This is a genomic window from Pseudomonas sp. PB105, from assembly GCF_009764655.1.
GTDB lineage: Bacteria > Pseudomonadota > Gammaproteobacteria > Pseudomonadales > Pseudomonadaceae > Aquipseudomonas > Aquipseudomonas cyclaminis.
Genome location: NZ_RWIO01000039.1, coordinates 56,048 through 113,718, shown reverse-complemented (window position 1 = coordinate 113,718; position 57,671 = coordinate 56,048). Strand labels below are relative to the sequence as shown.

General features: G+C 59.9%; 51 protein-coding genes and 1 tRNA gene (2 of these 52 running past the window's edge). 27 read left to right on the top strand and 25 right to left on the bottom strand.

Annotated features, from left to right (window positions below; all coding sequences use genetic code 11):
• Positions 1-639: the 3' portion of a mechanosensitive ion channel family protein gene (locus EJD88_RS09455; RefSeq protein ID WP_099585509.1), read on the top strand. The gene continues 201 nt to the left of window position 1, outside the view; 639 of the gene's 840 nt are visible here — the last part of the coding sequence; its start codon lies off the left edge, out of view; it ends in the stop codon at positions 637-639.
• A 278-nt stretch (positions 640-917) separates the two neighbouring features.
• Here the strand turns inward: EJD88_RS09455 and EJD88_RS09450 are convergent, their stop codons facing one another.
• Positions 918-2,258 carry an OprD family porin gene (locus tag EJD88_RS09450; RefSeq protein WP_099585508.1) on the bottom strand — a complete coding sequence of 447 codons (1,341 nt, stop codon included), beginning with the start codon at positions 2,256-2,258 and terminating at the stop codon, positions 918-920.
• A 743-nt stretch (positions 2,259-3,001) separates the two neighbouring features.
• On the opposite strand from EJD88_RS09450, the gene EJD88_RS09445 reads away from it, so the two are divergent.
• Both EJD88_RS09445 and EJD88_RS09440 read left to right on the top strand, forming a co-directional pair.
• Positions 3,002-3,427, top strand: a complete 426-nt coding sequence (locus EJD88_RS09445) for an HIT domain-containing protein (protein ID WP_158877830.1) — start codon at positions 3,002-3,004, stop codon at positions 3,425-3,427.
• A gap of 3 nt (positions 3,428-3,430) precedes the next feature.
• The gene (locus tag EJD88_RS09440; protein WP_017847119.1) at positions 3,431-3,637 is read left to right on the top strand and encodes a SlyX family protein; all 207 of its coding nucleotides are present in this window, start codon (positions 3,431-3,433) and stop codon (positions 3,635-3,637) included.
• A 71-nt stretch (positions 3,638-3,708) separates the two neighbouring features.
• Here the strand turns inward: EJD88_RS09440 and EJD88_RS27370 are convergent, their stop codons facing one another.
• The gene (locus tag EJD88_RS27370) at positions 3,709-4,311 is read right to left on the bottom strand and encodes a cold-shock protein (RefSeq protein WP_032890906.1); all 603 of its coding nucleotides are present in this window, start codon (positions 4,309-4,311) and stop codon (positions 3,709-3,711) included.
• 425 nt (positions 4,312-4,736) lie between these two features.
• Here EJD88_RS27370 and EJD88_RS09430 point away from each other — a divergent pair, with 425 nt between their 5' ends.
• From EJD88_RS09430 to EJD88_RS09335, 20 genes are all read left to right on the top strand, one after another.
• Positions 4,737-5,210 (top strand): Dps family protein, encoded by a 474-nt coding sequence (locus EJD88_RS09430; protein ID WP_099585507.1) that lies wholly within the window; start codon positions 4,737-4,739, stop codon positions 5,208-5,210.
• Between the two features lie 180 nt (positions 5,211-5,390).
• Positions 5,391-5,732, top strand: a complete 342-nt coding sequence (locus EJD88_RS09425; RefSeq protein WP_099585506.1) for a ribbon-helix-helix domain-containing protein — start codon at positions 5,391-5,393, stop codon at positions 5,730-5,732.
• A gap of 170 nt (positions 5,733-5,902) precedes the next feature.
• Positions 5,903-6,124, top strand: coding sequence for an FmdB family zinc ribbon protein (locus tag EJD88_RS09420; RefSeq protein WP_010208103.1), 222 nt, complete (start codon positions 5,903-5,905; stop codon positions 6,122-6,124).
• A 107-nt stretch (positions 6,125-6,231) separates the two neighbouring features.
• Positions 6,232-8,007, top strand: a complete 1,776-nt coding sequence (gene aspS, locus EJD88_RS09415) for an aspartate--tRNA ligase (protein ID WP_099585505.1) — start codon at positions 6,232-6,234, stop codon at positions 8,005-8,007.
• 135 nt (positions 8,008-8,142) lie between these two features.
• Positions 8,143-8,889, top strand: coding sequence for a YebC/PmpR family DNA-binding transcriptional regulator (locus EJD88_RS09410; RefSeq protein WP_099585504.1), 747 nt, complete (start codon positions 8,143-8,145; stop codon positions 8,887-8,889).
• 94 nt (positions 8,890-8,983) lie between these two features.
• A complete protein-coding gene (gene ruvC / locus EJD88_RS09405; protein WP_099585503.1) occupies positions 8,984-9,508 on the top strand; it encodes a crossover junction endodeoxyribonuclease RuvC in 525 nt (174 codons plus the stop codon).
• A 68-nt stretch (positions 9,509-9,576) separates the two neighbouring features.
• On the top strand, positions 9,577-10,188 hold the full coding sequence (gene ruvA, locus EJD88_RS09400; protein ID WP_099585502.1) for a Holliday junction branch migration protein RuvA: 612 nt from the start codon (positions 9,577-9,579) through the stop codon (positions 10,186-10,188).
• Positions 10,189-11,247 carry a Holliday junction branch migration DNA helicase RuvB gene (gene ruvB / locus EJD88_RS09395; RefSeq protein WP_099585501.1) on the top strand — a complete coding sequence of 353 codons (1,059 nt, stop codon included), beginning with the start codon at positions 10,189-10,191 and terminating at the stop codon, positions 11,245-11,247.
• A 139-nt stretch (positions 11,248-11,386) separates the two neighbouring features.
• Complete coding sequence (ybgC, locus tag EJD88_RS09390; RefSeq protein WP_032890914.1) at positions 11,387-11,842, top strand: tol-pal system-associated acyl-CoA thioesterase; 456 nt, start codon at positions 11,387-11,389, stop codon at positions 11,840-11,842.
• 1 nt (position 11,843) lies between these two features.
• Positions 11,844-12,539, top strand: coding sequence for a protein TolQ (tolQ, locus tag EJD88_RS09385; RefSeq protein WP_032890916.1), 696 nt, complete (start codon positions 11,844-11,846; stop codon positions 12,537-12,539).
• 23 nt (positions 12,540-12,562) lie between these two features.
• The gene (tolR, locus tag EJD88_RS09380) at positions 12,563-13,015 is read left to right on the top strand and encodes a protein TolR (RefSeq protein ID WP_160384999.1); all 453 of its coding nucleotides are present in this window, start codon (positions 12,563-12,565) and stop codon (positions 13,013-13,015) included.
• A complete protein-coding gene (gene tolA / locus EJD88_RS09375; RefSeq protein ID WP_032890917.1) occupies positions 13,015-14,088 on the top strand; it encodes a cell envelope integrity protein TolA in 1,074 nt (357 codons plus the stop codon). The genes tolR and tolA overlap by 1 nt, the downstream gene beginning before the upstream one ends.
• A 17-nt stretch (positions 14,089-14,105) precedes the next feature.
• Complete coding sequence (gene tolB / locus EJD88_RS09370; protein ID WP_174244834.1) at positions 14,106-15,386, top strand: Tol-Pal system beta propeller repeat protein TolB; 1,281 nt, start codon at positions 14,106-14,108, stop codon at positions 15,384-15,386.
• 55 nt (positions 15,387-15,441) lie between these two features.
• A complete protein-coding gene (gene pal, locus EJD88_RS09365) occupies positions 15,442-15,942 on the top strand; it encodes a peptidoglycan-associated lipoprotein Pal (protein WP_003209827.1) in 501 nt (166 codons plus the stop codon).
• A 6-nt stretch (positions 15,943-15,948) separates the two neighbouring features.
• Complete coding sequence (gene ybgF, locus EJD88_RS09360) at positions 15,949-16,785, top strand: tol-pal system protein YbgF (RefSeq protein ID WP_158877829.1); 837 nt, start codon at positions 15,949-15,951, stop codon at positions 16,783-16,785.
• Positions 16,786-16,949: 164 nt separating this feature from the next.
• The gene (queE, locus tag EJD88_RS09355; RefSeq protein WP_099585498.1) at positions 16,950-17,597 is read left to right on the top strand and encodes a 7-carboxy-7-deazaguanine synthase QueE; all 648 of its coding nucleotides are present in this window, start codon (positions 16,950-16,952) and stop codon (positions 17,595-17,597) included.
• A 1-nt stretch (position 17,598) separates the two neighbouring features.
• Positions 17,599-18,276: a 7-cyano-7-deazaguanine synthase QueC gene (gene queC / locus EJD88_RS09350; RefSeq protein ID WP_158877828.1), complete on the top strand. Its 678-nt coding sequence runs from the start codon at positions 17,599-17,601 to the stop codon at positions 18,274-18,276.
• Positions 18,277-18,339: 63 nt separating this feature from the next.
• Positions 18,340-18,415, top strand: a tRNA-Lys gene (locus EJD88_RS09345).
• Positions 18,416-18,607: 192 nt separating this feature from the next.
• The gene (locus tag EJD88_RS09340; protein ID WP_065925899.1) at positions 18,608-19,186 is read left to right on the top strand and encodes an NAD(P)H-dependent oxidoreductase; all 579 of its coding nucleotides are present in this window, start codon (positions 18,608-18,610) and stop codon (positions 19,184-19,186) included.
• Positions 19,187-19,349: 163 nt separating this feature from the next.
• On the top strand, positions 19,350-19,733 hold the full coding sequence (locus tag EJD88_RS09335) for a MerR family transcriptional regulator (RefSeq protein WP_074847541.1): 384 nt from the start codon (positions 19,350-19,352) through the stop codon (positions 19,731-19,733).
• 102 nt (positions 19,734-19,835) lie between these two features.
• On the opposite strand, the gene EJD88_RS09330 is transcribed toward EJD88_RS09335, so the two are convergent.
• The 11 genes from EJD88_RS09330 to EJD88_RS09280 are packed head-to-tail and all read right to left on the bottom strand — an operon-like array spanning position 19,836 to position 34,495.
• Positions 19,836-22,445: an RND family transporter gene (locus tag EJD88_RS09330; protein WP_158877827.1), complete on the bottom strand. Its 2,610-nt coding sequence runs from the start codon at positions 22,443-22,445 to the stop codon at positions 19,836-19,838.
• Between the two features lie 35 nt (positions 22,446-22,480).
• Positions 22,481-23,311, bottom strand: a complete 831-nt coding sequence (locus EJD88_RS09325; RefSeq protein ID WP_158877826.1) for an outer membrane lipoprotein-sorting protein — start codon at positions 23,309-23,311, stop codon at positions 22,481-22,483.
• 47 nt (positions 23,312-23,358) lie between these two features.
• A complete protein-coding gene (locus EJD88_RS09320) occupies positions 23,359-24,642 on the bottom strand; it encodes a DUF1302 family protein (protein ID WP_158877825.1) in 1,284 nt (427 codons plus the stop codon).
• 2 nt (positions 24,643-24,644) lie between these two features.
• Positions 24,645-25,409 (bottom strand): SDR family NAD(P)-dependent oxidoreductase, encoded by a 765-nt coding sequence (locus EJD88_RS09315; protein WP_074847537.1) that lies wholly within the window; start codon positions 25,407-25,409, stop codon positions 24,645-24,647.
• Positions 25,406-26,143: a 3-oxoacyl-ACP reductase family protein gene (locus EJD88_RS09310; RefSeq protein ID WP_099585493.1), complete on the bottom strand. Its 738-nt coding sequence runs from the start codon at positions 26,141-26,143 to the stop codon at positions 25,406-25,408. The genes EJD88_RS09315 and EJD88_RS09310 overlap by 4 nt, the downstream gene beginning before the upstream one ends.
• Before the next feature lie 9 nt (positions 26,144-26,152).
• Positions 26,153-29,020, bottom strand: a complete 2,868-nt coding sequence (locus EJD88_RS09305) for an aminotransferase class III-fold pyridoxal phosphate-dependent enzyme (RefSeq protein WP_158877824.1) — start codon at positions 29,018-29,020, stop codon at positions 26,153-26,155.
• Positions 29,021-29,062: 42 nt separating this feature from the next.
• A complete protein-coding gene (locus tag EJD88_RS09300; RefSeq protein WP_158877823.1) occupies positions 29,063-30,280 on the bottom strand; it encodes a beta-ketoacyl synthase N-terminal-like domain-containing protein in 1,218 nt (405 codons plus the stop codon).
• Positions 30,277-31,575, bottom strand: a complete 1,299-nt coding sequence (locus tag EJD88_RS09295) for a beta-ketoacyl synthase (RefSeq protein WP_099585490.1) — start codon at positions 31,573-31,575, stop codon at positions 30,277-30,279. The genes EJD88_RS09300 and EJD88_RS09295 overlap by 4 nt, the downstream gene beginning before the upstream one ends.
• Positions 31,572-32,639 (bottom strand): beta-ketoacyl synthase, encoded by a 1,068-nt coding sequence (locus EJD88_RS09290; protein WP_256595392.1) that lies wholly within the window; start codon positions 32,637-32,639, stop codon positions 31,572-31,574. The genes EJD88_RS09295 and EJD88_RS09290 overlap by 4 nt, the downstream gene beginning before the upstream one ends.
• 1 nt (position 32,640) lies before the next feature.
• Positions 32,641-33,915 (bottom strand): beta-ketoacyl-[acyl-carrier-protein] synthase family protein, encoded by a 1,275-nt coding sequence (locus EJD88_RS09285; protein WP_158877822.1) that lies wholly within the window; start codon positions 33,913-33,915, stop codon positions 32,641-32,643.
• Between the two features lie 10 nt (positions 33,916-33,925).
• Positions 33,926-34,495, bottom strand: coding sequence for an acyl carrier protein (locus tag EJD88_RS09280; protein WP_074847530.1), 570 nt, complete (start codon positions 34,493-34,495; stop codon positions 33,926-33,928).
• Between the two features lie 201 nt (positions 34,496-34,696).
• Here EJD88_RS09280 and EJD88_RS09275 point away from each other — a divergent pair, with 201 nt between their 5' ends.
• Complete coding sequence (locus tag EJD88_RS09275) at positions 34,697-35,950, top strand: lactate dehydrogenase (protein WP_158877821.1); 1,254 nt, start codon at positions 34,697-34,699, stop codon at positions 35,948-35,950.
• Positions 35,951-36,188: 238 nt separating this feature from the next.
• Positions 36,189-37,247 carry a quinolinate synthase NadA gene (gene nadA / locus EJD88_RS09270; RefSeq protein ID WP_099585486.1) on the top strand — a complete coding sequence of 353 codons (1,059 nt, stop codon included), beginning with the start codon at positions 36,189-36,191 and terminating at the stop codon, positions 37,245-37,247.
• Between the two features lie 74 nt (positions 37,248-37,321).
• On the opposite strand, the gene EJD88_RS09265 is transcribed toward nadA, so the two are convergent.
• The 6 genes from EJD88_RS09265 to gcvH all read right to left on the bottom strand — a co-directional run bounded on the left by EJD88_RS09265 (position 37,322) and on the right by gcvH (position 44,371).
• The gene (locus tag EJD88_RS09265; RefSeq protein WP_158877820.1) at positions 37,322-37,810 is read right to left on the bottom strand and encodes an RDD family protein; all 489 of its coding nucleotides are present in this window, start codon (positions 37,808-37,810) and stop codon (positions 37,322-37,324) included.
• A 94-nt stretch (positions 37,811-37,904) separates the two neighbouring features.
• Positions 37,905-38,117 carry a cold-shock protein gene (locus EJD88_RS09260; protein WP_014339904.1) on the bottom strand — a complete coding sequence of 71 codons (213 nt, stop codon included), beginning with the start codon at positions 38,115-38,117 and terminating at the stop codon, positions 37,905-37,907.
• A 393-nt stretch (positions 38,118-38,510) separates the two neighbouring features.
• Positions 38,511-39,635 (bottom strand): glycine cleavage system aminomethyltransferase GcvT, encoded by a 1,125-nt coding sequence (gcvT, locus tag EJD88_RS09255; RefSeq protein WP_158877819.1) that lies wholly within the window; start codon positions 39,633-39,635, stop codon positions 38,511-38,513.
• 38 nt (positions 39,636-39,673) lie between these two features.
• Positions 39,674-41,050: an L-serine ammonia-lyase gene (locus tag EJD88_RS09250; RefSeq protein ID WP_099585483.1), complete on the bottom strand. Its 1,377-nt coding sequence runs from the start codon at positions 41,048-41,050 to the stop codon at positions 39,674-39,676.
• 89 nt (positions 41,051-41,139) lie between these two features.
• Entirely contained in the window at positions 41,140-43,977 is a 2,838-nt protein-coding gene (gcvP, locus tag EJD88_RS09245; RefSeq protein WP_158877818.1) for an aminomethyl-transferring glycine dehydrogenase, read from the bottom strand.
• A 10-nt stretch (positions 43,978-43,987) separates the two neighbouring features.
• Positions 43,988-44,371, bottom strand: a complete 384-nt coding sequence (gene gcvH, locus EJD88_RS09240; protein WP_057007158.1) for a glycine cleavage system protein GcvH — start codon at positions 44,369-44,371, stop codon at positions 43,988-43,990.
• 358 nt (positions 44,372-44,729) lie between these two features.
• Here gcvH and EJD88_RS09235 point away from each other — a divergent pair, with 358 nt between their 5' ends.
• Positions 44,730-49,391, top strand: coding sequence for a hypothetical protein (locus EJD88_RS09235; protein WP_158877817.1), 4,662 nt, complete (start codon positions 44,730-44,732; stop codon positions 49,389-49,391).
• 9 nt (positions 49,392-49,400) lie between these two features.
• On the opposite strand, the gene EJD88_RS09230 is transcribed toward EJD88_RS09235, so the two are convergent.
• The 6 genes from EJD88_RS09230 to arcD (EJD88_RS09205) form a co-directional block, all read right to left on the bottom strand.
• Positions 49,401-50,909: a sigma-54-dependent transcriptional regulator gene (locus EJD88_RS09230; protein ID WP_099585479.1), complete on the bottom strand. Its 1,509-nt coding sequence runs from the start codon at positions 50,907-50,909 to the stop codon at positions 49,401-49,403.
• Between the two features lie 106 nt (positions 50,910-51,015).
• Complete coding sequence (locus EJD88_RS09225; protein ID WP_158877816.1) at positions 51,016-51,378, bottom strand: DUF5064 family protein; 363 nt, start codon at positions 51,376-51,378, stop codon at positions 51,016-51,018.
• 18 nt (positions 51,379-51,396) lie between these two features.
• Positions 51,397-52,326, bottom strand: a complete 930-nt coding sequence (gene arcC, locus EJD88_RS09220) for a carbamate kinase (protein ID WP_158877815.1) — start codon at positions 52,324-52,326, stop codon at positions 51,397-51,399.
• 98 nt (positions 52,327-52,424) lie between these two features.
• Positions 52,425-53,435, bottom strand: coding sequence for an ornithine carbamoyltransferase (locus EJD88_RS09215; RefSeq protein ID WP_071484378.1), 1,011 nt, complete (start codon positions 53,433-53,435; stop codon positions 52,425-52,427).
• 12 nt (positions 53,436-53,447) lie between these two features.
• Positions 53,448-54,704, bottom strand: a complete 1,257-nt coding sequence (gene arcA, locus EJD88_RS09210; protein ID WP_158877814.1) for an arginine deiminase — start codon at positions 54,702-54,704, stop codon at positions 53,448-53,450.
• A gap of 24 nt (positions 54,705-54,728) precedes the next feature.
• Positions 54,729-56,156 carry an arginine-ornithine antiporter gene (gene arcD, locus EJD88_RS09205; RefSeq protein WP_122305141.1) on the bottom strand — a complete coding sequence of 476 codons (1,428 nt, stop codon included), beginning with the start codon at positions 56,154-56,156 and terminating at the stop codon, positions 54,729-54,731.
• 448 nt (positions 56,157-56,604) lie between these two features.
• On the opposite strand from arcD (EJD88_RS09205), the gene arcD (EJD88_RS09200) reads away from it, so the two are divergent.
• On the top strand, positions 56,605-57,671 hold the 5' portion of the coding sequence (gene arcD / locus EJD88_RS09200; protein WP_112196588.1) for an arginine-ornithine antiporter. 361 nt of this gene lie beyond the right edge of the window; 1,067 of the gene's 1,428 nt are visible here — the first part of the coding sequence; its start codon is at positions 56,605-56,607; its stop codon lies beyond the right edge, outside the window.

The following is a 57,671-nucleotide window of genomic DNA, read 5'->3' as shown; positions in this document are numbered from 1 at the left end:
AGCCTTGCGAATATCGCGCTCAAAGTCATGCTGGTGGTCAACGTGGCGTCGATGATCGGTGTGGCAACCACCTCGTTCGTCGCCGCGATTGGTGCCGCGACCCTGGCTATCGGCCTAGCGCTGCAAGGCAGCCTGGCGAATTTCGCCGGTGGCGTGCTGATTCTGTTGTTCCGCCCGTTCCGCATTGGTGACTGGATCGAAGCACAGGGCACCTCGGGCACTGTCGACAGCATCCAGATTTTCCACACCGTGCTGCGCACCGGTGACAACAAGACGGTGATTATTCCTAACGGCAGCCTGTCCAACGGCCTCATCACCAACACCAACCGTCAGCCGACCCGCAAGGTGGTGTTTGACGTGGGTGTGGATTACGACGCTGATTTGCAAAAAGCCCGTGAAGTGCTGCTGGAGCTGGCAAAAGATCCACGCGTGCTGACCGATCCGGCTGCGGTGGCGGTGGTTTCGACCCTGGGCGATAGCTCGATCACGGTTTCCCTGCGCTGCTGGACTAATACGCCGGATTATTGGGACGTAGTGTTCATGTTGAATGAACTGGCACGTGATCGCTTGAAGGCCGCTGGGATTGATATTCCGTTTCCGCAACGTGTGATTCGCGTGGTTCAGGAAGCCGCTGTGTAATCAGTCGCATTGTTAACTTGGCCACTCGGTCAATTATAGCGGTTAAAAACAAGGGGCTTCAGGCCCCTTGTTTGTTGTCAGTCTCTATTTGGTAACTATCAAGTCCTAATTGTGTTGAGTGGCATAATTAGCGAAAGTGACTTGCTTAGTTAGCTTGCTATTTAAGTACTCGATCCCATCAACACACTTTTTATTGGGCATAAAAAAACCGGCGACCTGATCAGGGCGCCGGTTTTTTATTAGCGTTACGCGTTAGCGCAATCAGCTGACCACTGAAATTACAAAATGCTCAGTGGGTATTCCACGATCACACGAGTGTCGATCAGGTTGTCGTAGTTGGTCGCACGGTAGTCGCTGTTGGTGCCGCTGTAGATCGCGTTACGTACGCGGAAGGACAGGCCTTTGGCCGGGCCTTCTTGCAGCACGTACTTGGCTTCCACGTCCCACTCGTGCTCTTTGCCATCGCTGGAATCGGCAACGGTAACGTTGCTACCGCGAGTGTAGCGGGTCATGAAGCTCAGGCCTGGCACGCCGAAGGAGGCCATGTTCAGGTCGTAGCGAGCTTGCCAGGACTTCTCGTCTTCGCCAACGAAGTCGGAGATCTGCACGGAGTTGGCCAGGTAAACGGTACCGCCACCGTCGACGCCGTAGTTGTAACCGGTTTTACCCGAGGACTGCTGGTAAGCCAGGGTGAACTTGTGGGCGTCGATGCTATAGGCAGCTGCCAGGCTCCAGACGCGGTTGTCCAGTTCGCCGGCCAGTTTCTTGCCGTCGTCATTGCTGCGGTAGCCGTTGAAGTCGAAACTCAACGATTGCTTGTCGCTCAGCGGCAGGGTGTAGAAGACGTTGACGTACTGCTTCTTCCAGTAGTCTTCAACATCGGACGCGTGGAACGCGAAAATGAAGTTCTCAAGACCCGAGTAGGTGAAGCCCGCGATGTTTGCTGCGGTCAGACCTGGGTTTTGCTTGCCGGTAACACGGCTGCGACCGTTGATGGTGTCGCGGCCCATACCGGTTTGCGCGCTCAATGCGCTGAAGCGGCCGGCGGTCAATTCCAGACCTTTGATCTCGTTGCTGGTGATCAAGGTGCCGGTGGCGACTTCAGGCAGCAGACGGCCGTCGTCGGTGGTGAAAACCGGGCTGGAAACGAATTGGTTGCCATATTTCAGTACGGTGTCGGAGATGCGCAGTTTCGCCGCACCAGCCACTTTGGACTGGGTGGTTTCTGGCTCGCCGGCGCCATTGGTTGCGAACAGGCCGTTACCGGCGCGGTCCGAAGTACCGTCGAGTCTGAAGCTGCCCATTGCCATGGCATCGATGCCGAAGCCGACGGTGCCTTGGGTGAAGCCGGATTGGTAGGTGACCAGCTCGCTGATGCCGGTGTCCTGGCGGTAGCCGCTGACTTTGTCGTCGGTACCGGTGGTGTAGGTACCGTTACCACGACGTACGTTGCCCACGCCGTCCTTGTAGTCACGGTTCATGTACATTGCACGGGTTTTCGCGGTCAGGGTGCTATCTTCGATAAAACCCTTTGCGTCGTCCTGGGAGGACGCGATTGCGAACTGCGAGGTGCCTGCAGAAACAGCCAGGGCGATCATGCTCCACTTCATCACGCGCATCGTGATTTGCTCCTTTGGTTTTCGGAAGAGTACTGCCGTCCCACCTGTATTTTTATCTGGGCGGCTCTTTCTTTTTTGTGTCGGCGCAAAGTTATATCACGCAGACTCTATTGACGATACTTACCAAACTTTCCTTTCAGCTTCTTTACGAGGCTGTCGTAAATTGCTAGCTCCATGTCGCAAATTCACAGCCCTGAATGCAACGGGACTGACAACTTCAATGCTGTTTCCAAACCGCTTTCGAAGTTTGGAATCTTCCTTGGGATGCATTGAAACGCTGGTGTTCTTCTATCGCGAAACACCTGCTTCCAAACGGGTGTCGTTGCCGACGATGTGAGTGTGAATGCAACAAGCGCGCCCAAACCGGTAACCGAATGTCATTTTTTCGTGAAAAACGTGACGGGCGCGTAAAAACCTCATAAGTACGGGCTTTTTACGCCGTTTTGTTTGGCCTTGACGTGCATGTGTTACGTCCGCTCAGTGGTACTGAAAAGCTGTGCCAGGGAAAAACGTTACCGGTCCACCCTACAAGTGGGTAGTCCGCGGATCCCTTTGATGCACAAGTGGGTCATTTTGGTGCGCCTTTGGGAGGCCCGGATTAGCGTAGCTCAAATAGTTGCCTGCCTCTAAAGGGTGCAGGTTTTTATCGGTTTGCGTTACGTTGCCGCCATTCGCCGTGAAGCCGGGTGCGTTCAACGGTATGCTGGTGCCCTGAACCTGACCTGCCGAACGGAGTGCCCGTGGTGTTCGCCTTAGATCAACGCCTGCAACAAGACACACTGGTCATCGGGGACTTCCCGCTGTGCCGCCTGCTGCTGTCCAATGACGCTAACTATCCCTGGTTCATCCTGGTGCCGCGTATCAAGGATATCAGCGAAGTATTTCAACTGGATGTCGCCAATCAACACGCGCTGTGGCAAGAGACCACGGCCCTGGCGCAGTGGCTGAACGAGGGGTTTGGCGCTGACAAGATGAACATTGGTGCACTGGGCAACGTGGTCAGCCAGTTACATGTGCATGTGATCGTACGCAAACGTGACGACGCCGCCTGGCCCGCCCCCGTGTGGGGCAAGCATCCGGCCCGGCCGTACACGGAGGAGCAAGTGGCGGCCGTTCGTGCACGTCTGCGTGAACGGCTACCTGCCGACTTTATCTTTACCCAGGGCTGAACCATGGATCTGCAAGACCGCGTCACCGACCTGGAAAGCCGCCTGGCATTCCAGGACGACACCATCGAGACCCTCAATGACATTCTGGTCACCCAGCAGCGGGCCGTCGAACGCCTGCAGTTGCAGATGACCGCGCTGCTCAAGCGCCAGGAAGAAATGGGTGGGCAATTCGAGTCGTCCGAAGAAGAAGCGCCGCCGCCTCACTATTGATCGGCTGGCTATAAAAAAACCGCGATCCAGCCAGGCTGGATCGCGGTTTTTTGTTGCTGCGATCGCTGGAATCAGCGACGCGGCAATGCTGCGATCACGTCTTCGGCTTGCAGGCCTTTGTCGCGATTCATCACGGAGAACTCCACGCGCTGGCCTTCAACCAGAACACGATGGCCTTCGCCGCGAATAGCCCGGAAGTGGACGAAGATATCGTCGCCCGAATCACGGGAAATAAAGCCGAAGCCTTTGGACGTGTTGAACCACTTGACGGTACCGGTATCCCGATTGGTCATGTCGTAGTTCTGCGACGCGGCCGCTGGGGACGAACGGTAGAAGCTGATGGCCAGGTGAAGAGCAATGGCGACCACAGCAATCACCAGGCTGAGCAGGATGGCCGGATGGCCGCCGACTTCAGGCATAGGTGCCAGGAGGGTGAGGGTTTGTACGACAACGGTCAGTACCAGCAGCGCGCTGACCAGATTTTGCAGTTGATGACGTGTGCCTTTGTTCCAGTAAGGGATTACTGGGGCGAGCGTCAGGTTAAGAAGGCCGAACAAGGCCAGGTACAAAGCATCATGTTGTTGCAGGTAGGGCAGGCTTTCAGGCTGCAGGCTCGGGATAAAGGACAGCAGCAACGCTGCAACGCCCGTTAGCAGGTGGACGATTTTCAACATTTTGATTAACTCACGTTAAGACGGATCGCAAGGAAGAGCTGACTGGCACGGTTCGCTTCTGAACAATGGGAGGCGTTGGGCACGTGCACGGGTATCAGCCTATGCCGCTTGCCGTGGGAAAAAACGACGGCGACACGCTGCCTATTTAACAGCAAAGGCTGTGCCTACTCAAATCCAGCATTTGCACGGTGTGCAGGGAGCTGGGCATTTGCGCGTCAAACGTTGGTCCTAGACGGGTGCAGGTGTTTTTAAAGGACGGCGGTGAAACTCCGGCCGTGCTCAAAGACGTGCCTGCCGGCGAAAAGCGCGTGAAGCGCAGGACCATTTGCCGCACCTTGTCCTCGGCGGGCTGCGCGTCAGCAGCACTCTTGCTACAGTGGTCCTGCACCTGATCAATGAATGCTAGTCAATTGAAGGGGATAAACATGGCAATCGATATCGGTATCAGCGAAGAAGATCGTAAATCCATCGTCGATGGGCTTTCACGCCTGCTTTCCGATACCTATGTACTGTACCTGAAGACCCACAACTTCCATTGGAACGTCACGGGCCCGATGTTTCGGACGCTGCACTTGATGTTCGAAGAGCAGTACAACGAACTGGCGCTGGCAGTGGACTCCATTGCCGAGCGTATCCGTGCCCTGGGTTTCCCGGCGCCGGGTGCCTATTCGATCTATGCCCGTCTGTCTTCCATCAAGGAAGAGGAGGGCGTACCCAACGCAGAAGAAATGATCAAACAGTTGGTGGCGGGCCAGGAAGCGGTCACCCGTACCGCGCGCGGTATTTTCCCGTTGCTCGACAAAGTCAGCGATGAGCCGACGGCGGACCTGTTGACCCAGCGCATGCAGGTTCACGAAAAAACCGCGTGGATGCTGCGCTCGCTGCTCGAAAACCAGTAAACCTCGAACCGGAGTGGCGCCGATCGGGCGCCACTTGCTGGTTTCCACGCATTTCCTGGCGTTGTCCTACGCTTATCAACGTCCCGTCTTCTGGCTGCCTGTCTCGTCCTGCTGTTTTATAGGGCCACTGCCCCATGGGAGACCCCGTGGGCTGCTGTTTGGCAATGGAGTGTCAGGTGTATGTCACGTGGAGTGGATACTGGAGTGATGGAAACCGGTGGTTTTCATAAGATAAACGTCGACCCCTTCGCCAAGGGGTTCGATATGGGGCTGGCCAAGCCATTGTCCCGATCGGTGCGACTCAATGGGTTTTCCACTTGTCTGCGGCTTGAGCAGATCTATTGGAATATCCTCACGGAAATCGCCAGGATCAATGCCTGCTCTGTCAGTGCATTGCTGTCTTATGTCGATCGGGAAGTGCACTTGCGCTATGGAGGCGTGAAGAACTTCAGTGGCTTGGTCAGGGTGGTGTGCGTGGTTCATCTGTTAAAAGGTCGTGCTACGTCGCCAACCCCGGAGTGATCGGTAGGCTTTGGGGCCGGTCCGCCGTCGAGGTGGACCAGGCTCCGGGCAGAAAGCCGGCTGCGCTGCCTCGATTTACCAGATATAATCCCGCGCTTTGCTGCGCGTGCCGAGGCTTTATCTTTTGGGCAGGCGTGGCGCAGTAACGATTTGATCGCCGAGACATCGCCATGCCCATGTACGACTATCAATGTGCTTCCTGTGGTCACCAGTTGGAAGCCATCCAGAAGATCAGCGCCGCGCCGCTGGTCGATTGCCCGGCCTGCCAGGCACCCGAGCTCAAGAAGATGTTGTCCATGCCAGGCTTCCGCCTGAGCGGCAGCGGCTGGTACGAGACCGATTTCAAGACCGGCTCGAAGAAGAATCTGGCCGGCGGCGACAAAGCCGACTGAGTTGAACTCCATGCGCAGGCTCCTGCATTATCCGTCCCCTGCTTAACTGTGCGGTGACGAGGCAAGCCTCCACCGAATTTCGAATTACGAGAAGTGAAACCACGACCATGATGCGCAGCCACTATTGCGGCCAACTGAACGAGACCCTGGATGGTCAGGAAATTACCCTTTGCGGATGGGTTCACCGTCGCCGCGACCACGGCGGGGTGATCTTCCTCGATATCCGTGATCGTGATGGTCTGGCCCAAGTGGTATTCGACCCGGACCGCGCCGAGAGCTTCGCCGCCGCTGACCGCGTGCGCAGCGAGTACGTCGTGAAGATCACCGGCAAGGTCCGCCTGCGTCCGGCCGGTGCCGTGAACGCGAACATGGCGTCCGGTGGCATCGAAGTGCTGGGTTATGAGCTGGAAGTGCTGAACGAGTCGGAAACCCCGCCGTTCCCGCTCAACGAATACTCCGACGTCGGCGAAGAAACCCGCCTGCGCTATCGTTTCCTGGACCTGCGTCGTCCGGAAATGGCCGAGAAGCTGCGCCTGCGTTCGCGCATGACCACCAGCATCCGCCGCTTCCTCGACGAAAACGGCTTCCTGGACGTTGAAACGCCGATCCTGACCCGGGCCACCCCGGAAGGCGCACGCGACTACCTGGTGCCTAGCCGTACTCACGCCGGTTCGTTCTTCGCCCTGCCGCAATCGCCGCAGTTGTTCAAGCAACTGCTGATGGTGGCCGGCTTCGACCGTTACTACCAGATCGCCAAGTGCTTTCGCGATGAAGACCTGCGCGCCGACCGTCAGCCGGAATTCACCCAGATCGACATCGAGACCAGCTTCCTCGATGAAAAAGAGATCATGGGCCTGACCGAGCAGATGATCCGCAACCTGTTCAAGGAAGTGCTGGACCTGGAATTCGGCGAATTCCCGCACATGACTTTCGAAGAAGCCATGCGCCGCTACGGTTCCGACAAGCCAGACCTGCGTAACCCGCTGGAACTGGTGGACGTTGCCGACCAACTCAAAGAAGTTGATTTCAAAGTCTTCAGCGGCCCGGCCAACGACCCGAAATGCCGCATCGCCGCCCTGCGCGTGCCTGGCGGCGCGAGCATGCCGCGCAAGCAGATCGACGACTACACCAAGTTCGTCGGCATCTACGGTGCCAAGGGCCTGGCGTACATCAAGGTCAACGAGCGCGCCAACGGTGTTGACGGCCTGCAATCGCCGATCGTGAAAAACATTCCGCTGGACAACCTCAACGCGATCCTGGATCGCGTCGGCGCAGTCGACGGCGACATCGTGTTCTTCGGTGCCGATAAAGCCAAGATCGTCAGCGAAGCCCTGGGCGCGCTGCGCATCAAGCTGGGCCACGACCTGGACCTGCTGACCTGCAAGTGGGCACCGATGTGGGTGGTCGACTTCCCGATGTTCGAAGAGAACGACGACGGCAGCTTCAGTGCCTTGCACCACCCGTTCACTGCACCGAAGTGCTCGCCCGAGGAGTTGGAAGCCAACCCGGCCGGCGCGCTGTCCCGTGCGTACGACATGGTGCTCAACGGTACCGAGCTGGGTGGCGGTTCGATCCGTATCCACCGCAAAGAGATGCAACAAGCGGTCTTCCGCCTGTTGGGCATCAACGAAGCGGAACAGGAAGAGAAATTCGGCTTCCTGCTCGACGCCCTGAAATATGGCGCGCCGCCTCACGGTGGCCTGGCCTTCGGCCTTGACCGCCTGGTGATGCTGATGACCGGCGCCCAGTCGATCCGTGAAGTGATCGCCTTCCCGAAAACCCAGAGTGCTGCGGACGTCATGACCCAGGCACCGGGCGTGGTGGATGCCAAGGCGTTGCGCGAACTGCATATCCGTCTGCGCGAGACGCCAAAGGCTGAGTAAGGCTGCTGCGCGAAAGCGCTATAGGGTTTTACACAGTCAAAAAGGCGCATCTTCGGATGCGCCTTTGCGTTAAAGAGCTGTATCTCGCCTGGGGCGGGATTGATCAAGGTTTCTAGAGAATTTCGGAGTTGTGTTATGGCTGGCCATTCCAAGTGGGCGAACATCAAGCACCGCAAAGAGCGTCAGGATGCCAAGAAAGGCAAGATTTTTACCAAGTGGATCCGCGAGCTGACCGTCGCTGCCCGTCAGGGCGGCGGTGATCCAGGCTCCAACCCGCGCCTGCGCCTGGCGCTGGACAAGGCTCTGGGCGCCAACATGAGCCGCGACATCATCGACCGCGCCGTGGCCCGTGGTGCCGGTGCGGCCGACACCGACGACATGGTCGAGCTGACCTACGAAGGCTACGGCCCGGGCGGTGTGGCGGTAATGGTCGAGTGCATGACCGATAACCGCAACCGCACGGCCGCTGCGGTGCGTCATGCGTTCAGCAAGTGCGGTGGCAACCTCGGCACTGACGGTTCGGTGGCCTACCTGTTTGAACGCAAGGGCCAGATTTCCTTCGCGCCGGGCGTGGATGAGGATGCGCTGATGGAAGCGGCGATGGAGGCTGATGCCGACGACGTTGTCACCAATGACGACGGCTCCATCGACGTGTTTACCTCGTTTGCCAGCTTCTACGCCGTGCGTAATGCGCTCGAAGCTGCCGGTTTCAAAGGTACTGACGCGGAAATTGTGATGCTGCCGACTACCAGCGCCGAATTGGACCTGGACGGTGCACAGAAGGTACTGAAGCTGCTGGATATGCTGGAAGACCTGGATGATGTGCAGAACGTCTATTCCAACGCTGACATCCCCGAGTCCGTAGCCGAACAGTTGGTCTGACGGACGATGTAGATCCAGATGTGGGAGGGGCAAGCACCCTCCCACATTGGATTTTCTCTGTATCAAAATAGTTTTCATCCAACCCGCAGGCGTTATGACTTTAATCCTAGGTATCGACCCCGGTTCGCGCATCACCGGTTTTGGTGTGGTGCAACACACCCCGCGCGGCTGCGTCTATGTCGCGTCGGGTTGCATTCGCACCGGCGCGGGCGAGTTGGCCGAGCGCCTGCAGATTGTCTATCGCGGTGTGCGGGAAGTGATCCAGACCTACGGGCCGGTGACCATGGGCATCGAAAAGGTGTTCATGGCAAAGAACGCCGATTCGGCGTTGAAACTCGGCCAGGCCCGTGGCGCCGCCATCGTCGCCGGCGCCGAAGAGGGCCTGGAAATCGCCGAGTACACCGCGACCCAGGTCAAGCAGGCCGTGGTCGGCACCGGCGCGGCCAATAAAGAACAGGTGCAGATGATGGTCATGCACATGCTCAAGCTGACGTCGAAGCCGCAGATCGACGCCTCCGACGCCCTGGCCATCGCCATTTGCCATGCGCACACCCGTTCCAGCCTGCTGCCGCACGGCTTGGGCACTGCACGCAGTCGTGGCGGCCGGCTGCGTCTCTGATAGCATCGGCGCAATCGAAATGTGCGGTCAGGCCTTGATCTGACCCCCACGCTTTAAGGATCTGAACCGTGATTGGACGTTTGCGCGGCACCCTGGCTGAGAAACAGCCGCCGCACCTGATTCTGGATGTAAACGGGTTGGGGTATGAGCTTGAAGTGCCCATGACCACCCTGTATCGCCTACCGTCGGTCGGTGAGTCGATAACGCTGCACACCCATTTGGTGGTGCGCGAAGACGCGCAACTACTCTATGGTTTCATCGGCAAGCGTGACCGGGACTTCTTCCGTGAGCTGATTCGCCTTAATGGCGTAGGGCCGAAACTCGCGCTGGCCTTGATGTCGAGCCTGGAAGTAGACGAATTGGTACGTGCCGTTTCAGCCCAGGACACCTCGGCGTTGACCAAGGTGCCTGGCGTCGGAAAGAAAACCGCCGAGCGCCTGCTGGTAGAACTCAAAGACCGCTTCAAGGCCTGGGAGGTCGTGCCGAGCATGTTTGCCCTGGTGCCGAACCAGCCGGACATGCCTGCTGCGCAAGTCGCCAGCGCTGAAAGTGATGCCGTCAATGCGCTGATCTCCCTCGGCTACAAGCCTCAGGAAGCCAGCAAGGCGGTGTCGGCCATCAAGGACAAGAACCTGAGTGCTGAAGACATGATTCGCCGCGCCCTGAAGGGAATGATTTAAGTGATTGAAGCTGATCGTCTGATCGCGGCCACTGGCCCGCGCGACCGTGAAGAAGTCCAGGATCGGGCCATCCGCCCCCTGAGCCTGGCCGACTACATCGGCCAGCCCACCGTGCGCGAACAGATGGAGTTGTTTATCCAGGCTGCGCGCGGGCGCAGTGAGTCCCTGGATCACACGCTTATTTTCGGTCCGCCGGGGCTGGGTAAAACCACCCTGGCGATGATTATTGCCAATGAGATGGGCGTGTCGATCAAGTCCACCTCCGGCCCGGTGCTGGAGCGGCCGGGTGACCTGGCGGCGCTGCTGACCAACCTTGAACCCCACGATGTGCTGTTTATCGACGAGATTCACCGACTGTCGCCCATTGTCGAGGAAGTGCTGTACCCGGCGATGGAAGATTTCCAGCTCGACATCATGATCGGCGAAGGCCCCGCGGCGCGCTCGATCAAGCTCGACCTGCCGCCGTTCACCCTGGTGGGCGCGACCACCCGTGCGGGCATGCTGACCAACCCGTTGCGAGACCGTTTCGGCATTGTTCAACGTCTTGAGTTCTATAGCACGACGGACCTGGCAACCATCGTCAGCCGTTCGGCGAGCATCCTTGGCTTGCCGCTGGACCCGGAAGGTGCGTTCGAGATTGCGCGCCGGGCCCGTGGCACGCCACGGATCGCCAACCGTTTGCTGCGCCGGGTGCGCGATTTTGCCGAAGTGCGGGCCAAAGGGCATATCACCAAAGCCGTGGCTGACCTGGCGCTCAACCTGCTGGACGTGGACGAACATGGTTTCGATCACCAGGATCGACGTCTACTCTTGACCATGATCGAGAAGTTCGACGGTGGGCCGGTGGGCGTCGACAGCCTGGCTGCGGCCATCAGTGAAGAGCGTCATACCATTGAGGACGTGCTGGAGCCTTACCTGATCCAACAGGGCTACATCATGCGCACGCCAAGGGGGCGGGTGGTGACGCGTCACGCTTATCTGCACTTTGGGTTAAACATTCCGTCACGATTGGGTGAGATGCCCGTGGTAGACGAATTCCTCGATGCAGTGGACGATTAAAAGCATCAGTTGAGTCGATTTATTCGAGGTTTGTGCTGTCCCAGTGTCTGGCGTCGTCATTCAGTCATTGGAAATGTTCGCGAGAATGCAAAAACAGTTGCCCAGCCGGATTGGCAACCTCAGGAGTAAGCACTAGAGTATGCGCGCGCAAAACGGGGATCAGTCGTTCGCACATCGCTGTCGCGTTTATTACGAGGACACTGATGCTGGCGGCATCGTTTATTACGTCAATTACCTCAAGTTCATGGAGCGGGCTCGAACCGAGCGGCTACGGGAGCTGGGCTTTGCCCAATCCCAGCTGGCAGGGGAGGACCTGTTATTCGTCGTGCATTCCAGCGAGGCGCGTTACCACGCGCCGGCGCGACTGGACGACGAGCTGCTGGTCAGCGCTGAAGTAATCGAATTGAACCGTGCCAGCCTGCGTTTCAAGCAGCAGGTCAGGCGGGCCACGGATGCAACGCTGCTCTGTGAGGGGCAGTTCCTGGTGGCGTGTGTGCGCACCAACAGTTTGAAACCTCGGGCCATTCCCGAAACTCTACGTGCGGCCTTTGCCGCCGTGAGCGGCGCGGGTAAACAATCAAAGCAGGAGATTTAGCGTGGAACCTACCGTCGTCGACCATTCCTCCATGTGGAGCCTGGTCAGCAATGCCAGTGTTGTGGTTCAACTGGTGATGCTGATCCTGGTAGCCGCATCGGTTACCTCTTGGGTCATGATTTTTCAGCGCAGCAACCTGCTGCGTGCCGGTCGACGTGCCCTGGAGAGCTTTGAAGAGCGCTTCTGGTCGGGTATCGACCTGTCCAAGCTCTACCGCCAGGCCGGCAGCAACCCGGACCCGGATTCAGGCGTGGAGCAGATCTTCCGTGCCGGCTTCAAGGAATTTTCGCGCCTGCGCCAGCAGCCGGGTGTTGACCCGGAAGCGGTGATGGAAGGCGTGGCCCGTGCCATGCGCGTCGCCATCTCCCGCGAGGAAGAGAAGCTTGAGCAAAGCTTGCCGTTCCTTGCCACCGTCGGTTCGGTCAGCCCCTACATCGGTCTGTTCGGTACCGTGTGGGGGATCATGAACTCCTTCCGTGGCCTGGCCCAGGCCCAGCAAGCGACCCTGGCCACTGTGGCCCCCGGCATCGCCGAAGCCCTGATCGCCACCGCGATCGGTCTGTTCGCCGCTATCCCGGCCGTTATCGCTTACAACCGTTTTGCCGCACGCGGCGAGAACCTGATTGGCCGTTACTACACCTTCGCCGATGAATTCCAGGCGATCCTGCACCGTAAAGTGCACACCAGCGAAGAATAAGCAGGTACTCCCCGATGGCTTTAATCACTCGAGCTCGAACCAAGCGCAAGCCGGTCGCCGAGATGAACGTAGTGCCTTACATCGACGTGATGCTGGTGCTGCTGGTGATCTTCATGGTGACCGCGCCGATGCTCAACCAGGGCGTGAAGGTTGATCTGCCCAAGGTTTCCAGCGAAGCCTTGCCCCAGGACAACAACACCCAGGTACTGACCATTTCGATCAAGGCTGACAAGACCTATTACTGGAACCTTGGCAGCGAAGTCGACACTCAGAAGCAGCAGGACAAGGCCCTGACCCTGCCGGCAATGACCGATGCGGTGACCAAGATCATTCGCTCCGGCAACGAAGGCGGCAAGCACACGCAGGTGTTCATTCGCGGCGACAAGTCGGTCGACTATGGCTCCGTCATGGGCGCCATGGGCGGGCTGCAGAAGGCCGGCGTCGGTAACGTTGGCTTGATTACCGAGGCGCCCTGATGCAGCAACAGCGAGAGCCGTCCGCCTCGGAAAGCTACTTCTGGCCTAGCGTCTGGGCAATTGCCCTGCACGTCCTGGTGTTTGGCATGCTGTTCGTCAGCTTTGCCATGACCCCGGACCTGCCGCCAGCCAAGCCGATCGTGCAGGCGACCCTGTATCAGCTGAAATCGAAGAGTCAGGCCACCACCCAGACCAATCAGAAGATTGCGGGTGAGGCCCAGAAGTCGGCTGCGCGCCAGACTGAAGTCGAACAGATGGAACAGAAGAAGGTCGAGCAGGAAGCGGTGAAGGCTGCTGCGGAACAAAAGAAAGAAGAGGCGGCTCAAAAGGCCGAGGAATCGAAAAAGGCTGACGAAGCGAAGAAGGCCGACGAGGCGAAAAAGGCTGATGAAGCCAAGAAGTCCGAGAAAGCTGCCGAAGCTAAAAAAGCTGAAGAGAAACAATTGGCTGATATAGCCAAGAAGAAATCTGAAGAAGAAGCGAAAAAAGCTGCCGAAGAAGAGGCCAAGAAAAAGGCCGCTGAAGAAGCCAAGAAGAAGATAGTCGAAGACGCGAAGAAGAAAGCCGCCGAAGACGCCAAGAAAAAAGCTGAAGCAGACGAGGCGAAGAAGAAGATCGCCGACGACGCGAAGAAGAAAGCTGCCGCCGATGCCACCAAGAAAAAGGCCCAGGAAGCAGCGCGTAAATCCGCCGAAGAGAAAAAGGCCCAGGCCTTGGCAGATTTGCTCTCCGACACGCCGCAGCGTCAGCAAGCCTTGGCCGATGAACGTGGTGATGAAGTCGCGGGCAGTTTCGACGACCTGATTCGGGCACGGGCAGCAGAAGGCTGGACACGTCCACCTTCGGCACGCAAAGGCATGACAGTAGTGCTGCAGATCGGCATGTTGCCGGACGGTACGGTGACTTCGGTCAGCGTGGCCAAGTCCAGTGGTGACGGTTCGTTCGACAGTTCGGCGGTTGCCGCGGTCAAGAACATTGGCCGGTTGACCGAGATGCAGGGAATGAAACCAAGCGACTTCGCTCCCTATCGTTCATTCAAGATGACATTCACACCTGAGGATCTAGCCTTGTGAGAAACCTTCTTCGAGGAATGCTTGTCGTTATTTGCTGTATGGCAGGGATAGCGGCGGCGGATGAAAAAAACATCCTGGTAACCAGCGGTAGCGACCGGGCCACCCCGATTGCTGTAGTTCCTTTCGGTTGGCAGGGCGGTAGCGTGCTGCCGGATGACATGGCCCAGATCGTCAGCGACGACCTGCGTAACTCCGGTTACTACGCGCCGATTCCGAAAGGCAACATGATCAGCCAGCCGAACCAGGCCAGCGAAGTTGTGTTCCGTGACTGGAAAGCCGTTGGTGCCCAGTACCTGATGGTCGGCAACATCGTGCCGGCCGGCGGTCGCCTGCAAATCCAGTACACCTTGTTCAACGTGGCCACCGAGCAGCAGGTCCTGACCGGCAGCGTTTCGGGCACCACCGAGCAACTGCGCGACATGGCCCACTACATCTCGGACCAGTCGTTTGAAAAACTCACCGGTATCAAAGGTGCGTTCTCGACACGCCTGCTTTACGTAACGGCTGAGCGTTTCTCTGTAGATAACACTCGCTACACCCTGCAGCGCTCGGACTACGACGGCGCACGTGCCGTGACCCTGCTGCAATCGCGTGAGCCAATCCTGTCGCCGCGCTTCGCGCCGGACGGCAAGCGTATCGCCTACGTGTCTTTCGAACAGAAGCGTCCGCGCATCTTCGTCCAGCATATCGATACTGGCCGTCGTGAGCAGATCACCAACTTCGAAGGCCTCAACGGTGCGCCAGCCTGGTCGCCGGACGGTTCGCGCCTGGCGTTCGTGCTGTCCAAGGACGGCAACCCGGATATCTACGTGATGAACATGGCTTCGCGCCAGATCAATCGTGTGACCAGCGGCCCGGGTATCAACACTGAACCGTTCTGGGGCAAGGATGGTTCGACCATCTATTTCACCTCTGACCGGGGCGGCAAGCCACAAATCTACAAATCGAGCGTGAGTGGCGGCGGTGCAGAACGAGTGACCTTTATTGGTAACTACAACGCCAACCCTAAGCTTTCGGCTGATGAAAAGACGTTGGTGATGATTCACCGTCAGGATGGTTTCACTAATTTCCGGGTTGCGGCCCAGGATTTGCAGCGCGGAACCGTAAAAATCCTCACAGATACCAACCTTGATGAGTCAGCTACTGTTGCGCCCAACGGCACCATGGTAATCTACGCCACCCGCCAGCAGGGCCGGGGAGTCTTGATGCTCGTGTCCATTAATGGACGCGTAAGGCTCCCGCTTCCTACCGCTCAAGGCGAAGTCAGAGAACCGTCCTGGTCCCCTTACCTGAACTGACGCGGCGCTACAAAAAGAAGTACTTAACACACTGGGGTTCATTAGGAGTTTCACGATGGAAATGCTGAAGTTTGGTAAGTTTGCTGCTCTGGCTCTGGCTCTGTCCGTAGCCGTTGGTTGCTCGTCTAAAGGCGGCGACAATGCCGGTGAAGGCGCAGCTGTTGATCCAAACGCTGGTTACGGCGCTAACACTGGTGCAGTTGACGGCTCCCTGAGCGAAGAAGCTGCTCTGCGCGCTATCACCACTTTCTACTTCGAATACGACAGTTCGGACCTGAAACCAGAAGCCATGCGCGCTCTGGACGTTCACGCGAAGGACCTGAAAGCTAACGGCGCTCGCGTTGTTCTGGAAGGTAACACCGACGAACGTGGTACTCGTGAGTACAACATGGCACTGGGCGAGCGTCGTGCGAAAGCCGTTCAGCGCTACCTGGTACTGCAAGGTGTTGCTCCAGGCCAACTGGAACTGGTTTCCTACGGTAAAGAGCGTCCAGTTGCTACTGGCCACGACGAGCAGTCCTGGGCTCAAAACCGTCGCGTCGAACTGCGTAAGTAATTCGTCATGCGAACGTGCCGTCGTGCTCTAACTGTATTGGCTCTCAGCTTTGCACCGCTTGCGGTGTGGGCTGCGGTTCCTGTGGAAGATAGCAACTCTGGCTATAACAATAGCGGGAGCAGCTATCCGCCAGCAGGTTATGGCACGAACGGCGCCTATGCTGGGGGGGCGGCTACGTCCGCCCCCTCGGCACAGGGCGAACTGTTCAACCAGCTGCAACGCATGCAGGATCAATTGGCGCAGCAACAAGGCACCATTGAAGTTCTGCAGAATGAAGTGCGTCAGCTGAAGCAAGAAGGCCTGGAGCGTTACCAGGATCTTGATCGACGTATAGGAGCCGGTGTTACACCTGCCGCTACTTCTGATAATTCTTCTGCCGGTGGTGCGCCAAGCGCCGCTGCCGGTGGTGCAGCAGCAGGGGCCGCAGCCGCGAGCCAAGCCCCTGCGGCCAGCAGCGAACCGGGTGATCCGGCGAAGGAAAAGCTGTATTACGATGCAGCCTTCGACCTGATCAAAGCCAAGGATTTCGACAAGGCCAGCAAGGCCTTCACCGCATTCCTGGGCCGTTACCCAAACAGCCAGTACGCGGGCAACGCCCAGTACTGGTTGGGTGAGGTGAACCTGGCAAAAGGTGATTTGCAAGGGGCGGGCCAGGCATTTGCCAAGGTCAGCCAACTGTACCCCAAGCACGCCAAGGTGCCGGACTCGCTGTACAAACTCGCTGACGTAGAACGCCGCCTCGGTCATGCCGACAAGGTTAAAGGCATTCTGCAGCAGGTTGTTGCCCAATACCCGGGCACCTCTGCCGCACAGTTGGCCCAACGGGATCTGCAACGCTTGTAAGCGATGCCGCCCGTTTAGAAGAAACCCGCGCCTGGCGCGGGTTTTTTCGTTAGAATCCACGCCCTTTTATGACACCCGCTTCCTGGGGCCTACGCGTTGGCGGGGTTTCTTGAAGTGCCTGACGGAGGCGGACAGCCTGTTTAGCTGTTACGCCCGTGGCGACTATGCAAGACACATTACGCATCACCGAAGTTTTTTACTCGTTGCAGGGTGAAACGCGCACCGCCGGCCTGCCCACAGTATTTGTGCGCCTGACCGGCTGCCCGTTGCGTTGCCAATACTGTGACAGCGCCTACGCCTTCAGTGGCGGCACCGTGCGCACTCTTGACGACATTCTTGAGCAAGTTGCCAGCTACCGGCCGCGCTACGTCTGTGTGACCGGCGGCGAGCCCCTGGCCCAGCCCAACGCCATTCCTTTGCTCAAGCAGTTGTGTGACGCCGGTTACGAGGTGTCCCTGGAAACCAGTGGCGCCCTGGATATTTCCGCGGTAGATCCGCGTGTGAGCCGAGTGGTCGACCTCAAGACCCCTGGTTCCAAAGAAGCGCACCGCAACCTTTACGAGAACATCGAACTGCTGACGCCCAACGATCAGGTCAAGTTCGTTATCTGTTCCCGTGAGGATTATGACTGGGCCAACTCCAAGCTGATCCAGTACGGCCTCGACCGCCGTGCCGGTGAAGTGCTGTTCTCCCCCAGCCACCATGACTTGAACGCACGCGATCTGGCCGACTGGGTAGTTGCCGATAACTTGCCCGTACGCCTGCAATTGCAGCTGCATAAATACCTGTGGAACGACGAGCCAGGGCGCTGAGATGACGGATCAAAAGCGTGCAGTCATTCTGCTGTCCGGTGGTCTCGACTCCGCCACGTTAGTGGCCATGGTCCGAGCACAAGGCTACAGGTGCTATTCCATGAGTTTCGACTACGGGCAGCGTCACCGCGCTGAGTTGAACGCGGCTGCGCGTGTCGCCCGCGACCTCGGTGTGGTTGAGCACAAGGTGGTTGGCCTGAATCTGGGGGGCATGGGCGGTTCGGCCTTGACTGACAGCACCATCGGCCTGCCAGAGGCGCCCTCGGAAGGCATCCCCGTCACTTACGTACCGGCACGCAATACAGTGTTTCTGTCCCTGGCCCTCGGCTGGGCCGAAGTGCTGAACGCCCGCGACATCTTTATCGGTGTCAATGCGCTGGATTACTCCGGTTACCCGGACTGCCGCCCGGAGTACGTCGAATCGTTCGAGCGCATGGCCAACCTTGCGACCAAGGCCGGTGTGGAAGGGCAGGGGTTTCGTATCCAGGCGCCGCTGCAAAACATGAGCAAGGCCGATATCGTGAAGGCTGGCGTAGGACTTGGCGTCGATTACGCGCTGACTGTTTCCTGCTATCAGGCAGACGAAGGCGGTCGTGCTTGTGGGAAATGCGACGCCTGCCGACTGCGTGCAGAGGGCTTCCAAATGGCCGGAATTACGGACCCAACGCGTTATTTCTGATTTATTTCAAATAAGGTGTTGAATAATCCTTAGAAATCAGTATTATACGCGCCACAACACAGCGGGTCGTTAGCTCAGTTGGTAGAGCAGTTGGCTTTTAACCAATTGGTCGTAGGTTCGAATCCCACACGACCCACCATTTTTGGCGGTTTAGAAAATCCGGAAGGCCCACGCAAGTGAGGATTTCCGGGTTTTTTTTTGCCTGCGTTTTGGGGCTTACCTGCCGGTGCGCAATGCACCCAAGCTATACCAGCATTTGGCAAACCTCCCTGTTGACTCTCCTGTTACGGGCACACCCTATCCTGGCCGCTCGACTTTTCAGGATGAAGTGATGATGAGCAAGCGAGTACTGGTGATTCTGGGGCACCCCTCAACCGACAGTTTCTGTGGGGCATTGACCGACACCTATGTGAAGGCGGCCACAGAGGCCGGGCACGATGTGCGTCTGTTACGCCTGGATGCACTGCGGTTTGATCCAGTGCTGCATGATGGCTACAAACAGGTTCAGTTGCTGGAGCCCGATCTGCTCAAGGCCCAGGCCGATATCACGTGGGCTGAGCACCTGGCGTTTGTCTATCCCATCTGGTGGGGCGGAATTCCGGCCCTGATGAAAGGCTTCTTCGATCGGATATTCCTTCCCGGATTTGCCTTCAAGTATCGCGAAGGCAAAGCCTTTCCCGACAAGCTTTTGAAGGGGCGCACGGCCCACCTGCTGGTCACGATGGATACCCCGCCGTGGTACTACAAGTGGGTCTACTGCATGCCGGGCCTGCATCAGATGCGCAAGACTACCCTGGAGTTCTGCGGCATCAAACCATTGAAGACCCTCACGTTCGGGCCGATCCTCGGTTCCGGCGACTCCCAGCGCGAAGCCTGGCTCAAGCAAGCCCAGGCTATTGCTTGCCGCTGACATAGCCGTTGCACAGCATCGCCTTGCAGCAGGCGATGCCGGCTTTATCCCTGCCAATTACACTGCCTTTTGCCACCTTCGGGTTTCCGACCCCGTAGACATGTGTGAAGATGCGGCGCGCCAAAGTACGCGCCTCTTCTGCGCCATAAAAAAGGACTTTTACATGTATATCGGCAAAGCTGCCCAGTTGTCGGGCACGACAGTCAAGACGATCCGCCACTATGAAGACATTGGTTTGCTGCCGCCGCCGGTGCGCGAAGGGAAGTATCGGGTCTATAGCCAGCAAAGCGTTGAGCTGCTGACGTTTATCAAATGCGCTCAGCAGTTGGGCTTCAAGCTCAAGGAAATGCAGGCGATCCTTCAGGATCACCGGGGCCAGGAGCTGCCGTGGGATTTGGCCAACCAGGCGATTGCGGATAAAAAGCTGGAACTGAAAAACCAGATCGAAGGCTTGCAAAGTATCTACGACGGCCTTGAACAGTTCGAGAGCAGCCTCAAGGACGCCCAGTATCAATGCCAGTTTGAACATCTTTCCAAAACGGCCTGAACGAACGTGCTGCATGACCTCATGAAGCGTTGTGTGCTGTTCGGAAACGCCGGCAACCCCTGGTTACTCAATGGCTATGGCCGGCGTCGTCCGTTCCAGCCTCTAGCTCAAGGCGCCCTCGCGTCCTGGGTGCTCGCGTTCATCAGTGCGCTGCTCGGGCACAATGGCTGCAAAGAACCACGGAGATATCAAGGTCACTAACAGGATGGTCATGACGCCGCTGGAGAAGAGGGCCAGCGCTACCAGTGTTCCCAAGTCAATGACCGGCTTGTAGGCGGAAAACAGCAGGGCAAGGAAGCCCACCGAGAAAATCACCACGTTGACCACTGTCGAACGCCCGACACTGTGCATCGCCGTCAGGATCGCCTCGTCCACGTGGATACCTTGCTGAACCAGCAGCTTGATGCGCGACAGCAGGTGCACCGCGTAATCCACCACACCCACGACCAGGAACGTCACCAGCGTCGTGCCGATATTCAGCTCGATGCCCAACAGGTACATAAAGCCATATACCGTCACCGACGTGGTCAGCAGCGTCAGCATGCCCAGAATGCCCAGCCGGACGGACTTCAGCCAGAACATCATCATCAGCGTGACCACCAGCAACGCGAGCGAGAAGCTCAGGACCTGGCCCTGGGTGATCTCGGCCAATATGCCGGTCCATATTTTTGGCGTACCGGCATGGGTAACCTGCAGATTGGCCGGCTTGTTTACCAGCAGCCAGGCGTCCAGGCGATCGAGCATGGCCTTGTAGTCGCTGGCCACCGAAGAGGTCATGGTGTAGAGCGTCAAGGCCTTGGAGTAGTCGGCATTCAGTACGTTCTGCAAGTCTGAACCACCGCCGTTCTCGAACATCATGATGTGTTGCTCGATAAGCGAGTTACCGTCGACCTCAAAGGTTTCCGCCTGCCCCTCATCGTTGACCGATGTCACCTGCTCCAGGGGCTGTGGGACCCGCAGGTACTCGGGGTTCATATCATTGAGCACCAGGTTCATGCGTTTGACGTAAGCCGCCACCGAATAGGTGTAACTGACGTTTGGCTGAGACTTGAGAAAATGATCGAGCTTGTCGAGGAACTGCACGGTCTCCGTGGTCAACGCCCCACGCGGGGTCTTGGTGTCGAACGCGATCCAGCCGGGGGACGTGCCCGCGATCCGGGAGCGGTTGATGAACTCATCGGACACGCGCACCGGGCTGTCTTTCTTGAAGTATGCGATGCCCGAGTCTTCGATATCGACCATGAAGGTAAACACCGTCATCAGTGCCAACAACGGCAAGCTGACCAGCAGCACCGGTTTGCGCCAGCGGATCAGGCGGGCACAGAAAGCTACCAGGTAGCGCGAGATGATCGACTCTTTGTGCACGGTTTTACGCGGCGGCTGATCTTTGCCCCAGATGGAAATCCACGCCGGAATCAACAGCAGCGAGATGATCAGGGCGGCCGTCAGCCCGATGGACATGAACACCCCGAAGTTTCGGATGCTGACGATGTTGTTGGTGGTGGAGATCATAAAGGTGGCGATGGTGGTCACGGTGGTCAGCACCACCGGCACGACCATGCGGCGCATGGTCTCGCGGTTGGCCTCGCGGTACGTCTTGCCGGCATTGAGTTGCTCATAGTACTCAGCCATAACATGTATCGCGTCGGCGCAGCAGATGGTGAACAAAAATACTGGCAGCACACTGGTGAGCAGGTCGATGGGCACTTTTAACAAGGCCATCAGCCCCAGCGTCCAGATCGTGCAGAAGAGGATATTGAACAGCGGCAGGAACACACCCAGCGGCTTGCGAAAGAAAAACACCAGCATGGAAGTCACAAGCAGGAACACGATAGGAAACAGCAGCGCCAGGTCGTGATCGATGATCTCTTGTTGGGCTGCGATGAAGATCGGCGTCCCGGCAATAAACACTTCATCGGTGAATTGCGGATGTTTGCTCTGATAGTCCGCGACGATCTGGCGTACCTGCTGGTACGCCCGCAGTTGCGCCTGGGCGTCGTCCTGCTTGGTGCCCAGCTCGGCCACCACCACCGCGACTTTCTTGTCAGGGGAGACCACCCCGCCGACCATTTGCTCGTTGCCCATGATCTGCGCTTCGACGACCTGCGGGTCCATGTCCAGGCCGTGCAGGGTCTTGTGAATCCACAGTTCGCCATCGGCGCTCAGGCTGATGTTTTCCAGGTCGGCCATCGAGGCCATTTCCTGGATGGGGTTAATCCGCTCCGCCAGGAACGTCAGAAACTGCTGGTCTCGTTCTGCCCAGCCCTGGTTGCGGGCGTGATCGCGCAGGGCTTTGGCTTGGGCATAGTCGTTTTGGTTAAACCCGCCGCCAAGGATATCGCTGGCCAACAGTTGGGCGCGGCTGTCGTTTTCGTGCTGGCCGACAACACGGCGCAACTCGACTTCATCGTCGGCATTGGCCAGCATCAGCCGTCGAAGGGCCTGGGAGATTTCGAACTGCGCGTTGAGCGACTGCGTGTTAAATACACTGTGCGCATTGCTCTGGGCCACCATGACCGAGTCATAGGTGCCGGTGAACTCGTGCTGCAGGTCGATAATGGTTTTGCGCGCCGGGTGGCTTTCCTTGAGCAAGTAGGGGTTGGTGTCCGACATCAGCGAGCCGAGGGTATAGGTGAAGTAGGCCGTGATCGCCACCAGCACAAATACAATCGTGCGCGCATAGCGCTCAACGAAGTTCAGGTATCTTTCCATAGTTCAATCGGTTCCACGAAAGGCAGGCGCAGTATTCAGCGGGCGGATACGGCAAATTCAGGCAGGTCGCCGGTTTTCAGGCCGCGCTTGATTGCGGTCTGGTTGAACAGCCAATCGTCCAGTTCGACGTTGTACTGCAACTGGTTGAACCGCAGTTGGGAGCGCGTGCCGGCGATGAAGTCTTCGGTTTCGCTGAGGGTGATGCTGTCGATTTGATCGACCGTCTCGACTTTCAGCGTACGCATCTGCTTGAACATCACGCCTTTGACGTCGAAGAAATCCTGGCGCATGACCAGGTTGTTTTGCTTGTCGATCCACACCTTGAGCTGGTTGTAGCCAGTCTTGGCGAGAATCTGCGCAGACACCGGCGTGCGCTCGATGACGTAGCACTCGCGCCCGCCCATGGTCTCCTCGCCCACCAGTGTCTGGCGGTAGTCTTCGGCGCGGATCTTGTCCAAGTCCGCGTAGGAGTAATCGCTGCCCATAAACGCGCCACGCTTATCGGTGGTCGAGATCCGACGGGTCTGTCGGCTGACCGGCAGGTACATCCACTGGCTGTCCTCGGCATTCAGTGCTTCGTGGGGGTTTTCGATGTGGAAGGCGACGTTGCGCACATCGTTGGGCGCCGAGAAGTACATGGTGAACTTGTCACTGTCCGGGTAATCCTTTTGCAGGTAGCTGAACTCCCGCACCCGGCTATTGCCTTGCTTGTCGAGCAGGATCAACGACACCTGCGACATGAAACTCTTGCCGTCATTGCGGTCACGGGCCTGACGAATGATGTCGTCGGCGTTCGGGGCGGCCAATGCCCCCATGCTGGTCAGCATCAGGAGGCTGGCGGTCAAGACCTTGAGGGGCGGCAACATAGAATTTCCTTTTCTTGAAGAGGGTTTTATTGAGATCAGTTCAGGGCTCAGAACAGATAGCCGGCGGACACGCGCAGTTGATCGCGTTGGCGGTACTGGCCAAAAGTGCGGTCTTCCTTGCCAAAAAACACATCCATCTCCAGGCCCAGCTTCAGCCAGTCCACTGGGGTGTAGGTGAAGATGCCTTGCAGCAAAGCGTCGTCTTTGGCAGGCGGTGACATGGCCAGGACCAGGCGGGACTTGAGGCGGTCACGCAGGTGATTGCCCTCGGCGGACAGGGTGAACAACGGCTGGCGTTTGTCCTGCACCATGCCCATTTGCCAGTCCAGTAACTGCTGCTCCTGCCATTGCACGGAAATCAGCCAGTTGCGCAGCAGGTAGTCGACCCCCAGCAATGACTTGACCATCGGGCTCTGGCTGCTGCCGTGGGTGCGGTAGGGGTTGGTGACGTGCCAGCGATCGAAGTAGGCCACCTCGCTGCGCACCACGAAGCTGTGGCCGGCATCGATCGCCAGGCCTGCGCCGCCCATGCTGTAACGTGGGAACTGGCGCTCCAGGAGCACGCGCTGATCGTCGGCGATGCCTTCGACCGCATACACCGGGTCCTGCTGGCGGGCGTTGAGGGCGACAAAACTGGCGTCCACCGAGCCGATCCTGCCGTTGGCGCTCATGCCATAGGAAAAACCTTTCTGCCCGCTGTAGTCCGGCTTCGAATCGATCACGAACAGGTCCGGGTCCGGGACTGCGAACAGCGGTGCGTCGAACTCGCTGCCCTGGGCCGGTGCCTGGTTTTTCAGGAAGTCGGTGATCCACAGGGCTTCCACTTCCCACTCGCCCACGGGCTGGGTCAGGCGCACCATCGGCACGGCGATGCGGCTGTCTTCAAGCAAGGCCGTGACCCCTTCGCGATAGTCGATGGGGTTGACCTGGTCCAGCACCCGCAGCTCGTCGGCGCGGCCCCAGACCACTTGCTGCCAACCTACGGTGACTTCACCGTCGCCCAGGTACTGGCCCCAGTAGAGGTGTCGCCAATCGGCACTGAAGCGGTAGTCATCCCGTGCCTCCTGGCTGTAAGGGTTATGCCCGTCATAGCGCGCGTCGTAGCGCACCCGGCCCTTGGCCTTGTAGTAGCCGCTGTCCCAGTTGTCTTCCAGGTTGGCCTTGAAATACGCCGCCTTCTGGGTGACGGGATCGTCGCCGTGCAGGCGCAAGGCACTGGCCAGTCCTACTTCCGCATCGGCATGGGCGGGCAACAGGTCTGCACCGGCCAGTCGCGGCGCCAGCGATACCAGGCCGAGCAACAGGCTGCGCGTGAACAATGCTGTGCTCATGACTACATCCCCAACCCGGCGCCGCCATCGATCATCAGGCTCTGGGCCGTGACCCCGGAGGCCTCAGGGCTGACCAGGTAACGCACCATGGCGGCGACTTCATCGGCCTGGATAAAACGGCGCAAGGGCAGCTTTTTCTTGGCATTGCGCAGGATCTGCTCCTGGCTGATCCCGGCAATACTGGCTTGCGTTGCCAGCTCGCCCTGCAGCATCGGCGTATCGATCCAGGCTGGCAGAATCGCGTTTACGGTAATTCGGCGCGGCGCCAGGTCCAGTGCCAGAGCCTTGGTCATGCCGATAATGCCGTGCTTGGAGGCACAGTACGCGGTGTTGCGGACCTTGCCGATGCGACCAAGGATCGACGACAAGTTGATGATGCGGCCGCGATCCGCCAGCAGTGGCAGGCACAGCGAGGTGACATAAAAGGTGCCGTTCAGATTGACGGAAATCACCTTGTGCCAGTTGTCCAGGTCCTCTGGTTCATTCTCGTTGCAGACCCCGGCGCTGTTGACCAGTACATCGATAAAACCGAGGCGCGCCGACAGGTCGTTGAATAACCCCTGCACGCTGGCAAGGTCAGCGATATCGACGCCATGGGTCTCGACGCTCGCGGCAAAGGTTGCGGCGCCGACCCAGTCCTGCAGCGATGCCACGTCACGGTCCACCAGGATCAGGCGGTGGGCCGGGTCGTTGGCGAAATGTTCCGCCACTGCCCGGCCGATACCGTTGGCGGCGCCGGTAATCAAAAACGTTCTGGGTGTATTCATGGCATTTTCAGCCCGCCGTTGACCGACAGTACTTCGCCGGTCACATAGGTTGCGCGCTCGGCGAGGTACAGCACGGCTTCGGCAATGTCCCCCGGCACGGCAAAACGCTTGATCAACAGTCGCGACTGCACTTCCTGCTCGTGGGTTTCGAGCAAGGCGGCGGTCATGTCGGTGCTGACGATTCCCGGTGCGACCGCGTTGACGCGGATATTGCGCGGTGCCAACTCAACCGCCAGGGCGCGTGTCAGTGCCTCCACACCGCCCTTGGCGGCGGCGTAGCTGCTTTGCCCTTTGCCAGGCTTTTGCGCAGCCACTGAACTGAGGTTGATGATGCAGCCTTGACGCTGGCGCATCATGCCGGGCACCACCTGCTGGCAGCAGAGCAGAGTGCCGATCAGGTTGGTCTGGATCACCGCGCAGATGGCCTCGGTGGAGAGTGTCGCCAGCAATCCATCGCGCGTGATGCCGGCGTTATTGACCAGCAGGTCGATGCGCTCGAAGCGCTGTTCAACCTGTTCGAAAAACACCTTGATGCTGTGGGCGTCACTGATGTCGCACTGCGCCGTGAAGCATTCGCCACCGAGCTTTTCGACTTCATCACGTACCGCCAGGGCCGCCGCCTCGTCACGCACGTAGTTGAACGCGACCTGGTAGCCGGCCTCGACCAGTGCCAGGACGACCGCTTTGCCGATGCCGCGACTGCCTCCGGTGACTACCGCTGTTTTAGAAGACATGGCCGTTCCTTAGAGTGAGTTGTGGGTCTTGAACTGCGCCAGGCCAAAGCCATGGATCGCCGCCAAGGCACGAATCTGCTGCACTTGCTCGCGGCTGATGTCGCCGTAGGAGTAATGCTGGGTGATCCCCGCCAAGCCCATGAGCACAGACTCGGCCATGCAGGCATACAACTGGCCCTGTTTCAGGTAGGCCCGCACATTCGGCGCCAACCCATCGTCGAATGGCGTCTGCACGATGCCGCCGTGCATGTACAGCACGTCGCTGCGCTGGCTATTGATCGCCTGATCAACGTTCAACGGCACGGCGATGTCACAGATCACGCTGTGTTCGGCAAAATGCCCGGCGTCGAGAAACGGCTGCGCCGCGTTTGCCGCACACAGGACGATGCGCGCCTGCTTGAGGGCATGTAGGTCATCGGTGACGGTAATGAACGCGTTGGCACCCAGTCGCTCCTGCACCAAGCGCGAGACCTGCAACCCCAGCTGTGTGCTGTTGCCGTATTCGCTCAGCAGTGCACGGATACCGTCGATTTTGAGCAGGCGCTGCGCCAGCAGATCCTCGGTGGCCGTGCCCTTGATAATCGAGCGGGCAGCGTCGGCGTAGATCAGTTGAGCGGTTTTTTCCAGGCGGCGTACCGAGCCATCGCGGCCGCTGCCGATCAGGATCAAGTGGTCGACCGTGGCTGACAGCAGCGACGCATAGGTCGACGCCACGTTGCCGGCCGCGCCGACCACGGCCGCCGTCTGCGCCTGCAGCTCCAGCCCCTGTTGCTTGCAGCCTTGCTCGATGGCTTCCAGGCCCATGCCGATGGTCAAGGCGTTGCCGGAGGTCAGCGCCATGTCCGGGATTTTCAGGGCCTGGCAGTTGTTGGTCACGATGGAGGTATACATACCCAGGCCCGCGACGCGGTAGCCATCGGCGCGGGCATCCAGAATGCGATTGCCGACTTCTTTGCGAATCACGTCGAGGTCGCCACTGATGATGTAGTCCGCCATGGCGTTGGAGTCCATGCACAGCGGGTACAACGTGAACTCCACGGCCATGCCCAATTGCGAGCGGATCACCACCGGGCCCACGGGGGCTGCCCGGCGTTCCGGCGCAGTGCGTTGCATGAACACACGTTTTTGCTCGGTGCTCAGTTGGCCCAGGGAAGGGTCGACATCACCGAGGATGTCGGCATCGATCAAATGATTGATAAAGGCCACGCGGGCGACGATGGGGGTGTCCTGCGGGGCATTGGCATGGGCGGTGACCTGGAAGCCGGTGTCGCGGGGCGCCACAGCGGGGATCAAGTCATGACAAATGGTGGCGGCCAGCGGGAATGCATCCCCGCGTTGCAACAAGTCACAGACCTTCTGCAAGGCTTTGATCAGCCCGTCGATCTCGGCGAAGCTGATGCAGGCGGGCGGTTCCAGGCGGATCACATTGGAGTTGCTGCCCGACGGCGCCACGCGCAGGGCTTCGAATTGCAGCAGGTAGCCGGCAATCAGGTAACCCAAGGCATCGTTGTATTGGGCCGACGCCTGTACCAGCGAGCTGTTGGTGCTCTGGTCGTGCAGTTCAATGCCGAGCAACAGCCCGCGACCTCGCACGTCGGCGATCACCCCGGGGTAGGCCGCCTTCAACTCAAGCAGCGAGGCCTTGAGGTATTCGCCCTTGGTGTGCACGTCCTTGAGCATCGCCTGGTCATCGGCGAACAGACGATTGAGCGCCGCCAGGGCGATATGGCAGGAGGCGTCGTCTTCGGCGAAGGTCGAGCTGTGGATATAGCTGAAGTCTTTCTCATAGTGGCTGCTGCGAATCACGGTGGCCGCAATCTTCATCAAGCCACCACCCAGAGCCTTGGACAGGCAGTAGTAGTCGCCTTGCAGATTGAAATGACTGCTGGCCAGGAAGGTGCCGGTACGACCGAAACCGGATTGCACCTCGTCGATGATCAGCGGGCACTGCTGCTCATTGCAAAGGCGGCGCAGGGCTTTATAAAAATCGGCCGCGAACTCGATGATGCCGCCTTCGCCCTGAATAGGCTCCATCAATACGGCGGTGATTGCGCTGAACGCATCACGCTTGACCAGCAGTTGATCGCCGCACCATTGCACGTTCAGCCAATGGCGGGTGTGGCGCGCCGGCAGCTCCTGGAGTTGATGGGGTTGCTGGGGGTCAATGAACTCCACGTTCAGGCCGAAGCGCGCGAACGGCTGGCGATACTGTCGGCCATAGGTCAGTTGTACCGTGTTGACCAACTTGCCGTGAAAACTGCCGCGCAACGCGACGAACACCGGCTCGACGTGCAGCTCGGCGAGGTTGTGCTGACGCACCGCCTCAACCACCTGGCGCACCGTGGCCGTGGTCAGGTGGGCAGGCAGCAGGCCTGCCGGCAAGTCGAGGTCAGTCACATCCACTTCGCGGTAGGCGCGGTCGCTGGAGGTCAGTTGGGCCAGGGTAAAGTCCAGTTCGTCGAACTGGCGCTGCAGGTTTTTCTGGCGGCGAAACTCGGCGTGCTTGACGGCAATTTCTACTGCTTCGGCACCGCTGTTGGAAAAGGTCGAGATGTACGGTTCGTTGTTCTTCAATTCACGATTGAAGGCTTCGCTCAACGCGCGTCCCAGCGTACCGGCCGTGGCTCGGACCGACATCTGGGCGTTAAAAGGCACGTCATTGCGCAGCAGTGTGCAGAGCTGTTCGACAAACTGCGGGTCGTTATGGCCAAACAAGGCCGCGCCGTAGCCCCCGAGGAAATCGGTGACGGTCACTTCGTCACCCTGGCGGTTGCGGTAGAACAATTTGCTGCCCAGTGCCCGTTTGAACTCACACTCAAGCCCCAGGGCCTGAAGCAGATCGACAAACTTGGGGCGAACAAAATCACGGTAATCCATCACAGCCATGTCCTTTAAAAGAGGGAGGGGGGTACACACACGTCAGGCGCTGTTGGCCTGTTCGCTGTACTTCAATTGGTAGCAAGCGCTGAAACCGTTGTCGTCGCGGTTGAGCACCAGGCCATCGTCGAGCCGCGCCGAGCAGGGAGCCCCCAGCACAAACGGCAACTGCGCGGCCACGGGTTGGCTTAATCCGGCAATCGGTGGCACACGCTGGGCGAGCAGGGCGCAGCGGGCCAGGATCAGGTCCGCCAGGCTGGGAGCCGCACTCAGCAGGCCGGTCAGCGGTACGCCACTGGTGATGTGGGCGGCGCCGGTTCGGGCCAGTGTGTGGCTCAACTGTCGGTCTTTGTCGGGCGTGCCGGTGCCGCTGCACACCAGCACGTCGACTTGCTGGTCTGGCAGGTTCAAGTGCTCGATCGCGGCGTCGGCGGTCATTGTCTGCAGGCAGACCTGGGGTTCATCGCCCAGATCCTCGCGACGGCGCAGGACCAGGGCCGCCGCGCCTTCGCCAGCGATACCGCCGGTGCCGTGCGCATCGAAAGCGCGCAGGGTGTCCGAACCGTCGGCGCTGATCGTGCCGGCCTGCACCAGGGCGCTGAGTGCCAGCGCATCGAGTTCGCTGCCCGCACCGACGATGATCGCCACGTCAATTCGTCCGCTCTGCAACGCGGCGCACGCTTCACGCAAGGCCGCCAGGTTGCCGGAGACCCCTTGCATGTAGGCGTTGCATTCACACTCAAGCTTGAGCGCCAGGCTGACCACGCCCAGGAGGATATTGCTCAGGCCCTTGAGCACCAGGAACGGGTCCTGTGCCCGCTCGTGCAAGATACGCCGGGCCAGGTGCTGCATGTCGGCACCTTCGCCCTGGCGGCATTCGTGGAGCAACTCGCCGTAGGACGCCAGTGACGGGTGGGTATAGCCACCCTGGCAGCAATAGAGGCCGTAGGTCAGGCCGTCGGCGCCCGGCGTCAGGTGGGCTTCGGCCAGTGCCTGTCGAACGGCGCTGACGCCCCAGATGACGGCGGGCGTGCAGTAACGTTGCAGATTTTGGGCGAGGTCCTGGCGACTGCGCTGGTGATCGTCATAGTGAATCTGCCCGAAAGCCGTGACCCGTTCACTGTGAAACTGCAAAGAGCGCAAGGGCTTGATCCCGCTGCGCGACTCACAGGCCGCCGACCAGAAGGCGTCCACGCCCCAGCCGCTGGCCAGGACACAGCCGCTGCCGGCAATGGCGATGGGGGGCGGTACGCCGCTCATTGCGCGTGCTCCTGGTATTTGCCCAGCACCAGGCAGGTATTGAGCCCACCGAAGCCGAATGAATTGCTGAGTGCCACATCGACCCGGCGGTTGACGGTCTGATGGGCGCAGTAGTCCAGGTCACAGTCGTCGGCGGCACTGTGCAGGTTGAGGGTCGGGGTAATCCTGTCCTGTTGGCAGGCCAGTGCGGTGACGATGAATTCGGGGGCGCCGGCGGCCGCGATCAAGTGGCCGAATTGGGATTTATTGGCGCTGATCGCCAGCCGTCGATAGTGCTCGTCCTGGGCGAACACCGACTTGATCGCCAGGGTTTCGGCGGCATCGTTGAGCGGGGTGGAGGTGCCGTGGGCGTTGATCAGGTCCACCTGTTGCGGGCGGATGCCGGCGTCGTGCAAGGCGGTCTGCATCGCCAGGGCGGCGCCTCGCCCTTGCGGGTCGGGCGCGGTGACCTTATAGCCGTCCAGGCTGCTGCCGAAACCCAGCACTTCGGCATAGGGCACGGCGCCACGGGCAAGTGCCCGCTCGAGGGTTTCGAGCACCACAAAACCTGCGCCCTCACCGGCAACCAGACCGCTGCGATGGCGATCGAACGGGCGGCAAAGCCCGGTGCCCCAGCGTTGCTCGCTGCTCGCCGCACCCAATAGGTAAAGCGCGGTCATGGTGTCCAGGCTCAGCACCGAATCGGCGCCGCCAGCGATAGCGACGTCGACTTCTCCCCGGCGGATCATCTGGAATGCGTTGCCGATGGCCTGGGAAGCCCCGGCACAGGCGCTGCTGATGTTGATCACCGGGCCTTCGCAACCGATGTCGTCGGCGATCACCCGGGCCAGGCGGTCGTTGCTCTGGCACAACGAGTGGGCGGCATCGACCTGCTCAGCCTTGGCCATCAAGTAGCGCCAGGCCGGAGGGGCATTCGGCTCATCGGCGACGGTCAGCAGCATGTCCTGGATCTTGTGCGCCGGTGCGCCGGAAGCACACAGCACGGCGGCATCCCGCAACTGCGCGGGGCTCAGGCCGCTGTCGCTGATGGCTTGGCTGGCCGCCACCCAACCCAACTGGCTGCGTTTTTCCAGGGGCGTCTGCCAGGCGCGGTGACCTTGCAGGTAGTCCGGTAGTTGGCGGGTGTCCACCGGCGCCGCGTAGCGCACCGGGAAGGTGCCGTCGGCCACGCCTTCGGGCTGCCAGGGGCGGATGCAGTGCTCACCGAGCAGCATCTGCGCCCACATGGTTTGCCATTCGAAACCGAAACCGGTCACGGCACCCAGGCCGGTGATCACAATCCTTGGTGGACTCATGCCTGTTTCTCCATGGCTTCATTGACCAGTAATACGGCGCCCCAATGGCCCGTACGGCTGTGATTGAGCAGCAGCGTGTAGCCATCGTGTTGATCGTGAAAGGCCAGGGCAATTTCAGTCAGCAGGGCGCTGGCGCCCAGGTTGCCGGTCATGGGCTGGCAGCTGTGGAGAATCGCCTGGGTGTCTGTGAGTAGACGCGCCAGGGATGGGGTGTCAGGCGCGGCGACAATATGGGCTACGTCGCGCAAACCCAGTTTTTCTCTGCTTAATGTCTGTTGGATGACCTTGCTCGCCACGGCGTGGGAACGTTCGGGCGAGGCGCTGTAGCCACGGGCGAAGCCGGCGATGCGCAGGGCGCGTGCACCGTTTGCAGGAGGGCAGGCGGTCAGCAACAGCGCTGCGGCGCCTTCGCCGTAAACGTCCGGGGTCGCGAGAGGAGGGCGTTCGGTGGTGTCGCGCAGGTACAGGGCCGGCGAGAGATTCGGGCTACTGCTGACCACGACCCCTGCATCGGCACGCCCCTCGGCGATATGTTCGAAGGCCTCGATCAGCGCGTCGACCCCGGCATTACTCTGTGAGCAGAAACCGCCCATCGGACCATGGCAGTGCAACGCTTCGGCGACATAGGCCATGACACTGCTGTTGAGCATCATCAATGCATGCAGCGGCGGGGTATAGGCAAACAGTTGCGTGAGCAGCGCATCCGGTTGCTCGGCGATGGCCTGCACGGCCTCCCAGCAGGAACTGGGGCCGTCCACTTCCGGGATGGCAGCCATCAGCGCCACCCGCTCGCCAGGCAGCTGCAAGTCCTTCAACGGGCCGGCAATCTGCCCGGCGCAGTACAGCAGCCGAGCGCCCTGAGGTTCGACACTGCGTTGAATCTTGCGGTCGAACACCGTGGTCGGCAAGCGCGGTACGCTCACGGGGTACGCCAGCTGGTCCGGGGCAAAATCCAGCGGTTGTGCCGCCTGCACCGGGCCGTGCAAGTCGGTGCACTCAGTGCCGGCGTGGTTGAACACCGAAGCGGCGATCAGGTAGACGGGTTTTGCTTGAAGGCTGTTCATCTCATGCTTTTCCCAAAACCAGCGAACTGTTGACGCCACCGAAACCGAACGAATTGGACAGCACCACATCGATGGGCTGGCGCTGCGTTTCGGTCAGGAAATTCAACTCAGGGAACTCGGCGTTTGCCGGGTCATAGTTAAGGGTGGGTAGCAGCACGCCCTGTTGCAGGCTCATCAGTGACAGCACCGTCTCGATCGCGCCGCTGGCCGCAAGGGAGTGGCCGATCGCCGATTTGTTGGCTGTGAAGGTCATCGTGCTTACGCCGGTGCCGAATACCTGCGCAATCGCCAGGGCTTCACTGCGGTCATTAGCCTGGGTCGACGTGCCATGGGTATTGACGTGATCGACCGCGTCGCAGCCCAGGCCTGCATGGGCGAGTGCTGCCTTCATGCAATGGGCGTAATGGCTGCCATCGCGGCTGCTGGAGGTGATCTTCTGCGCTTCGCAATAGTTGGCGTAACCCAGGACACGGCCGATTGGCGTGGCCTTGCGGCGCTCGGCATGTTCCCTGGACTCCAGCACGATCATCGCCGCACCTTCGCTGAGGACGAACCCGCAACGGTCGTTCATGAACGGGCGGCTCTGTTGTTCGGGCGCGAGGTCGGCACGTTGGCAAATAGCGCCCAGGCCGTCGAAGCTGTAATACGACAGTTCATGGGCCATCAACTCGACGGCGCCACATAGGGCCAGGTCGATGTCACCGCGCTCAATGGCGCGAAACGCGGCGCCGATTGCCATGGTGCCGGCCGCGCAGGCATCGGAGTGGGTGCTGATATGGTCGCGAATGCCGAGCAGGCGGGCGATGTGCACCGTCTGCTGGTCGATCCGACGAGCGAATGGGCCGCCCACCAGGGTGTGGTTGTCCAGGTAGCGATCCAGGTCGACGCTGCCGACGTCGTCCATATAACGGCTGGCCTCTTGCAGGTCACGGCTTACACAATGCTTGTTGGCGCCGAGGAACACGCCGCTGGGCACGCGGGCGAAGTCGGCGCGAACCAGGCCTGCCTGCTGCAGCGCCTGCCTGGCCACGAACTCGGCGAGCAGGCTCTGGCGCGGCAGGGTTGTGTCACCCGTCGCCACTTGTGCGCTGATGGCTTGCCATTGAACGGGGTCAATGTAACCCGCGGCGCTCGCCGCAAAACCCAACTCGGCAAACACCGGGTGTTGGCGAATGCACGAACGCTTTGCGCCGATCTGCGCAAACAGCGTTGCAGCGTCCAGTGCCGTGGGCGCTACCAACCCATAGCCCGTGACTAAAACCTCTCGCGGCCCCATGAAGAAACTCCTAGACCGCTTCCGGCAAGCGGGACGCGGCAAACTGCTCAACCAGATGGCGAGAAATGTCGTCGCCTTCCATCGGCGTCAAGCGCGCGCTGCAACCGCCGCATACCACCTGGCGACGCTCATTCAGACGCGCCTGGTCGGCATTGCATTCAGGGCAGGTCGCGGGCAGGTGGTCGAACATCCGGTAGCATTGCACGGCCCAGTTACGCACCGTCGTGGCCGCGAACACGTCCGCCGGCTGCATGCCGGCGCGCAGTTGCCCGGGTGCAAATGCGCTCAGGCTCTGCTCCAGGAGCGCTACCCCAGCTTGGGTGATACGGCCTTTTTCGACCAGTTCGCTGACGTCGCCAAACACGGCTACCGCATGGTCCAGCACGCTGGTTTTAGGCAGCGTGCAGCCATAGTTACGGCCAAGCTGAAAACTCAGGTCGACGATATCCAGGGAGTCGGCATTCAGATCCTCCACGATGCTGCTGTGCTCATCGACCTCTGCGAGGTCCATCACCAATAGCTGCGCGAGGATTTCGCGGGTGGTGGTGATGACGCTGTCCAAGTCCAGTGGATTGTTCAAAGGTTATTTCCCTATAACGCATAAATGAAGGGTATGAGCATTGGCCCTGACGGGGATTTGCTTGAGGTGATTTTTGACGGCGGGTAGCGTAAACCCTCCTGCCAGGGGGAGAGTCAATGTGCTACTACTGTTTTTATCGCTTGCCCTGTGCCGGGCTGGTTGGATTTAATCAAGGCAGTTCAACTCAAGACAGGGATCGTCATGACTACGCTTTCGCCTATCAGCTCCGTCAATACATTGGTTATCCGGCCTGCTGAACCTTCCACCGTCGGTCTTGCGCAGACCACCTCTACCGCCGTTGTACGACCCTCTTCGGTCGTCAGCCTGGGCAATGTGACGTCTGATATGCTTGCCGACACCTACTTCAGCCAGAGCGACGGCCTGGGCGTGCAGGCAACGGTGGAAGGGGGCAGCCTGACCGACGACGAACTCAAGGCGGTCGGCCAATTGGGCAGCGCCTTCCAATCAGCGATCGATGGCTTTACCGCAACGCCGCCTAAAATTGATCTGGGTAACCTGACCAGGTTTGACCCCAGGGTACTGGCCTCGGTTGATCTCAACGCTAAAGTGAAGACGCTGGACGGTCAGAACCAGACCTTGGCCTTCCACGCCGACGCCCAGCGCCGCACCACGCGCATGAGTGGTCCGGACGGCGAAGTGAACGTGGCGGTAGACCTGAAAAACGCTGCGATCCTGGGCAATACCCAGCAGCAGGCCAAGGCCCTGAAAAGCTACCTGGCCCAGTTTGACCGGGCGCAGGAGCGTGGCAATGCCAAGGCGGACCTGATGACGATGTTCAAGGACGCGTTCAGCGCCATGAACAGCAACTACCCACAAGGTATAAGCCTTCCTGACGCGCTGACCCGTAACCCGACTGACCAAGGCCTGCTGACCGGCCTGGCGGACTTCAAGGCCTCTCTCAAGCAAGCCAGCGAATCCTCCAACCCGATACGCCCCTCTGAAATCGACAGATTTGCCTACAGCGTGTCGCAGAAGACCCGTGTCAGCGGCAGCAGCGCACTGGACCGCAGCGTGACTCAGGACCAGCAATCGAGCCTTTCGGCCAGTTATCACAAGGGCCTTGATGGCAGTAAAAATCCGGGGCTGACTCGCGATGAAAACTCGCAAAACTACCTTTATGTGCAGGTTGAGGACAACGCGAGCAGTTCGGCCAACCTCGCCTATAAGGATGGCCTGCTGACCAACGCCTCTGTTTCGCAAGAGGCCAGCCAGTCCACTCGCACGCAGAAATACGTGTTGGGCAAGTTGGTCGACGAGACCTTTGTGCCCAAGCAAGCTTCGGTCCAGCGCGACTATTTGGTGCTGCTGGAGTACGCGGCGACGCAAAGCAAGAAGTCCAAGGACGCGCTGCAAGAGTCGACCTTGAAGGACGCCCTGGCGAACATGCATGAATCGGTGATGTTGCAAGAAGATCCCTCTGCACTGATACGCTGACGGCCGTCGTAAAAAACGGGAAACCCCACTGTCGGGGTTTCCCGTTTTTTTGCCCGACGGACGCACTCGCGAATGCCAGATTAGGCTTTTGAAACCATTGGATATTCTGTAGCCTTGCGCAGCTTCACCTTTACCCGTGCTTGATGAACACAATCACTTCGTCCGGCGGCGCCCGAAGGGCTCCAGAGCCGGTGGTACACTCGACTTTCGCGCTACTGCGCCTGCAGGTCTTGCGAACATGACGCAGATATCTGAACGCCTACTGGTTCAAGCCCACCTCGACGCCAAGCAGCCCAAGGCCCTCAGCGCCGATGAAGAGGCGAGCCTGCGTGCCGCCATCGCCGCCGAGCTGAAAGCTCAGGACGCGGTGCTGGTTGCCCACTTCTATTGCGATCCGGTGATCCAGGCCCTGGCCGAAGAAACCGGTGGCTGTGTCTCCGACTCCCTGGAAATGGCCCGCTTCGGCGCCGCCCACCCGGCCAAGACCGTACTGGTCGCCGGTGTACGTTTCATGGGCGAGACCGCCAAGATCCTCACCCCCGAAAAACGCATCCTCATGCCCACCCTGGAAGCCACCTGCTCCCTGGACCTGGGTTGCCCGGTGGATGAGTTTTCGGCCTTCTGCGACCAGCATCCCGAACGCACCGTGGTGGTGTACGCCAACACGTCGGCGGCGGTCAAAGCCCGGGCCGATTGGGTGGTGACCTCCAGCTGCGCGCTGGAAATCGTCGAAAGCCTGATGGACAACGGCGAGACCATCATCTGGGGCCCGGACAAGCATCTGGGCACTTACATCCAGCGCCAGACCGGTGCCGACATGCTGCTGTGGGACGGTGCGTGCATCGTCCACGAAGAGTTCAAGTCCAAGCAACTGGAAGACATGAAGGCGTTGTACCCGGATGCTGCGATCCTGGTGCACCCGGAATCGCCGACAGCGGTGATCGAACTGGCGGATGCCGTGGGCTCTACCAGCCAACTGATCGCTGCAGCGCAACGCTTGCCCAACAAGACCTTTATCGTCGCCACCGACCGCGGCATCTTCTACAAGATGCAGCAGCTGTGCCCGGACAAGGTCTTCGTCGAAGCGCCTACGGCCGGTAACGGCGCCGCGTGCCGCAGTTGCGCGCACTGCCCGTGGATGGCGATGAACACGCTGGAACGCACGTTGCAGTGCCTGCGAGAGGGGAGCAACGAGATCTTCGTCGAGCCTTCGGTGATTCCTCATGCCGTGCGGCCACTCAAGCGCATGCTGGACTTTACCCACGCCGCGCGCCTGAAGCTGGCCGGCAACGCCTGAGCCAGCTGTGAATACAGTCCAAATGTGGGAGGGGCAAGCCCCCTGCCACATTTGGATCTTCAGTGTTCCTGGGATTACTTTTTCTGCTTTGGAATCCGCACCAGCTGCGTATTCGAATAGATGTCATGCCAGCCGCGTTTCTGCTTATCGAACAACGCCCAGATAAACCCCAGCCCCACGCACAACCACGACGCAATCGACACCACAAAGCGCAACAGCGCCTGCCACAGGCTGATGCGCGAGCCGTCGGCGTTCTGTACGCGCACGCCCCATACCTGCATGCCCAGGGTCTGCCCGGAATGGGTCCAGAACTTGGCGAAGAAGCCGAACAGCACAAAAAACAGAATCGTCGACAGCAGCGGGTCCCCATCCAGGGCGCCGGACTCGGTGAGGGTGCGCATCCTGGCTTCGCCCAGAAACGCCACCCACACCAGCTTGTAGATAAACGCCGTGACGATCAGCAGGGCGGTGCACAACAGGAAGTCATAGAACATCGCTGCCAGGCGACGGCCCAGGCCAACGGCGGGAAATTCGCCTTGGGGGCTCAGCAAGGGTTTGGACATGGCAGGACTCTCTGAGGAAAAAACGCATTTTACGGAATCGCGCCCATAAAAAAGCCCCTGATGTCATGTCAGGGGCTTTTTGTCGCAGGAAGGATCAACCTTCTGCTTGAACTTCGTCAGCCTGCATGCCTTTTTGGCCCTGCACTGCAACGAACGTTACTTTCTGGCCTTCTTTGAGGCTCTTGAAACCGTTGCCCTGAATAGCGCGGAAATGCACGAACAGATCCGGACCGCTTTCTGGAGTGATAAAACCAAACCCTTTTTCGTCGTTAAACCACTTGACGGTACCGCTCTGACGATCAGCCATTTTCTTATTTCCTTGACGCTAAAAATTAATGACAGCCCCTTTCACATGAAAGAGTACTGGGCTGGGTTGCAGGAAAGTAAGAGACGTCGAACGGGTTGTAGCACAACTACTTCAGCTACTGCCCAGGTCCAGGTTCCAAGCGACCCATGCAAACACAGTGGGCAAACTCTACGCCAACTAATAGAGAAAAAACAACCCCTGCCAAAAGCCCAGGTTTTGCTGGGCCTGATGACACTTCGCTGAGTAATGTGGAATCGGCTTATTCGATAGAAAGTGTCACTCGTTATAGGTTGATTCCTATAAAAATGACTATCGTCGCTGCACTGTTTTATGGCGGTTGCGTTACAGATTAGTGCACGTTAACGCAACCGCGTTACTTATAGGAACAGTCAATCAACCACGGTAGTAACGCTGTGGCACGAATGGCATTTTACTTACACGAAGTGGCACCTTTTTCCCACGCACCAACGCAGAGACTTCGGTATCCAGTGCGATAAACGCACTGTCTAGGTAACCCATGGCCAACGGGCCGCCGAGGCTTGGGCCAAAGCCGCCGCTGCAGACGCTACCGATCACCGTGCCCTGCGCGTCGACAATCTCGGCGCCTTCGCGTACCGGGGTGCGTTCCTGCGGTAGCAGGCCGACGCGCTTGCGGCTCACACCGGTCTGCTGCTGGGTGAAGATCTGGTCGGCACCCGGGAAGCCGCCGGCACGCGGGCCATCGGCGCGACGGGCCTTGGAGATCGCCCACAGCAGGCTGGCTTCAATCGGCGTGGTCTCGGTGTTCATGTCATGGCCGTACAGGCACAGACCAGCTTCCAGGCGCAGGGAGTCGCGGGCGCCCAGGCCGATGGCCTGTACTTCGCTTTCGGCCAGCAGGCTGCGCGCCAGGCTTTCGGCATTGGCGGCAGGCACGGAGATTTCAAAGCCGTCTTCACCGGTATAACCGGAGCGGCTGACGTAGCAGTCCACGCCCAGCAGGCGCAGGGAGGCGAACTGCATAAAGGTCATCCTGGTCACTTCCGGCGCCAGGCGCGCCAGCACCTTCACTGCCGCCGGGCCTTGCAGGGCGAGCAGGGCGCGTTCTTCGAACAGTGGCTCGATGGTGCAGTGATCGCCAATGTATTTGCGCAGGTGCGCCAGGTCCTGGTCCTTGCAGGCGGCGTTGACCACCAGGAACAGTTCGTCGTTGCCCAGGTTGGCGACCATCAAGTCGTCGAGGATGCCGCCTTGCTCGTTGGTGAACATCGCGTAGCGCTGCATGCCCACCGGCAGGTCAATGATGTCGACCGGCACCAGGGTTTCCAGGGCCTTGGCCGCGTTGGCGCCGGTGAGGCGGATCTGGCCCATGTGGGACACGTCAAATAACCCGGCCTGTTCACGGGTGTGCAGGTGTTCCTTCATCACACCCAACGGGTACTGTACCGGCATGTCATAGCCGGCGAAGGGCACCATACGCGCCCCCAATTCGATGTGCTGGGCGTGCAATGGGGTTTTCAACAGGGTTTCGGTGGACATATTCAGCTCCTGAAAAACGTGCTGCCGCGCCTTGGGCGTCAGCACTCGATAATGTTGACCGCCAAACCGCCACGGGCGGTTTCCTTGTATTTGCTTTTCATATCGGCGCCGGTCTGGCGCATGGTGCGGATGACCTTGTCCAGCGAGACGAAATGCTGCCCGTCGCCGCGCAAGGCCATGCGCACGGCGTTGATGGCCTTGACTGAGCCCATGGCATTGCGCTCGATGCAGGGCACTTGCACCAATCCGCCAATCGGGTCGCAGGTCAGGCCGAGGTTGTGTTCCATGCCGATTTCGGCAGCGTTTTCCACTTGGGACACGCTGCCGCCCAGCACTTCGCACAAAGCGCCTGCGGCCATGGAGCAGGCTACGCCGACTTCGCCCTGGCAACCGACTTCAGCCCCGGAGATCGACGCATTTTCCTTGTACAAAATCCCGATGGCGGCGGCGGTGAGCAGGAAACGCACCACGCCGTCTTCGTTCGCGCCCGGGATAAAGCGCATGTAGTAATGCAGCACCGCCGGAATGATCCCGGCCGCACCGTTGGTGGGCGCCGTCACCACGCGCCCGCCATTGGCGTTTTCCTCGTTGACCGCCAGCGCGTACAGGTTGACCCAATCGAGCACCGACAACGGATCGCGCAGCGCCGATTCCGGGTGCTTGCACAGTTGGCGATGCAACGCGGCAGCGCGGCGTTTTACCTTCAAGCCGCCGGGCAGGATCCCTTCATTGCGGCATCCGGCGTCGACGCAGTCCTGCATCACCTGCCAGATCTTCAGCAAGCCGGCGCGGGTTTCGGCTTCCGGGCGCCAGGCACTTTCATTGGTCAGCATCACCTGGCTGATAGACAGGCCGTAGGTGGCGCAATGACCGAGCAAGTCCTTGGCGTGCTTGAAAGGGAAGGTCAGCGGCGTGGCATCTTCGACAATCCGGTCGGCGCCGGCGGCGTCTTCATCCACCACAAAACCGCCGCCCACCGAGTAGTACTCGCGGCTGCGGATCTGGATGTTGGCGGCGTCGAAGGCACGGAAAATCATGCCGTTGGGGTGGTAGGCGAGGGGTTTGCGAATCATCGCCAGGTGTTCTTTCTCGTTGAACGCAATGCTGTGTTCGCCGAGCAGGTTCAGGCGGCCGTCCTTGCGCATCTGCGCCAGGCGGGCGGCCACGGTTTCAGTGTTTACGGTGTCCGGGTGTTCGCCTTCGAGGCCCAGCAGCACGGCTTTGTCGCTGCCGTGGCCTTTGCCGGTGGCGCCGAGGGATCCATAAAGCTCCACCTTGATGCCGCAGGTGGTGGTCAGCAGGTTGTCGCGCTTGAGGCCTTCGACGAAGCGGGCAGCGGCGCGCATCGGGCCGACGGTGTGGGAACTGGAGGGGCCGATGCCAATCTTGAACAGGTCGAACACGCTTAAAGACATGAGTTGTTCTCCGGTTTCTTATTATTGAGGTGGTCAAATGTGGGAGGGGGCAAGCCCCCTCCCACATTTTGACTGAGTGCGTCCTCAGGTTATGCGTAGCTCTCGATTGACGGGCACGCACACACCAGGTTGCGATCCCCAAACACGTTGTCGACCCGGCCAACCGGCGGCCAGTACTTGCCTTCGATCAGCGAGGCAACCGGGTACACCGCTTGCTCACGGCTGTAGGGGTGGCTCCATTCACCCACCAGTTCCGCCGCCGTGTGCGGTGCGTTCTTCAGCGGGTTATCGTCCTTGTCCAGCGTGCCGTTTTCCACTGCGCGGATTTCTTCGCGGATGGCGATCATGGCGTCGCAGAAGCGGTCCAGTTCTTCCTTGGATTCACTTTCGGTCGGCTCGATCATCAAGGTGCCAGCCACCGGGAACGACATGGTCGGTGCGTGGAAGCCGAAGTCGATCAGCCGCTTGGCCACGTCATCCACACTGATGCCGCTGCTGTCTTTGAGTGGGCGCAGGTCGAGGATGCATTCGTGCGCCACCAGGCCGTTGCTGCCGGTGTAGAGCACGGGGTAGTGCTCTTCCAGGCGACGGGAGATGTAGTTGGCATTCAGGATCGCCAACTGCGAAGCGCGCTTGAGGCCCGCGCCGCCCATCATGCTGATGTACATCCAGGTGATCGGCAGAATGCTCGCGCTGCCGAACGGTGCCGCGCAGACCGCGCCTTCCTTGCGTGCCATGGCCGCGTGGCCCGGCAGGAATGGCGTGAGGTGGGATTTGACACCAATCGGGCCAACGCCCGGGCCGCCACCGCCGTGGGGGATGCAGAATGTCTTGTGCAGGTTCAGGTGGGACACGTCGCCACCGAACTTGCCCGGTGCGCACAGGCCAACCATGGCGTTCATGTTGGCGCCGTCGATGTAGACCTGGCCGCCGTTGTCGTGGATGACGCCGCAGATTTCGCGGATGCCTTCTTCGAACACGCCGTGGGTGGACGGATAGGTGATCATCAGCGCGGCGAGGTGCTCGCGGTGCTCGATGGCTTTGGCGCGCAGGTCTTCGATGTCCACGTTGCCACGGGCGTCGCAGGCGGTGACGACGACGCGCATGCCGGCCATGTTGGCGGTCGCCGGGTTGGTGCCGTGGGCCGACGAGGGGATCAGGCAGATGTCGCGACGTTCTTCGCCACGGCTCTGGTGATAGGCACGGATGGCCAGCAGGCCAGCGTATTCACCTTGGGAGCCGGCGTTCGGCTGCAGCGAGATCGCGTCATAACCGGTGGCCGCGCAGAGCATGGCTTCCAGGTCGGAGGTCAGTTGCAGGTAGCCGGCGCTTTGTGCGGCTGGGGCGAACGGGTGCAGGGCACCGAATTCGGCCCAGGTCACCGGGATCATTTCGCTGGCGGCGTTGAGCTTCATGGTGCACGAGCCCAACGGGATCATGGTGCGGTCCAGGGCCAGGTCTTTATCCGCCAGCTTGCGCAGGTAGCGCATCAGCTCGGTTTCCGAGTGGTAGCGGTTGAACACCGGGTGGCTGAGGATCGGCGACTGGCGCAGCAGCGCGGCTGGCAGGGTGCTCTCAGTGGCGGCGAAGGCGGGCAGGGCCTTGCCGTCGGCAAAGATCGACCACAGGGTTTCGATATCGGCTTGGGTGGTGGTTTCATCCACCGACAGGCCGACACGCTCGGCATCCACCACACGCAGGTTGATGCGCTGGGCGCGGGCCTTGTCGTGCAGCGCGGCGGTGTTGGCGCCGGTGTTGAGTGTGAGGGTGTCGAAAAAGTGTTCCTGCTCGACCTTCAAGCCCAGGGCGGTCAGGCCCTTGGCCAGGATCGCGGTCAACTGGTGAATGCGCTGGGCAATCTGAGTCAGGCCTTTGGGCCCGTGGTACACGGCGTACATGCTGGCGATGTTGGCCAGCAGCACTTGGGCGGTGCAGATGTTGCTGGTGGCTTTCTCACGGCGGATATGTTGCTCGCGGGTCTGCATGGCCAGGCGCAGGGCCGGCTTGCCGAAACGGTCAACGGACACACCGACCAAACGGCCCGGCATATCGCGCTTGAACGCATCCTTGGTGGAGAAGTACGCCGCGTGCGGGCCGCCAAAACCCAGCGGCACGCCGAAGCGTTGCGCGCTGCCGATGGCCACGTCGGCGCCGAATTCACCCGGCGGGGTCAGCAGGGTCAGAGCCAGCAGGTCGGCAGCCACGGCCACCAGGGCGTTGGCGGTGTGGAAGCGCTCGGTCAGCGCGCGGTAGTCGAATACGTCACCGTTGCTCGCCGGGTATTGCAGCAGGGCGCCGAAAAACGGGCTCACGTCGGTCAGTTCACGCTCGTCGCCGACTACCACCTCGATACCCAGCGGCTCGGCGCGGGTGCGCAGCACGTCGAGGGTCTGCGGATGGCTGTGCACCGAGGCGAAGAAGGCGTTGCTGCCTTTGTTCTTGCTCAGGCGCTTGCAGAAGGTCATGGCTTCGGCGGCGGCGGTGGCTTCGTCGAGCAAGGATGCGTTGGCAATCGGCAGGCCGGTGAGGTCGCTGATCAGGGTCTGGAAGTTCAGCAGCGCTTCCAGGCGGCCTTGGGAAATTTCTGGCTGGTAAGGTGTGTAGGCGGTGTACCAGGCCGGGTTTTCCAGGAGGTTGCGCAGGATCGGCGATGGCGTGTGGCAGTTGTAGTAGCCCTGGCCGATGTAGGTCTTGAACAGTTGGTTCTGGCTGGCAATGGCCTTGATCTTGGCCAGGGCCTCGGCTTCGCTCAGGCCGTCTTCCAGGCCGAGCACGCTGGTGCCCTTGATGCTTTCCGGGATCACGCTGGCGCTCAAGGCTTCCAGGGAGTCAAAGCCCAGGCTGGCGAGCATTTGCTGCTCATCTTCCTGGCGCGGGCCGATGTGGCGGGCGATGAATTCGTTGGCGGTGCTCAAATTAACAGTCATGGCGCGCTCCTCAGGCTTCAGCGTTGGCTTTGATCAGGCGGTCGTACGCATCCTGATCCAACAGTTTAGCTACAGCCTCGGCGTCGGCCGGTTTAAAGCGGAAGAACCAGCCTTCGCCCATCGGGTCTTCGTTGACCAGCTCCGGGCTGCCGTCGAGTTTGTCGTTCACTTCCAGCACTTCACCGTCCAATGGCATGTACACGCCGCTGGCGGCTTTTACCGATTCCACGGTGGACGCTTCAGCGCCCTTGGCGTAGGCCTGCAACTCCGGCAGTTGCACGAAAACCACATCACCCAGCGCGTTCTGCGCAAAAGCGGTGATACCCACGGTGACGCTGCCGTCAGCTTCGGCGCGCAGCCATTCGTGATCTTCAGTGAAACGCAACTCGCTCATGGAAACTCCTCGGGGCCAGATTCGTCTGGTGGACGGGGTTGAAATAATGGGAAGTTGCTTAGCAAGATCGCGGCCAATCCAAATAAGTTGTTATAAATCAAAAGGTTAACAAATAGGGTTATAAGCCTATGCGTTTTGGCTGTAGCGATTTCGCTACAGTCGGGCCGGGTAAAAAAAGCCTATGTGGATCAAAGCGTTGCATGGCGTGCAAAAACTAGGGTTGTAGCGAAATCGTTACGCTGTAGCGCTTTCAGTACGGGTCGGCGTCGCTTTTGGCGCTGCCAAGGAGATCTATCTACCGTAATGCCCGCCTGCCCGCGTTTTAACGTGCACTCATCTCGTTATCAGGATGCGATCCATGCGTGCTTCAACTGCAAATCCCCCGGAGGCCACCCAGGCCCGGAAGTCCCGCGATTACTTATCCAAACTGTTTGCCCACCGCCTGAGCCTGACTCAGGTGGCCCAATCAATGATCCAGGCGTGGATAGGCGAGTGGTTTACCGAATCCCGTCTGCAGGCGAGCAACAGCTGGATCGGTGTGATACAGCCAGGCGGTCGCTACACGCAGCTCATCACCTTGAGCGATGCGCTGATCAAACGCTGCATGAGCGGCGAAGCGTTGAACTACACGCCAGGCCATCATCAGTTGTTGATCCGCTTGGGAGAGGAGGTGTTCCAACCGGTGACCCAAGCCATCAGCGTGGACGACATCGAATTTATGCTCAACACCCTGGCCCCCGGCGTGCTCGTGGGGTTTGGCCAGCGGTTGGTGGACTATTGGAATGCCCGCGTGCCTCACGATCCGGCCCGCAGCCGTTGGAACGCGGTTGGCAGCCAGTTGCGAGCATGCCTGCTCACGGCGCGGCAAAATCCACCGCTGCTGCCCGAGCACGCGCGGTCGTTGCTGGGGCTGGGTGTCGAGGAGACCGTGCTATGGGGATATCGGGCGGATCGAGAGGTGGTGGGCAGCCCCGATGCGCTGCATATCTATCAGGTGTATGCCGTGCAGGCAGAGCGCGCGGGCGAATGGTTGCCACTGCTGGTCCTGCAGCGTCGGGTTCTGGGGCAACAGATCAGCCTGGTTTACGTCCCGGCGATGAACCTGCTGAGGCTCGATACCCTGGACGCGTTGGGTAACCTGTTGCCTCGCTATATGAACCACTACCGGCCTGGCGTGCCCATCAACTGGGTGCTTCGTGAGCCCGACGGTAATGTGTTCGATGCCTTGGCCCAGACCTTGCTCGAGCGTCAGCTTCGCAACGTGTATCGTCTCGACTGGTCGGCACTTCCCTACATCAGCAGCTATGAACAGCTGTTCATCAAACTCACGTCGCCGTTGGCCTGGTTCGATCCCGATTACCTCCAGCAACCTCATGAAGAACAGTTGCCTGTCTGGCTGCAACTGGCCAACCGTGCTGATCGCCTGGTTTATGGCCAGTGGCTCGAACGCCTGGAGCAGCTGCAGCGAGCCACCGGTGGAGCGTCGTTCCTGGAGGGCCTCGACCCTATCGATGTGTATGCACGCAAAGCGCTGCAACGGCAAATGCGCCTGGACTACCCCACTCAAGCGCCCATTAACCCGGACGATTACCTCCTGACCTTCGAGCGCACCCAGGGCGCCACCGTCGGCTGGACGCAACGCACCTCCAGGACCTTGACCCAATGGTCGTTGGAAAACCCCTTCGCCACGGCCTATGCCCGTGTGCAGATCAGCAATCAGGCCATGCCGGGCCAGGTGCCCGGCCGGGTCACCCCGGCATACCTCAAGCACCTGATCGAAAGCGTGGATGTGGGTAAGCACTACCCCGCGCTGCTTGAGCACGCGTTGATCGCCGACCCGGCGGAGTCCGCACGGCGGCGGCGATTGTTCGTTGATCAGATGGCGATCCAGTTGCCGATGCTCGCCTTTGAACACAGCCTGCGCCAGCGCTACGGTTTTACCCGCGCTGGCGCCTTGGTGGTGCAAGCGATGTTGCAGGGCGACCCGCAAAAGCGCGTGATCGACGGTGAAGTGATAGTGGCTCGGCCCCTGGCGTTCCTGGTGCACGCCGGGGGGCGTGCCCATCAAACGGACAACCTGTATGTCATCGGCCCGCGTGACAACGGCCAGTTGCCGCACATTCTTTATCGCCCGGATCACACCGAAGCGGTTTTACAACAGTTTGCCAGTCGCCAGGCGTTGCTCGACGAGATCGCGCGAGCGGGCAGCGACCTGCAATGCCTGGTGCTGCAGCGTTTGCCGGATGACAGCCGGGCCATGTTTGGCAATGGCGGCTTTCTGAACCCCCATGTTCAGCGGTTTTTTCAGGGCGATGAATACGACGCGCTGCCCGGCTCTAGCCCGGCGCTGCTCAGCGATGCATTGGTGCAGGGCGATTTTCTGACGACCGTCTTCAATGAAAACGCCAAAAGCCTGTGGCAGCTTGCCATGAAGCAATCTGCTTCCAACGAGGCATTGCGCTGGACCGTGTTCAAGAATGATCTCTGGCAGTTGTTCAATGCGCTGTTGCCCATGATCAGAGGGCCTGTGGCGGTAGCGGGCTGGCTGTTCCAAACCTTCAGGACCTTTCGCACAGTGCTGGCGTTACCGACACAGGCCAGTCGGGAAGAGACTGCCAATGCCCTTGCCGAGCTGATGGGCAGTGTGGCCGGCCTGCTGATGAGCCCCGTGGTCACGCTGGATCAGCGTTTACGCCTGGGCGCGATCAAAACCGTGACGACAGGTGCGGCCCAAGGCTCGGAGGTGATTCCGGTCAGCCACACGCTTGAACCCGTGTGGAAATTCGCCTGGCAGCGTTCACACGCAGATATCACGGCCATGGATTATGCCTGGGCCAACTCTCGGCTCAAGCTTGACACGGCGCAGCGAGCACAGCTCGAAACCTTCCAATGGTCGCCAGAACCGGGGGAAACGTGGCCTGCAAACCCCAGCGTGATCTCGACAGACAGTCCTGTGCGCGGTCGGGTGAGGGTCCAAGGCCGTCATCAGGATTACACGCTGATAGACAGCAAGCTATATGGCGTCAAGCCCGATGGCGATCGCTGGCGGATCGCTGACTTGAGAAACAACCAACGCTTGGGCCCATGGCTCAGGCAAGACTCAAAAGGTATCTGGAAGATTGACCTGGGCCTGCGATTGCTCGGCGGGCAGCCAAAAAAGACCACGGCCGCCGAGCGGCGTCTGCACCTTCAGAATGAAAACCGCAGACTGGAGGGTGACTACGACCGCGCGTCAGCCAGGCTCGCTGAGGTCCTGTCTCGGGTGGCGCAGGCCCAGAAGCGTTACAAAGAGGCTCACGCTGCGGGCGCCACTACGTTCACTGATCACCAACGGCGCGACATCAGCACCGAGTATTTGATCGAGTTGGAAAACGAATACCGGCTGCAGTGCGACAGGATAAATGCGTTGAATGCACTGAACACCCACAAACCTGTGAGTGCTTTCGAGCGGGAGAAGATGAAGCAGCTGGAGGCCATGATCGAGAACTTGCGCGACCAGATGACGGTGGTGATCAACGTGCGGGCAGACGCAATTCTTCCCGATGAGCGTTTGATTGAGTTGGACGCGCAAATGGATGGCGCCGACGAGGTTATTGCCCAAGCGGCACATCGCACCTTTGCTCAATCCTCGCGGACGATCGCAGGGTACAACGTTCAACTGATCGAACTGAGTACGCTGGAGCAGAATGCCCGTGAGCGATTGATGGGCGTGCCTGGGTTTGAGCCGTATGCACATTTAAAGGCCCCCTCGGATATGGGCACGCCTCTGGACTGGCAGTCCATGCAATTAAAGGCTTTATATGGGGCAGTGCTGCGCCGTTTGCCGTCCTCTGAAGAGTCTGCGCCCTTCGAGCAGGTTCACGGGTTGCTAGGTGAGGCGATCCAATCGATTCAGTCGCAAAAAACCCTGCAAGAGCCCGGTTTGCTGAGCATGCAGCAACGAATCAACGGGTATGAAGCGATTGCCAGGGAGTATCGCCGGTCTCAGGCAGGGGTGCGGGAGTACGGTGATATGGCCGCTGACGTGGTTGACGAGCGTGTTATCGAACAACTGAGCCGTTTGCTCGAAGAGTTGGGGCAGCAAGCGGCGCAGTCTTTGTCGGGGCTGCTTCGCGAACAGGAGGAACATTGCGCGCCTCAACCAGTGTCGGTGCTCAGTGCCGACAAACGTTTGTTTCGCGACCGGAAAAATCGCTATCAGCTCGGGAAGGTAAGGGCCCGCACGCCCGAATCGGATGATGAGATCGTGGATATCCTCAATCCCATCGATAAGCGCGTACAGACCAGCTTTCGGCGTAGCCCCAGCTCCAATGATTTTGAACCGGTTATCGAGGCGACGGCGCCCGTACCACGCCCGACACGCTCACTGGAAAACCTCAAGGGCGACGCCCGTCGGTTGTTGGACAGGGAACCCATCGTGTTGCAGCAGGCGCGTGCCGAGGCTCTTGGCTCCAGTCTGCCGGACAGTGTCGAGACGCGGTTGATACGTCAATCCACGACTATCCAGGCGGTTGCCGAGAAAATTCGCAAGGCGTTGCCCTCAACCCCCGATACCGCGTCCCAGGCGCTGCTCGATGAGTTGGAGCAGGCTGCGCGCCGTTATCTGGAGGCGGGACGTCGGATGCGTATCGACATGATCAAACGTCTGCCGCCCGATGAGGACGGGATTGCCTGGCTCCAGGCCCAGGATCAGGTGCAGATACTGCGCATTGAGGGCCGTATCGCACTCAAGCGTGTCGATGATTTTTTGCAGGAGTATGTGGTCAAGGACAAGCAGGGCAAGGTTCTGGCGTATGCGCATTTTCATTACTCGACGCCCACCGCACCTGACACCGCCTACAACGCCGGCCATTTGAAACGGCCGGAGCAGCGCTTCATGAGTTTCCGCAGCCTCGCGGACAAAACCGACAGGGATGTTATCGAGATCTACTATTCGCGCATCAGTGCACCTAAGGCCGCGCAGTTGTTCTTCAGCACAACGGGCTCGGTCAAGCACCGCGGGCGGCGCTCATTCTGGTGATGAGTGGGTTCAGGGCTTGCCGGGAATGCCGTACTTGCGCAAGCGGTGGGCGATGGCGGTGTGGGAGGTCTGCAAGCGGCTGGCCAGCTGTCGTGTGGAGGGATAGCTGGTGTAGAGCTTCTCCAGCAGGCTGCGTTCGAAGTCTTCGACGGCCTGTTCGAGGCTGTCGATTTCACCGTCGCTTTGGCGGGCCACCGAGGTCCCGGCGATGTCCAGGTCGCCGATGTCCACCAGGCTGCTTTCGCAAATGGCGGCGGCGCGGAAGATGACGTTCTGCAACTGGCGCACATTGCCCGGCCAACGGTTGCCCAACAGCGCCGGATAGGTACCGGGCGCCAGGCGGCACACCGGGCGCTGGATCTGAGCGCAGGCCTGCTGCATGAAGTAGCGGGCCAGCAACAGGATGTCCTGGCCGCGTTCGCGCAGGGGCGGCACCTCGACGTTGAGCACATTGAGGCGATAGAACAGGTCTTCACGAAAGGTGCCTTCGCTGACCATTTTTTCCAGGTTGCGGTGGGTGGCGCTGAGGATGCGCACATTGACCTTCACTTCGCGGTCGCCGCCCACCCGGCGGAAACTGCCGTCGTTGAGAAAACGCAGCAGCTTGGCTTGTAAATACGGCGACATTTCGCCGATTTCATCGAGGAACACCGTGCCCTGGTTGGCCAACTCCATCAGCCCCGGCTTGCCGCCGCGCTGGGCGCCGGTAAAGGCGCCGGGGGCGTAGCCGAACAACTCGCTTTCGGCGAGGTTCTCCGGCAGCGCGGCGCAGTTCAACGCCAGGAACGGCGCACTGTGGCGCGTACTGATGGCATGGCAGGCCCGCGCCACCAACTCCTTGCCGGTGCCGGTTTCGCCCTGGATCAACAGCGGTGCATCCAGCGCGGCCACCCGTTGCGCGCGGGCCTTGAGGGTACGGATCGCCGGCGACTCGCCCAGCAGTGCGTCAAAGCCTTCGGCATGGTCATGGTGCAGCGCCGAGAGTTGTTCACCGATGCGGTTTGGCTGGTAAAGGGTGAGCAGGGCGCCGGCATCGGTGATCGGTGTAGCGTCCAGCAGGAGGGTCTGGCCGTTGACGCTGATCTCGCGCAGGGGCAGGCGAAAGCCGTTTTCCAACAAGGTATCGAGCAGCGCCGGGTCGTTGAACAGCTCTGCGATGCTTTCCCCGGCCGGTTCACGCCCGTACAGGGCAATCAGCGCCGGGTTGGCCAGCAGGATCGTGCCCGCGCTGTCCAGGGCCAGCACCGGGTCGGTCATGGCCGCCAGCAGGGCGTCGAGTTGCAGGTGGCGGCGTTGGCCGGGGAGGATGTCCACCACCTTCACCGCCCGCACGCCGTGTACGCTGAACAGTGCATCGCGCAGCTCTTCGAGCACCTCGGCGCTGAGGGTCGGGGCGTCGATGTAGACGTTGGGCGGTACCATTTCCACCGCATCCAGGTTGAGATTGCGCCCACCGAGCAAGGCCAGGACTTCCTGGGTAATGCCGACGCGGTCGATGAAGCTGACGTGGATACGCATGCAGTGGCTGACGATTCTGAGGTGCGAGAGGCCGCAAGTATGCCTGACAGGCGATGCAGATCCAAAAATGTGGGAGGGGCAAGCCCCCTCCCACATTTGCTCCGCGTTACTCCAGGTGTTCGGGTTTGACCGGATCACCGGATTTCATATCCAGTTGATGCCGCACATCTTCGAACATCATGTCGTAATGCTTGTGTTGCGAGCCGACGCTGCTGTGGGTCTTGGGAATGCCGTATTTCTCGACGATCTTGGTCACATTGCTGGCGAAGTTGTAAGCCTGGTCCTTGGGGAGGAAAAAGGTTTCCTTCATGTCCTTGCCCTGGATGTTGCCGTGCAGGGTGAATTGCATGCCTTTGCCTTCCGCCTCATGTGTGACGACTTCGTAGTCCAGGCAAAGGTCGTAGCTGACATCGTTATTGTTGAGCGCGTGACGTTCGATATGCAGGTGACCGGGTTTAAAGGTGGCCATAGGCGTATCTCCTCTACTTCACAGATAGGTGATGCCAGGTGTTGCCGTGCTGATGCGCGTGCCGGCGCTGCCCTGGACGATGGCTTCGATGTCCGAGAGTGAACCGATCACTGCGGTTTTGCCAGTCTGGCGGGCGAACTCACAGGCGGCCTGGACCTTGGGGCCCATGGAGCCGGCGGCGAAGCCGAGTTTTTCCATTTCGTCCGGGTGCGCCTGGCCGATGGCTTTCTGGGTCGGCTTGCCGAAGTCGATAAAAGCGGCGTTGACATCGGTGGCAATCACCAGCAAATCGGCGTCCAGTTGCGAGGCCAATAGCGACGAGCACAGATCTTTGTCGATGACGGCTTCGATGCCGCGCAGTTTGCCGTCTTCGCCGTACAGGGTCGGGATCCCGCCACCGCCGGCGCAAATCACGATGCTGCTTTTTTCCAGCAGCCACTTGATCGGGCGAATCTCAAAGATGCGTTTGGGGCGTGGGCTGGCTACCACCCGGCGGTATTTATCGCCATCGGGGGCAATCGCCCAGCCTTTTTCGGCCGCCAGTTTTTCCGCTTCGGCCTTGGAGTAGACCGGGCCGATCGGCTTGGTCGGGTTCTGGAATGCCGGGTCCTTGGCGTCCACTTCCACCTGGGTCAGCAGCGTGGCGAACGGCACCTCAAAGTCCAGCAGGTTGCCCAGTTCTTGTTCGATGATATAGCCGATCATGCCTTCGGTTTCGGCGCCCAGCACGTCCAGTGGATACGGTGAAACCTGGGTGTAGGCGGCGGCTTGCAGCGACAGCAGGCCGACTTGCGGGCCATTGCCGTGGGCGATCACCAGCTCGTTGCCGGGGTGGATCTTGGCAATCTGTTCGGTGGCGATGCGGATGTTGGCGCGTTGATTATCCGCCGTCATGGGTTCACCACGGCGCAGGAGGGCGTTGCCGCCCAGGGCTACGACGATGCGCATAATACGATCCTTCTAGAATTCAGCTTTGTGGACACAAGGCAAAATGTGGGAGGGGGCTTGCCCCCTACCACATTTTTATTGTGTTCCGACAGTGAGAGTTAGATATCCGCCAGCGCCGACACCAGGATCGCCTTGATGGTATGCATGCGGTTTTCCGCTTGCTCAAAGGCGATGTTGGCCGGCGACTCGAAGACTTCCTCGGTCACTTCCACGCCGTTTGCCAGGTTCGGATACCGCGCGGCGATGTCCTTGCCGACCTTGGTTTCGCTGTTGTGGAACGCCGGCAGGCAGTGCATGAACTTCACCCGAGGGTTGCCCGAGGCTTTCATCATCTTGGCGTTGACCTGGTACGGCAGCAGTTGCTCGATGCGCTCGTCCCATGCCTCCACCGGCTCGCCCATGGACACCCAGATGTCGGTGTGGATGAAGTCCACGCCTTTCACGGCTTCTTTCGGGTCTTCGGTGATGGTGATGCGTGCGCCGCTTTCCTCGGCAAATGCCTGGCATTGCTTGATGAAATCTTCATGGGGCCACAGGGCTTTCGGTGCGCCGATGCGCACGTCCATGCCGAGCTTGGCGCCGATCATCAGCAGCGAGTTACCCATGTTGTAACGGGCGTCGCCCAGGTAGGCGTAGCTGATGTCATGCAGCGGCTTGTCGCTGTGTTCGCGCATGGTCAGGGTGTCGGCGATCATCTGCGTCGGGTGGAATTCGGCGGTCAGGCCGTTGAATACCGGCACCCCGGCGAACTTGGCCAGTTCTTCGACGATTTCCTGCTCGAAGCCACGGTATTCAATGGCATCGAACATCCGACCGAGCACGCGGGCGGTGTCTTTCATGCTTTCCTTGTGGCCGATCTGCGACGACACCGGGTCGATATAGGTGACGTGAGCGCCTTGGTCGTGGGCCGCGACTTCGAACGCGCAGCGGGTGCGGGTCGAGGTTTTTTCGAAGATCAGCGCGATGTTCTTGCCCTTCAGGTGCGGACGCTCGGTGCCGGTGTATTTGGCGCGTTTGAGGTCGCGGGACAGGTCCAGCAGGTAGTGCAGCTCGCGCGTGGTGTGGTGCATCAGCGACAGCAGGCTGCGGTTGCGCATATTGAAAGCCATGATGGAATCTCCTTAATAGTCGATAGGGTCGCGGATGATCGGGCAGGTCATGCAGTGGCCGCCGCCACGGCCCCGGCCGAGTTCACCGGCACTGATGGTGATGACTTCCACCCCGGCCTTGCGCAGCAGCGTGTTGGTGTAGGTGTTGCGGTCGTAGCCGATCACCACGCCCGGCTCCACGGCCACCACGTTGTTGCCGTCGTCCCATTGCTCGCGTTCGGCGGCGAAGGCGTTGCCACCGGTTTCCACCACGCGCAGCGCCTTGAGGTTGAGGGCGGCGGCCACCGTCTCCAGGAAGTTGGTTTTCTCCCGTTGGATATCGATACCGTGCGGCTTGCTTTCGTCAGGGCGCAGGGTGAAGGGCACGATCTGGTTGACCACTTCGGGGAAGACGGTGACCAGGTCGCGGTCGCAGAAGCTGAACACGGTGTCCAGGTGCATTGCCGCGCGGGATTTCGGCAAGCCGGCGACGATCACCCGTTCCACGGCTTTGTTTTTGAACAGGTTGCGCGCCAGCTGGCCGATGGCCTGGTGGGACGAGCGCTCGCCCATGCCAATCAACACCACGCCATTGCCAATCGGCATCACGTCGCCGCCTTCCAGCGTAGCGGCACCGTGTTCCTGGTCGGGGTCGCCGTACCAGATCTGGAAGTCGGCGTTGGTGAATTCAGGGTGGAATTTGTAGATGGCGCTGGTCAGCAGGGTTTCCTGGCGACGCGCCGGCCAGTACATCGGGTTGAGCGTCACGCCGCCGTAGATCCAGCAGGTGGTGTCGCGGGTGAACTGGGTGTTGGGCAACGGCGGCAGAATGAAACTGGCGTGGCCGAGGAAATCGCGGAACATCTCGATGGTCTTGCCACCGAAGCTGCTCGGCAGGTCATCGGCCGATACGCCGCCGATCAGGTACTCGGCGATCTTGCGCGGCTCCAGGCTGCGCAGCCACGAGCCGACTTCCTCGACCAGGCCCAGGCCCACGGTGTTGGCGGTGATCTTGCGTTCCAGGATCCAGTCCAGGGCCTCGGGATTGGCAACGATGTCGGTCAGCAGGTTGTGCATTTCCAGCACATCAATATCCCGCTCGCGCATCTTGGTCACGAAGTCGAAATGGTCGCGCTTGGCCTGGGCCACCCACAACACGTCATCGAACAGCAGTTCATCGCAGTTGTTGGGGGTCAGCCGCTGGTGGGCCAAGCCTGTGGAGCACACCATGACTTTGCGCAGTTTGCCGGCTTCGGAATGTACGCCGTACTTCACTTTTTCCGTGGTCATTACAGATCCTCCAAGGAGCAACAATTACAGAGTCAGGAAGCCGTCGTAGAGGCCATAGGCAGCCACCAGGGCGCCAATGACTACTGCGGCGAAAATCAGCTTCTCGACGTTGGTGAAAATCGGTTTGCCCAACTCACGCTTGGCCTTGGCGAACAGGATTGCGCCGGGGGCATAGAGCAGGGCGGAGAGCAGCAGGTATTTGGTGCCGCCGGCATAGAGCAGCCACACCGCGTAGATCAGCGCGACGGCGCCGATGAACAGGTCTTTCCTGCGCTCTTTAAGGGCGTTTTCGTAGGTCTCGCCGCGCACCGCCAGCAGCAGCGCGTAGGCCGCCGACCACAGGTAGGGCACCAGGATCATCGAGGTGGCGAGGTAGATCAGCGACAGGTAAGTGCTGGCGGAAAACAGGGTGATGATCAGGAACAGTTGCACCATGGCGTTAGTCAGCCACAGCGCATTGACCGGCACGTGGTTGGCGTTCTCCTTGCGCAGGAACTCCGGCATGGTGTGGTCCTTGGCGGCGGCGAACATGATCTCCGCACACAGCAGCACCCACGACAGCAACGCCCCCAGCAGCGAGATGATCAAGCCGACGCTGATCAACACCGCGCCCCAATGGCCGACCACATGCTCCAGCACCGCAGCCATCGACGGGTTCTGCAACTTGGCCAGTTCCGGTTGGGTCATGATGCCGAGGGACAACACATTCACCAGCATCAAAAACAGCAGCACGGTGATAAAGCCGATCACAGTGGCCTTGCCCACGTCGGAGCGTTTTTCCGCACGGGACGAGAAGATGCTCGCGCCTTCGATGCCGATGAACACCCACACGGTGACCAGCATCATGTTGCGCACCTGGTTCATCACGCTGCCCAGGTCCGGGTTTTTCACGCCCCAGATGTCAGCGGTGAAGATCTCCAGCTTGAACGCAAACAGCGCGATCAACACGAACAGCACCAGCGGCACGACCTTGGCGACGGTGGTCACCAGGTTGATGAACGCCGCTTCCTTGATCCCGCGCAGCACCAGGAAATGCACGGCCCACAGCAACACCGAAGCGCCAATCACGGCCGCGGGGGTGTTGCCTTCGCCAAAGATCGGGAAGAAGTAACCGAGGGTGCTGAACAGCAGCACGAAGTAGCCGACGTTGCCCAGCCAGGCGCTGATCCAGTAACCCCAGGCCGACGAGAAACCCATGTAATCACCGAAGCCGGCCTTGGCGTAGGCGTAGACGCCGCCATCGAGGTTGGGCTTGCGGTTGGCCAGGGTCTGGAATACGAACGCGAGGGTCAACATGCCAATGGCAGTAATCACCCAACCGATCAATACCGCACCGACGTCGGCGCTGGCGGCCATGTTTTGCGGCAGGGAGAAGATCCCACCGCCAATCATCGAACCCACGACAAGTGCAACCAATGCGCCTAATCGAAGTTTTCCCGGAGATTCAGACATTGCATAACTCCAATGCGGGAGAAGAGAGACCACAGAATAATTCCGTGTGCTAATCAAACAGCTGACTCAGATCACTTCATTGGCACATTCCATTGTGAATTAATGACTTAGGGTGGGAACTCGTGGGCGATAAGAATCCTCGGAAACACGCTGCGCAGAGCGGTTACGCCATTCGGATTAATTATTTAGCCTGGGCTATGGACGTTTGACGCTAGACCGTTTTTGCGGATGTGCAAACTTTTTCAGCGGTGCTCCGCGTATTGGCTATAAAGGTTAAAAGTGATGCAGTATTTAAAATATAAATAAGCCTGAATGGCGTTGAGTTGACAGGCCATTAGGTTATGAGTGTGTCGGTTTTATCGCCATCTCTAATAAACGCTACACTCGCTGAGTTAATTAGTTGAGTGCACAGTTGTCATCTAAAACTGTTAAGTCTCCAGGAGCGTTCATGTCCCAGCCGGCCCAGAAACTTCGACTCAGCGCCCTGATCGCCTTAGTGGTCGGCTCGATGATTGGCGGGGGGATCTTCTCCCTGCCGCAAAACATGGCCGCCCGTGCCGAGGTCGGTGCCGTTCTGATCGGCTGGGCAATCACTGCCGTCGGCATGCTCACCCTGGCATTTGTGTTCCAGACCCTGGCCAATCGCAAACCCGAGTTGGACTCCGGGGTGTATGCCTACGCCAAGGCCGGTTTCGGCGATTACATGGGGTTCTCGTCGGCCTGGGGTTATTGGATCAGCGCGTGGATGGGCAACGTCGGTTACTTCGTGTTGCTGTTCAGCACCCTTGGCTACTTTTTTCCGGTGTTCGGCCAGGGCAATACGCCGGTGGCCATCGGCTGTGCCTCGGTGCTGCTGTGGGCCGTGCATTTTCTGGTGATGCGCGGGATCAAAGAGGCGGCGTTCATCAACCAGATCACCACTGTGGCGAAGATCGTGCCGTTGCTGATGTTTATCGTGATCGCAGCGGTGGCGTTCAAGGCCGATATCTTCAGCCGCGATATCTGGGGCCTGGGCAACCCGCAGCTCGGCAGCGTGGTGGACCAGGTGCGCAACATGATGCTGGTCACGGTGTTTGTGTTTATCGGCATCGAAGGCGCCAGCGTCTATTCGGCGCGGGCCGAGAAACGCTCGGACGTGGGCCGGGCCACGGTGATCGGTTTTCTTGGCGTGCTGGCGCTGCTGGTGCTGGTGAATGTGCTGTCCCTGGGGATCATGAGCCAACCGGAACTGGCCAACCTGCAAAATCCCTCCCTGGCGGGCGTGCTGGAGCATATCGTCGGGCCTTGGGGCGCGATGCTGATCAGCCTCGGCCTGGCGGTGTCGCTGTTGGGCGCGTTGCTGTCGTGGGCGCTGCTCTGCGCGGAAATCCTCTACGCGACTGCCCAGGACAAGACCATGCCTGCGTTCCTGAAGAAAGAAAACGTCAACCAGGTGCCGGTCAATGCGCTGTGGCTGACCAATGTGATGATTCAGGTCTTTCTGGTGATCACGCTGTTTTCCCACAGCACTTACAC

Bases quoted from the DNA above. Each gene is read 5' to 3' on its own strand.
- EJD88_RS09305 (WP_158877824.1), bottom strand. From the start codon at position 29,020: ATGGATTACCGTGATTTTGTTCGCCCCAAGTTTGTCGATCTGCTTCAG.
- ruvC (WP_099585503.1), top strand. From the start codon at position 8,984: ATGACTTTAATCCTAGGTATCGACCCCGGTTCGCGCATCACCGGTTTT.
- queE (WP_099585498.1), top strand. From the start codon at position 16,950: ATGCAAGACACATTACGCATCACCGAAGTTTTTTACTCGTTGCAGGGT.
- EJD88_RS09225 (WP_158877816.1), bottom strand. From the start codon at position 51,378: ATGGCCACCTTTAAACCCGGTCACCTGCATATCGAACGTCACGCGCTC.
- EJD88_RS09310 (WP_099585493.1), bottom strand. From the start codon at position 26,143: ATGTCTTCTAAAACAGCGGTAGTCACCGGAGGCAGTCGCGGCATCGGC.
- nadA (WP_099585486.1), top strand. From the start codon at position 36,189: ATGACGCAGATATCTGAACGCCTACTGGTTCAAGCCCACCTCGACGCC.
- aspS (WP_099585505.1), top strand. From the start codon at position 6,232: ATGATGCGCAGCCACTATTGCGGCCAACTGAACGAGACCCTGGATGGT.
- EJD88_RS09340 (WP_065925899.1), top strand. From the start codon at position 18,608: ATGATGAGCAAGCGAGTACTGGTGATTCTGGGGCACCCCTCAACCGAC.
- EJD88_RS09440 (WP_017847119.1), top strand. From the start codon at position 3,431: ATGGATCTGCAAGACCGCGTCACCGACCTGGAAAGCCGCCTGGCATTC.
- arcC (WP_158877815.1), bottom strand. From the start codon at position 52,326: ATGCGCATCGTCGTAGCCCTGGGCGGCAACGCCCTCCTGCGCCGTGGT.
- EJD88_RS09300 (WP_158877823.1), bottom strand. From the start codon at position 30,280: ATGAGCGGCGTACCGCCCCCCATCGCCATTGCCGGCAGCGGCTGTGTC.
- EJD88_RS09265 (WP_158877820.1), bottom strand. From the start codon at position 37,810: ATGTCCAAACCCTTGCTGAGCCCCCAAGGCGAATTTCCCGCCGTTGGC.
- queC (WP_158877828.1), top strand. From the start codon at position 17,599: ATGACGGATCAAAAGCGTGCAGTCATTCTGCTGTCCGGTGGTCTCGAC.
- tolB (WP_174244834.1), top strand. From the start codon at position 14,106: ATGCTTGTCGTTATTTGCTGTATGGCAGGGATAGCGGCGGCGGATGAA.
- EJD88_RS09410 (WP_099585504.1), top strand. From the start codon at position 8,143: ATGGCTGGCCATTCCAAGTGGGCGAACATCAAGCACCGCAAAGAGCGT.
- gcvP (WP_158877818.1), bottom strand. From the start codon at position 43,977: ATGACTGTTAATTTGAGCACCGCCAACGAATTCATCGCCCGCCACATC.
- EJD88_RS09430 (WP_099585507.1), top strand. From the start codon at position 4,737: ATGGCAATCGATATCGGTATCAGCGAAGAAGATCGTAAATCCATCGTC.
- arcA (WP_158877814.1), bottom strand. From the start codon at position 54,704: ATGACCACGGAAAAAGTGAAGTACGGCGTACATTCCGAAGCCGGCAAA.
- EJD88_RS09330 (WP_158877827.1), bottom strand. From the start codon at position 22,445: ATGGAAAGATACCTGAACTTCGTTGAGCGCTATGCGCGCACGATTGTA.
- EJD88_RS09335 (WP_074847541.1), top strand. From the start codon at position 19,350: ATGTATATCGGCAAAGCTGCCCAGTTGTCGGGCACGACAGTCAAGACG.
- pal (WP_003209827.1), top strand. From the start codon at position 15,442: ATGGAAATGCTGAAGTTTGGTAAGTTTGCTGCTCTGGCTCTGGCTCTG.
- EJD88_RS09320 (WP_158877825.1), bottom strand. From the start codon at position 24,642: ATGAGCACAGCATTGTTCACGCGCAGCCTGTTGCTCGGCCTGGTATCG.
- tolA (WP_032890917.1), top strand. From the start codon at position 13,015: ATGCAGCAACAGCGAGAGCCGTCCGCCTCGGAAAGCTACTTCTGGCCT.
- EJD88_RS27370 (WP_032890906.1), bottom strand. From the start codon at position 4,311: ATGTTGAAAATCGTCCACCTGCTAACGGGCGTTGCAGCGTTGCTGCTG.
- EJD88_RS09235 (WP_158877817.1), top strand. From the start codon at position 44,730: ATGCGTGCTTCAACTGCAAATCCCCCGGAGGCCACCCAGGCCCGGAAG.
- ybgF (WP_158877829.1), top strand. From the start codon at position 15,949: ATGCGAACGTGCCGTCGTGCTCTAACTGTATTGGCTCTCAGCTTTGCA.
- ybgC (WP_032890914.1), top strand. From the start codon at position 11,387: ATGCGCGCGCAAAACGGGGATCAGTCGTTCGCACATCGCTGTCGCGTT.
- EJD88_RS09260 (WP_014339904.1), bottom strand. From the start codon at position 38,117: ATGGCTGATCGTCAGAGCGGTACCGTCAAGTGGTTTAACGACGAAAAA.
- EJD88_RS09275 (WP_158877821.1), top strand. From the start codon at position 34,697: ATGACTACGCTTTCGCCTATCAGCTCCGTCAATACATTGGTTATCCGG.
- EJD88_RS09250 (WP_099585483.1), bottom strand. From the start codon at position 41,050: ATGTCTTTAAGCGTGTTCGACCTGTTCAAGATTGGCATCGGCCCCTCC.
- EJD88_RS09295 (WP_099585490.1), bottom strand. From the start codon at position 31,575: ATGAGTCCACCAAGGATTGTGATCACCGGCCTGGGTGCCGTGACCGGT.
- EJD88_RS09315 (WP_074847537.1), bottom strand. From the start codon at position 25,409: ATGAATACACCCAGAACGTTTTTGATTACCGGCGCCGCCAACGGTATC.
- EJD88_RS09425 (WP_099585506.1), top strand. From the start codon at position 5,391: ATGTCACGTGGAGTGGATACTGGAGTGATGGAAACCGGTGGTTTTCAT.
- EJD88_RS09230 (WP_099585479.1), bottom strand. From the start codon at position 50,909: ATGCGTATCCACGTCAGCTTCATCGACCGCGTCGGCATTACCCAGGAA.
- EJD88_RS09420 (WP_010208103.1), top strand. From the start codon at position 5,903: ATGCCCATGTACGACTATCAATGTGCTTCCTGTGGTCACCAGTTGGAA.
- EJD88_RS09285 (WP_158877822.1), bottom strand. From the start codon at position 33,915: ATGGGGCCGCGAGAGGTTTTAGTCACGGGCTATGGGTTGGTAGCGCCC.
- gcvT (WP_158877819.1), bottom strand. From the start codon at position 39,635: ATGTCCACCGAAACCCTGTTGAAAACCCCATTGCACGCCCAGCACATC.
- EJD88_RS09325 (WP_158877826.1), bottom strand. From the start codon at position 23,311: ATGTTGCCGCCCCTCAAGGTCTTGACCGCCAGCCTCCTGATGCTGACC.
- EJD88_RS09215 (WP_071484378.1), bottom strand. From the start codon at position 53,435: ATGGCTTTCAATATGCGCAACCGCAGCCTGCTGTCGCTGATGCACCAC.
- EJD88_RS09290 (WP_256595392.1), bottom strand. From the start codon at position 32,639: ATGAACAGCCTTCAAGCAAAACCCGTCTACCTGATCGCCGCTTCGGTG.
- gcvH (WP_057007158.1), bottom strand. From the start codon at position 44,371: ATGAGCGAGTTGCGTTTCACTGAAGATCACGAATGGCTGCGCGCCGAA.
- EJD88_RS09450 (WP_099585508.1), bottom strand. From the start codon at position 2,258: ATGCGCGTGATGAAGTGGAGCATGATCGCCCTGGCTGTTTCTGCAGGC.
- arcD (WP_122305141.1), bottom strand. From the start codon at position 56,156: ATGTCTGAATCTCCGGGAAAACTTCGATTAGGCGCATTGGTTGCACTT.